The organism is Acidovorax delafieldii (assembly GCF_007993815.1).
Lineage (GTDB): Bacteria > Pseudomonadota > Gammaproteobacteria > Burkholderiales > Burkholderiaceae_C > Acidovorax > Acidovorax delafieldii.
Genome location: NZ_VJWE01000016.1, coordinates 335383 through 379980 on the forward strand (window position 1 = coordinate 335383; position 44598 = coordinate 379980).

Annotated in this window: 36 protein-coding genes (1 of these 36 only partly in view); 27 read left to right on the plus strand and 9 right to left on the minus strand. The window is 65.3% G+C overall.

The genetic code is table 11. The features are described 5' to 3' along the window. On the minus strand, positions 1 to 1012 hold the 5' portion of the coding sequence (locus tag ATF69_RS19275) for a protein adenylyltransferase SelO (protein ID WP_146871965.1). Its footprint begins 470 nt before the window's first position; 1012 of the gene's 1482 nt are visible here — the first part of the coding sequence; it begins with the start codon at positions 1010 to 1012; its stop codon lies beyond the left edge, outside the window. Between the two features lie 79 nt (positions 1013 to 1091). Further along, entirely contained in the window at positions 1092 to 2159 is a 1068-nt protein-coding gene (locus tag ATF69_RS19280; protein ID WP_146871966.1) for an AraC family transcriptional regulator, read from the minus strand. Positions 2160 to 2344: 185 nt separating this feature from the next. Here ATF69_RS19280 and ATF69_RS19285 point away from each other — a divergent pair, with 185 nt between their 5' ends. Then, a complete protein-coding gene (locus ATF69_RS19285) occupies positions 2345 to 4078 on the plus strand; it encodes a carboxylesterase/lipase family protein (RefSeq protein ID WP_146871967.1) in 1734 nt (577 codons plus the stop codon). 46 nt (positions 4079 to 4124) lie between these two features. Here the strand turns inward: ATF69_RS19285 and ATF69_RS19290 are convergent, their stop codons facing one another. Next, complete coding sequence (locus ATF69_RS19290; protein WP_056063530.1) at positions 4125 to 4811, minus strand: Crp/Fnr family transcriptional regulator; 687 nt, start codon at positions 4809 to 4811, stop codon at positions 4125 to 4127. Positions 4812 to 5099: 288 nt separating this feature from the next. On the opposite strand from ATF69_RS19290, the gene ATF69_RS19295 reads away from it, so the two are divergent. The 19 genes from ATF69_RS19295 (at position 5100) to ATF69_RS19385 (ending at position 25756) form a co-directional block, all read left to right on the plus strand. After that, entirely contained in the window at positions 5100 to 6743 is a 1644-nt protein-coding gene (locus ATF69_RS19295; protein WP_146871968.1) for a 3-(methylthio)propionyl-CoA ligase, read from the plus strand. Between the two features lie 187 nt (positions 6744 to 6930). After that, complete coding sequence (locus ATF69_RS19300; RefSeq protein ID WP_056063523.1) at positions 6931 to 8163, plus strand: branched-chain amino acid ABC transporter substrate-binding protein; 1233 nt, start codon at positions 6931 to 6933, stop codon at positions 8161 to 8163. Positions 8164 to 8246: 83 nt separating this feature from the next. Then, on the plus strand, positions 8247 to 9200 hold the full coding sequence (locus tag ATF69_RS19305) for a branched-chain amino acid ABC transporter permease (RefSeq protein ID WP_056063520.1): 954 nt from the start codon (positions 8247 to 8249) through the stop codon (positions 9198 to 9200). Between the two features lie 4 nt (positions 9201 to 9204). Then, positions 9205 to 10527 (plus strand): branched-chain amino acid ABC transporter permease, encoded by a 1323-nt coding sequence (locus tag ATF69_RS19310; RefSeq protein ID WP_146871969.1) that lies wholly within the window; start codon positions 9205 to 9207, stop codon positions 10525 to 10527. A gap of 2 nt (positions 10528 to 10529) precedes the next feature. Beyond that, on the plus strand, positions 10530 to 11315 hold the full coding sequence (locus ATF69_RS19315; protein ID WP_146871970.1) for an ABC transporter ATP-binding protein: 786 nt from the start codon (positions 10530 to 10532) through the stop codon (positions 11313 to 11315). A gap of 1 nt (position 11316) precedes the next feature. Further along, a complete protein-coding gene (locus tag ATF69_RS19320) occupies positions 11317 to 12012 on the plus strand; it encodes an ABC transporter ATP-binding protein (RefSeq protein WP_056063513.1) in 696 nt (231 codons plus the stop codon). Between the two features lie 190 nt (positions 12013 to 12202). Continuing rightward, the gene (locus ATF69_RS19325) at positions 12203 to 14302 is read left to right on the plus strand and encodes a 3-hydroxyacyl-CoA dehydrogenase NAD-binding domain-containing protein (protein ID WP_055394024.1); all 2100 of its coding nucleotides are present in this window, start codon (positions 12203 to 12205) and stop codon (positions 14300 to 14302) included. Between the two features lie 40 nt (positions 14303 to 14342). Continuing rightward, on the plus strand, positions 14343 to 15518 hold the full coding sequence (locus tag ATF69_RS19330) for an acetyl-CoA C-acyltransferase (RefSeq protein WP_146871971.1): 1176 nt from the start codon (positions 14343 to 14345) through the stop codon (positions 15516 to 15518). A gap of 3 nt (positions 15519 to 15521) precedes the next feature. Further along, a complete protein-coding gene (locus ATF69_RS19335) occupies positions 15522 to 16022 on the plus strand; it encodes a PaaI family thioesterase (protein ID WP_225581328.1) in 501 nt (166 codons plus the stop codon). 115 nt (positions 16023 to 16137) lie between these two features. Beyond that, positions 16138 to 18006 carry an acyl-CoA dehydrogenase gene (locus ATF69_RS19340; protein WP_146871972.1) on the plus strand — a complete coding sequence of 623 codons (1869 nt, stop codon included), beginning with the start codon at positions 16138 to 16140 and terminating at the stop codon, positions 18004 to 18006. Then, the gene (locus ATF69_RS19345; protein ID WP_146871973.1) at positions 18006 to 18215 is read left to right on the plus strand and encodes a hypothetical protein; all 210 of its coding nucleotides are present in this window, start codon (positions 18006 to 18008) and stop codon (positions 18213 to 18215) included. The genes ATF69_RS19340 and ATF69_RS19345 overlap by 1 nt, the downstream gene beginning before the upstream one ends. A gap of 183 nt (positions 18216 to 18398) precedes the next feature. Beyond that, entirely contained in the window at positions 18399 to 19190 is a 792-nt protein-coding gene (locus tag ATF69_RS19350) for an SDR family oxidoreductase (RefSeq protein WP_056063500.1), read from the plus strand. A 154-nt stretch (positions 19191 to 19344) separates the two neighbouring features. Continuing rightward, positions 19345 to 19776 carry a PaaI family thioesterase gene (locus tag ATF69_RS19355; RefSeq protein WP_146871974.1) on the plus strand — a complete coding sequence of 144 codons (432 nt, stop codon included), beginning with the start codon at positions 19345 to 19347 and terminating at the stop codon, positions 19774 to 19776. A 114-nt stretch (positions 19777 to 19890) separates the two neighbouring features. Continuing rightward, positions 19891 to 20907 (plus strand): NADP-dependent oxidoreductase, encoded by a 1017-nt coding sequence (locus ATF69_RS19360; protein WP_146871975.1) that lies wholly within the window; start codon positions 19891 to 19893, stop codon positions 20905 to 20907. Then, positions 20907 to 21359, plus strand: a complete 453-nt coding sequence (locus ATF69_RS19365; protein ID WP_146871976.1) for a GNAT family N-acetyltransferase — start codon at positions 20907 to 20909, stop codon at positions 21357 to 21359. Before ATF69_RS19360 ends, ATF69_RS19365 begins: the two co-directional genes overlap by 1 nt. Before the next feature lie 53 nt (positions 21360 to 21412). Further along, a complete protein-coding gene (locus ATF69_RS19370; RefSeq protein ID WP_208758748.1) occupies positions 21413 to 23089 on the plus strand; it encodes an isovaleryl-CoA dehydrogenase in 1677 nt (558 codons plus the stop codon). Positions 23090 to 23119: 30 nt separating this feature from the next. Beyond that, a complete protein-coding gene (locus ATF69_RS19375; protein ID WP_146871977.1) occupies positions 23120 to 24061 on the plus strand; it encodes a glutathione S-transferase family protein in 942 nt (313 codons plus the stop codon). Positions 24062 to 24209: 148 nt separating this feature from the next. Next, positions 24210 to 25115, plus strand: a complete 906-nt coding sequence (locus tag ATF69_RS19380) for an SDR family oxidoreductase (protein ID WP_116750020.1) — start codon at positions 24210 to 24212, stop codon at positions 25113 to 25115. A gap of 50 nt (positions 25116 to 25165) precedes the next feature. Further along, on the plus strand, positions 25166 to 25756 hold the full coding sequence (locus tag ATF69_RS19385) for a methylated-DNA--[protein]-cysteine S-methyltransferase (RefSeq protein WP_099730437.1): 591 nt from the start codon (positions 25166 to 25168) through the stop codon (positions 25754 to 25756). 6 nt (positions 25757 to 25762) lie between these two features. On the opposite strand, the gene ATF69_RS19390 is transcribed toward ATF69_RS19385, so the two are convergent. After that, positions 25763 to 26545: an IclR family transcriptional regulator gene (locus ATF69_RS19390; RefSeq protein WP_099730436.1), complete on the minus strand. Its 783-nt coding sequence runs from the start codon at positions 26543 to 26545 to the stop codon at positions 25763 to 25765. A 243-nt stretch (positions 26546 to 26788) separates the two neighbouring features. On the opposite strand from ATF69_RS19390, the gene ATF69_RS19395 reads away from it, so the two are divergent. From ATF69_RS19395 to ATF69_RS19420, 6 genes are all read left to right on the plus strand, one after another. Continuing rightward, on the plus strand, positions 26789 to 27742 hold the full coding sequence (locus ATF69_RS19395) for a TRAP transporter substrate-binding protein (RefSeq protein ID WP_099732131.1): 954 nt from the start codon (positions 26789 to 26791) through the stop codon (positions 27740 to 27742). A gap of 129 nt (positions 27743 to 27871) precedes the next feature. Beyond that, positions 27872 to 28321, plus strand: coding sequence for a type II 3-dehydroquinate dehydratase (locus ATF69_RS19400; RefSeq protein WP_010465590.1), 450 nt, complete (start codon positions 27872 to 27874; stop codon positions 28319 to 28321). 384 nt (positions 28322 to 28705) lie between these two features. Further along, positions 28706 to 28948: a hypothetical protein gene (locus tag ATF69_RS19405; protein WP_056746242.1), complete on the plus strand. Its 243-nt coding sequence runs from the start codon at positions 28706 to 28708 to the stop codon at positions 28946 to 28948. Positions 28949 to 29007: 59 nt separating this feature from the next. Next, a complete protein-coding gene (locus ATF69_RS19410) occupies positions 29008 to 37623 on the plus strand; it encodes a glycoside hydrolase family 94 protein (protein ID WP_146871998.1) in 8616 nt (2871 codons plus the stop codon). A gap of 226 nt (positions 37624 to 37849) precedes the next feature. Beyond that, a complete protein-coding gene (locus ATF69_RS19415; RefSeq protein WP_056746691.1) occupies positions 37850 to 38524 on the plus strand; it encodes a Crp/Fnr family transcriptional regulator in 675 nt (224 codons plus the stop codon). A gap of 212 nt (positions 38525 to 38736) precedes the next feature. Continuing rightward, positions 38737 to 39441 (plus strand): Crp/Fnr family transcriptional regulator, encoded by a 705-nt coding sequence (locus tag ATF69_RS19420; protein WP_056746240.1) that lies wholly within the window; start codon positions 38737 to 38739, stop codon positions 39439 to 39441. 49 nt (positions 39442 to 39490) lie between these two features. On the opposite strand, the gene ATF69_RS19425 is transcribed toward ATF69_RS19420, so the two are convergent. Continuing rightward, positions 39491 to 40162 (minus strand): BON domain-containing protein, encoded by a 672-nt coding sequence (locus ATF69_RS19425; protein ID WP_056746237.1) that lies wholly within the window; start codon positions 40160 to 40162, stop codon positions 39491 to 39493. Between the two features lie 169 nt (positions 40163 to 40331). Continuing rightward, the gene (locus tag ATF69_RS19430; RefSeq protein WP_146871999.1) at positions 40332 to 41225 is read right to left on the minus strand and encodes a GGDEF domain-containing protein; all 894 of its coding nucleotides are present in this window, start codon (positions 41223 to 41225) and stop codon (positions 40332 to 40334) included. Positions 41226 to 41551: 326 nt separating this feature from the next. Here ATF69_RS19430 and ATF69_RS19435 point away from each other — a divergent pair, with 326 nt between their 5' ends. Continuing rightward, complete coding sequence (locus tag ATF69_RS19435) at positions 41552 to 42577, plus strand: diguanylate cyclase (protein WP_146871978.1); 1026 nt, start codon at positions 41552 to 41554, stop codon at positions 42575 to 42577. An 18-nt stretch (positions 42578 to 42595) separates the two neighbouring features. On the opposite strand, the gene ATF69_RS19440 is transcribed toward ATF69_RS19435, so the two are convergent. The 3 genes from ATF69_RS19440 to ATF69_RS19450 all read right to left on the minus strand — a co-directional run. Next, complete coding sequence (locus ATF69_RS19440; protein ID WP_146871979.1) at positions 42596 to 43681, minus strand: DUF72 domain-containing protein; 1086 nt, start codon at positions 43679 to 43681, stop codon at positions 42596 to 42598. A 46-nt stretch (positions 43682 to 43727) separates the two neighbouring features. Continuing rightward, complete coding sequence (locus ATF69_RS19445) at positions 43728 to 44132, minus strand: hypothetical protein (RefSeq protein ID WP_056063453.1); 405 nt, start codon at positions 44130 to 44132, stop codon at positions 43728 to 43730. 241 nt (positions 44133 to 44373) lie between these two features. Beyond that, positions 44374 to 44598 (minus strand): DUF4148 domain-containing protein (locus tag ATF69_RS19450; protein ID WP_146871980.1); only part of this gene is annotated, 225 nt, incomplete at its 5' end.

The window sequence follows — 44598 nt, forward strand, 5'->3', positions numbered from 1 at the left end:
CGGGGAAAACCGTCTTGTAAGACTCCAGGGCCTGCTTGGCCAGTTCCTGGTCGCCGATCAGGGGCAGCAGCGCCTGTGCCAGGCAAAACAGGTTCCAGTACGCCACATTGGGCTGGCGGTTGTAGGCGTAACGGCCTTGCGAGTCGCTGTGGTTGCACACGTGGCCGGGCACAAACGCGTCGAGAAACTGAAACGGCCCGTAGTCAATCGTCAGGCCCAGGATGCTCATGTTGTCGGTGTTCATCACGCCATGGCAAAAGCCGACCGCCTGCCACTGCGCCATGAGGCGTGCGGTGCGCTCGCTCACGGCCTGCAGCAGGGCGGCGTACGGGTTGCCTGCCAGGTCGGTACTGCCCCGGCATTCGGGGTAGTAGCGGTCGATGACGTAGTCGGCCAGCGTTTGCAGCGCGGCCTCCTGGCCGTTGGCAGCAAAGTGCTCGAAATGACCAAAACGCACAAAGCTGCGTGCCACGCGGGTGACGACGGCAGCGGTCTCGATTTCTTCGCGGCGGACATGCGCGGGAGAGCCGGTGATGCACAGTGCGCGCGATGTCGGCACACCCAGTCCGTGCATGGCTTCGCTGCACAAAAACTCGCGGATGCTGGAGCGCAACACCGCACGGCCATCGCCCATGCGAGAGTAGGGCGTGCGGCCTGCACCCTTGAGCTGGACCTCCCACCCCGTAGCCGTCTCTCCGAGCAAGATGGCGCGCCCATCGCCCAGCTGACCAGCCCAGACGCCAAACTGGTGTCCGCTGTACACGCTGGCCAGGGGGCGCGAGCCTGCCAGCAGGCGGTTGCCGGTAAAGGCCTGCAGGGCCTCATCGCTGCGCAATGCGGCTTCATCCAGCCCTAGCAGTTGCGCTACGGCGGGGCTGGTGCCTACCCAATGGGGCGTGGGCAGAGGGGTGGGGCGCAGTTCGGTGAAAAAGTCGGTGCCCAGCGCGGCAAAGCGGTGGTCCCAGGCGAGGCCGAGGTCGGTGTGGGCGTCGCTGTCGGCAGTCAGGGTCATGGGCTGGATTGTCTCGCAGGCCGGATGCCCCGGCGCCCACAGGGCCATGGCAGGGGGGGGAGAGCCTGCACCGCGACCGCTACAACGACACTGCCGCCGTAAGGAAAGCCGGGCCTGGTGCAGGCTGCTGCAGCTGCTGGCGATATTGGCCTGGTGGCATGCCAAACCAGCGCTTGCAGGCACGAAACAGGTTGCTCTGGTCGCTGAAACCCAGCTGGTCCGCCACCTCGGCCAGGCTGCGGCGCGGGTCGGCCAGGTATTGGCGGGCCAGCTCGCTGCGGGTGTCGTCCAGCAGTTGCTGAAAACTCACCGACTCTGCCTGCAGCCGGCGCTGCAAGGTGCGATCGGTGAGGTGCAGGCGCGCAGCCACGTCCTCGCGCCGGGGTTCACCGAGGTGCAGCATGCGCGATATCTCGGTGCGCACCTTGGCGCTGACCAGCGATTGGCCCAACGGGCCCAGTTGTCCCAGCTCGGCCTCCACCAGTTGTTCGTGCAGCGCCCACAGGCTCGGGTTGTGGGTGGGAATGGGTTGCAGCAGGTCGGCTTCGGCCATCAGAAAGCGGTTTACCGGCTGGCCAAAGCGGGGTGGCACGCCGAATGCCGCGCGATGCCGCGTGTCGTCGGCCGGCGCTGGGGTGACCAGCTCCACGGCCAGGGGCGTGAGGTCGCGCCGGGTGAGCCAATCGCACAGCGTCAGCAGGGTCAGCACCGCAAACTCCACCCGCTGTCGTGGTATGGGGCGCGAGGCCCCAATGTGGTTGAGCACCATCCAGTAACCGCGTGGGTCTCGCTCCATCGAGAACGTGGTGGCGTCCGAGATCAGCGCCATGTGCCGGTCCAGGTGTCTGAAGCCTTCGAGAAGGTTGGGGCCCGAGGCCAGTGCGTGGCCGACCAGGTCCAGCTTGCCGTAGCGCGCGGCCAGCTGGCGGTCCAGGCCCAGCCCCGGGCGTTCGTAGTGCTGGGCTGCGGCCTCCCACAAGCGGCTGACGCGGTCCACATCCACGCGGGTGTGGGGGTGCTGCAGGCTCTCCAGGTCGATGTCGGCCTGCGCGCACAGGGCTGGTACCGGCAGTCCTTCGGCTGCAAACAGCTCCGCAATGCCGCGCACCCAGGCGGCAGAGCTGGTGCGCTGCGGCAATGGGTTCATGGGCAAGCCCCAGTCTCAGGGTTTACGCGCGGGTGGTGTTCTGAAGTCACTGTTTTGGTGCGGTTGCGATAGTGGGTTGTGGGCCGGGCGTTTCCACAATCGGCGCCGAGGTCGGTCCCAGGCGCGAGTGTGATGCGTTCTGCAAGCCCGCCCCATTCCTGAAAACCCCGAAGGAGACAAACAACATGGCCTATTTTGCAAAGAGCCTGCGCTGGGGCGCAGCATGCCTCGCCGCTGTGATGACCACGGCGTGTGGTGGTTCTGGCGGTACGCCGCCCGAACTGCGCGAAACCCGCTATGGCATGGTGCGCGGCACGGATGACAGCGCCACCAGCGGCACTTATGCCTGGAAGGGTGTTCCCTACGCACAACCCCCTGTCGGGGCCCTGCGCTGGCAGCCGCCCGCGGCGCCCGCCGCCTGGACGGGCGAGCGCAGCGCCACCCGGTTTGGTAGTGCGTGCCTGCAGATGGGCCGTATTTACGGCCCGGGCGCCAACAATCGTTTTGACGACACGATTGGCCAGACGCTCAACACCCCGCTGGGCAGCGAAGACTGCCTGACCCTCAACATCTGGCGTCCGGCCACCGCGCAGGACAACCTGCCAGTGCTGGTCTTCATCCACGGTGGCAGTGCCATCTCGGGCTACACCGCCGACCCGGTGTACGACGGCGCCGCGCTGGCCAAGTCGGCCAATGCCATCGTGGTCACAGCCAACTACCGGCTGGATGTGCTGGGGTATCTGCAGTTGCCCGCCCTGCATGCCGGCAACAACGGCAATGGAAGCAGCGCAGGCGGCAGCACTTATACCGGCAACTACGCGCTGCTGGACGTCGTGCAGGCGCTGCGGTTCGTCCAGGGCAACATCGCCCGGTTTGGCGGCAATGCGGGCAACGTCACGTTGATGGGGCAGTCGGCGGGGGCCATCAATGCCTTGGCGCTGCTGACCGCACCGCAGGCTACCGGGCTGTTCCACAAATTGGTACCGATCAGTGGCGGGATCTCCTTGGCGTCGAACCTGCCCGCCGGGTCCATCCCCACGCTCAACCCGGTCTCCCGCTACGCCACACAGGCCAGCCAGTTGCTGGCGCATCTGGCCGTGGCCGATGGCCTGGCACCTGGCCTGCCCGAAGCCCAGACCCTGGTGGCCAGCTGGCCCCCCGCGCAGGTGGCCAGTTACCTGCGTGGCAAGGATGCGCGGGTCGTCTTGCAGACGGTGCTGGCAAAGGGGCTGACAGGTTCTGGCCCGATCCCGGACGGTGTGGTGGTTCCGGCCGATCCGATCACGGAGATTTCTGCGGGCCGCTATCAGAAAGTGCCTGTGTTGTCCGGCTACACGGCCGAGGAGGGCAAGCTGTTTGCCCCGTTCCTGGTGCTGCTGGGCGGCAAGCCCGGCATGAAGATCGGCGATGCAGAGCGCTTTGCGATGATGCAGCGCTTCGACCCTGATGTCCCCACCACCCTCACTGCGGCGGACATTCTGGATGCGTCCTACCTGCCGGTGACAGCCCCGGGCACGGGCTACAACGCACGCACCCAGCTGCTGGGCAATGTGTTCATTGGCGCCAGCCGCGACAACCTGCTGAACGCCCTGCGCAGCCAGCAGAGCAATGTGTGGAACTACCAGTTCAACTGGGCCCAGCAGCCCGCACCGTGGCACGATGTGTACGGCGCGGCCCATGCGTTCGACCTGCCCTTTGTGTTTGGCAACTTCGGTCCCTCGGTGTTTGCGAAGGCGACCAACAGCACCGCCAACCAGCCGGGGCGCCTGGCCCTGTCGCGGGCCATGATGGACAGCCTGCGCGCCTTTGTGCACACCGGCGATCCCAACAACGCCACGCTGGGCCAGACCTGGCAGCCGTGGCCCCGCAAGTTCATCTTTGATGCAGACCAGAAGGCGGTGCGCCTGAGCGTGCAATGACTCTCACGCTGCAGATGTCGAACAGACCCCGGCCGAATGCGGGTGTTCAGTGCGCGGCAGTGGCGGCGAGGTATGCGTTCAGCGCCTCGTCGTCCACGATGGCCACGCGCCCGAAGTCCAGCGACACAATGCCCATGCCCTCCAGCGACTGCAGCACCTTGTTCACGGTCTGCCGCGACAGGCCCACCAACTGGCCCAGCTCTTCCTGCGTGAGGTTGAGCCGCCGGGTGCTGCGCCAGAACAGGCGGCTGAGGTACAGCGCCACGCGGTGCTCGGTGGACTGGGTGCGCCCGGCTTCGATGATGGTCATGGCCTGGCCCAGCCGCATGTTCAGATGCAGCACCAGGAACTGGTTGAACGCCAGGCTGGTCTCGCGCAGCGTGGCAAACAGCGGCAGGGGCAGGCACAGAAGGGTGGTGGGGCGCAGTGCCACCACGTGGTACCGGCGGGGCTCGGGCTTCATGGCCGAGCCCTCGCCAAACCATTCACCGTCAGGCACGCCGATGAAGGCGGACGACCGGCCCTTGCTGGTGGGGCTCTGCAGCATCACCAGACCCGACAGCACGGCATGCCAGCCCCGCACGGCGCTGCCGGCGGGCATCATCACCGCGCCCTTGTCGGCCTGCTCGGCAAACACCTCTTCGCGCAGCCGCTCCTGCATGGCAGCAGGCAGGCCCGCGAACCAGGGCTGGGCGGCAATGAATCGTTGGGCGGAAGGGGCAGCGCAAAGCATGGGCCCGATTGTCGCTGCAGCGGTGCCGGCGGTTCAGGGTATTCCCTTGCCCTTTGTCAGTGGGACGACAAGTGTTGGCAGCCATGCCCGCCGGGCGCACACTCCGCTGCGGTTCACGGAGGCCAGCGACCGCGCAACCATGCCGCCGCCGATGCCATGCCGGTGTGGTGGTGCGGCGTGTGTGGGTTCATCCCAGCGGCGTGCGGGGGCACGACGCCGGCGACACCCGGACGCCGATACGCGCGCTACGATGACCGTTCCATTCACTACAACATCCAAGGAGTATTCATGCTGGGCTTGATGCAGAGTCAACCGTTGCTGATTTCGTCGCTGATCGAATTCGCAGAGCGCCACCACGGCGACGCCGAAATCGTGTCCCGACGGGTGGAGGGGGACATCCATCGCTACACGTACCGCGACCTCGCCGCACGTGCCCGCCGCCTGGCCAACGCGCTGGATGACCTGAAGCTCCAGTTCAGCGACCGGGTGGCCACGCTGGCCTGGAACGGCTATCGCCACATGGAGATGTATTTCGGCGTGAGCGGATCGGGCCGCGTGCTGCACACCGTCAATCCACGCCTGCACCCCGACCAGATCGCCTGGATCATCAACCACGCAGAAGACCAGGTGATGTGCTTTGACACCACCTTCCTGCCCCTGGTGCAGGCGGTGCACACCAAATGCCCCACCGTCAAGAAATGGGTCGCCCTGTGCGATGCCGATAAGCTGCCGGCCGACACCGGCATCCCCGGCCTGACCAGCTACGAAGCCTGGATTGGTGCGCAGTCTTCGGACTACGCATGGCCTGAGTTCGATGAGAACTCTGCATCGAGCATGTGCTACACCAGCGGCACCACAGGCAACCCCAAGGCCGCGCTGTACAGCCACCGCTCCACCACGCTGCACGCCTATGCTGCGGCGCTGCCTGATGTCATGTGCCTCTCGGCCCGCGACTCGGTGCTGCCCGTGGTGCCCATGTTCCACGTCAATGCCTGGGGCATTCCGTACTCGGCCGCGCTCACTGGCTGCAAGCTGGTGTTCCCCGGACCGGCGATGGATGGCAAGTCGATCTACGAATTGATCGAAGCGGAGAAGGTCAGCTACGCGGCGGGCGTGCCCACCGTGTGGCAGATGATGCTGGGCCACATGAAGCCTGCGGGCCTCAAGTTCTCCACACTGCGCCGCACGGTGATCGGCGGATCGGCTTGCCCGCCCGCCATGATCCACGCCTTCAAGGAAGACTACGGTGTGGAGGTGCTGCACGCCTGGGGCATGACCGAGATGAGCCCGCTGGGAACGCTGTGCACGCTGAAGAACAAGCACCTCGTCATGTCCAAGGACGAGCAGATGAAGATCCTGCAAAAGCAGGGCCGTGCGATCTATGGCGTGGACATGAAGATCGTGGGTGGCGACGGCAACGAGCTGCCCTGGGACGGCAAGACCTATGGCGACCTGCTGGTCAAGGGCCCCTGGATCGTGGGCAGCTACTTCAAGGGCGAGGGCGGTGACCCGCTGGTGCGCGACGCGCAGGGCAGGGGCTGGTTCCCCACCGGTGACGTGGCCACCATCGACGCCGACGGCTTCATGCAGATCACCGACCGCAGCAAGGACGTGATCAAGTCCGGTGGCGAATGGATCAGCTCCATCGACATCGAGAACATTGCGATGGCCCATCCCGCCATTGCCATGGCGGCGTGTGTGGGTATGCCTCATCCCAAGTGGGACGAGCGCCCCATCGTGGCCGTGGTCAAGCGGCCTGGCGCAGAGGTGACGCGCGAAGCGCTGCTGGCCTTCTACGAAGGCAAGACGGCCAAGTGGCAGATCCCTGACGACGTGGTGTTTGTCGATGCCATTCCGCTCGGTGCCACCGGCAAGATGCTCAAGACCAAGCTGCGTGAGCAGCTCAAGGATTACAAGCTTCCCGGCCTGTGATCAGGGTGGGGCAATGCATGTGCGCGCATCGCTTGCGAGCGCCATTTGTTGCACTGCCCCAGGCTGGTGCGCGCTCGGGGGAGCGCAGCGCCAGTCACGTGTGCGACGCTGGTAGGGGCAATCCCTGAGCATCGCTTTGTTGCAACGCGGTACGCTGCGTTGTGTCGATTTACAAGGAGACAAAAGCATGAAGTTCGCTATTAAGGCTGTAGCAGCCTCGGTAATCTTGGCAAGCGCTGGCGGGGCCTTCGCTCAAAAGGGCGAGACGGTCAAAATCGCCTGGCTCGACCCCCTGTCTGGCCTGATGGCGGCCGTGGGAACGAACCAGCTCAAGAGCTTCCAGTTCATCGCTGAAGAGTTCAACAAGAAGAACCCTGCCGGCGTCAAATTTGAAATCATCGGCATCGACAACAAACTCAGCCCGCAGGAAACCACCAGCGCCCTGCGCTCGGCCATGGACCAGGGTGCGCGCTACGTGGTGCAGGGCAACGGCTCTGGTCCCGCACTGGCCATCATGGACGCGCTCGAAAAGCACAACGCACGCAATCCCGGCAAGGAAGTCCTGTTCCTGAACTACGCTGCCGTGGACCCAGACCTCACCAACAGCAAATGCAGCTACTGGCACTTCCGTCTGGATGCAGACACCTCCATGAAGATGGAAGCGCTGACGACCTACATGAAGGACCTGCCAGAGGTCAAGAAGGTCTACCTGATCAACCAGAACTACTCGCACGGCCACCAGGTCTCCAAGTTCGCCAAGGAAATGATGCAGCGCAAGCGCCCTGATGTGCAGTTTGTCGGCGACGACCTGCACCCCTTGGCCCAGGTGCGTGACTTCTCGCCCTACATCGCCAAGATCAAGGCATCGGGCGCTGACAGCGTGATCACCGGCAACTGGGGTTCTGACCTGGCACTGCTGATCAAGGCCGCCAACGACGCGGGCCTGAACAACGTCAACTTCTACACCTACTACGGCTCCGTCACCGGCAGCCCCACTGCCATGGGCTCTGCCGCTGCAGGCCGCGTTTACATGGTGGCTTACGCCCACATGAACCTGCCGGGCGAGCTCAACAAGATCGTGGTGGACTACAAGAAGAAGTTCAACGACGACATGTACACCGGCGCCGTGTACCACGCCTTCACCATGCTGTCCGAAGGTTTCGTGAAAGCCAAGTCCACCGACCCCGTCAAGGTGGCCGCAGCGTTTGAAGGCATGAAGTTCAAGAGCTTCAACGGGGAAGTCGAGATGCGCAAGACCGACCACCAGTTGCAGCAGGGCCTGTTCATTTCCAAGTGGGAAAAGGCCGGCGGCAAGTACCCCATCGACTCGGAAAACACCGGCTATACCTTCGTGCCGCTGAAGTACTACGAGCCCTACGTGGCCAGCACGCCCACGTCGTGCCAGATGAAGCGCCCCTAAATCCGGCGCTGGCGTTTCGGCGCCAGAACTTCGAGGCCCGACGTACTCGGGCCTTTTTTTTCCCTCCGTGATGAAAAATTCCAATGAATCCTGAGTTTTTCGTGATCTCTTTGCTGAACGGCGTGAGCTATGGGCTCCTGCTGTTCATGCTGAGTTCCGGCCTCACGCTGATCTTCAGCATGATGGGCGTGCTCAACTTCGCACACACCAGCTTCTACATGCTGGGTGCCTATTTCGCGTTCACCATCTCCGGGGTGGTGGGCTTCTGGCCTGCGCTGGTGCTGGCACCGCTTGTGGTGTTTGTGCTGGGGGCTGCGTTCGAGCGCTACGCCCTGCGCCGGGTGCACAAGTTTGGCCATGTGCCCGAGCTGCTGGTCACGTTCGGGCTGTCGTACCTGATTCTGGAGGTCGTGCAGCTGGTCTGGGGGCGCTCCACGGTGCCTTACGGCCTGCCAGAGCAATTGCAGGGCCCGCTGTTCTCGCTGTACGGCACGCAGTTTCCCAAGTCGCGTTCGTTTGTGATGCTGGTGGCGCTGCTGATGCTGCTGTCGGTGTGGCTGCTGCTCACACGCACCCGCATCGGGCTGGTGATCCAGGCGGCTCTCAAGTACCCCGAAATGGTGGAGGCACTGGGTCACAACGTGCCGCGCGTGTTCATGCTGGTGTTTGGTGGCGGAGCCGCGCTGGCGGGTCTGGCGGGCGTGATCGGCGGCAACACCTATGTGACCGAGCCTGCGATGGCGGCGTCCGTGGGCTCCATCATCTTCGTGGTGGTGGTGGTGGGTGGCATGGGCTCGTTGGCCGGTGCTTTCATCGCTTCGCTGCTGATTGGCGTGGTGCAGACCTTTGCCGTGGCGCTGGACTACTCGCTGATCCACGTCTTCAAGGCCGTGGGTGTGGCGGTGACCGACCAGACCTTTGGCTATCCCTTGCTCAAGCTCACGATTTCCCAGGTGGCGCCCATCCTGCCGTACCTGTTCCTCGTGCTGATCCTGATCTTCCGCCCCAAGGGCCTTCTGGGCACGCGGGAGGACTGATGCCATGAATTCAACCACTCATCCTGTCTCCAGTGCCACGTCGCACTACCGGTTCAAGCCCTGGAACGTCGGGCGCTTTGTGATCTGGACGCTGTTTGCCGCAGCACTGATCGTGGCGCCCATGCTGTTTCGCAGCAGCCTGGCGCTGACCATGCTCTCGCAGATCGGCTACCTCATCATCATCTGCCTGTCCTACAACATGTTGTTGGGGCAGGGCGGCATGCTGAGCTTCGGCCATGCCGTGTACACCGGTCTGGGTTCGTTCATAGCCATCCACGCCATGAACATGGCAAGCAAAGGCAGCTTCAGCATTCCGCTGGTGCTGATTCCTATCGTGGGCGGGCTGGCGGGGGCCTTCTTTGCCATCTTGCTGGGCTTTGTCACGACCAAGAAGTCGGGCACCACGTTCGCCATGATCACGCTGGGCATTGGCGAGCTGGTGGCTTCGATGGCGCTGATGTTCCCCGAGTTCTTCGGGGGCGAAGGCGGCATCACCACCGACCGCGTGTATGGCCAGTCGTTCTTCGGCATCACCTTCGGTCCTGCCATTCAGGTGTACTACCTGATCGCCGTGTACTGCTTCGTGTGCACTGCGGCGATGTTTGCCTTCACCGGCACACCGCTGGGCCGCATCCTGAACGCAGTGCGCGACAACCCCGAGCGTGTGGAGTTCATTGGCTACAACACGCAGCGCGTGCGCTACTTCGCCTTCATCATTGCGGGCTTCTTTGCCGGCATTGGTGGTGGTCTGGCCACTATCAACTTCGAGATCGTGACGGGTGCTGACAGCCTGAACGTGGTGCGTTCGGGTGGCTACCTGCTGTTCACCTTCCTGGGCGGCGCCACCTTCTTCTTCGGCCCCATCATTGGTGCCGTGCTGCTGGTGCTGGCTTCTGTGCTGCTGTCCGAGCTGTCCAAGGCCTGGCTGCTGTATCTGGGCCTGGTGTTCCTGTTCATGGTGATGTATGCGCCCGGTGGCGTGGCCAGCCTGATCATGATGAATCTGCGCCTGGCCAAGTTCGGCAAGCTGCGCCAGCTGTGGACCTCTTACCTTGCGCTGGGCGGTACTGCCCTGGTGGGTGTGATGGGCGCGGCCTGCATGATCGAGATGACCTACCACTTGCAGCTCAATGCCGCGCTGGGGCCAGAGTTGACCTTCCTGGGCGCCACGCTCAACGCCAAGGGCTTTACCAGCTGGTTTGGTGGGGTGTTTGTGATGGTGACGGGCTTTGCCCTGTTCGAACTCTGCCGCCGCCAATTTGTGCGCCAGTGGAGCAGGATCCAGGAAGAAATAGAACATGAAATCAAGCGCGGGGAGGCTTTGTAACCATGGCGGCTGACAACCCAACCTATGCGCTCGAACTGCGCGACTTGCGCAAGAGCTTTGGCAAGACCGAGATCATCCGCGGCGCCAACCTGGCCGTCGCGCCCGGTGAGCGCGTGGCCATCATCGGCCCCAACGGTGCGGGCAAGTCCACGCTGTTCAATCTGATCAGCGGGCGCTTTGCGCCCACCAGCGGCGATGTGATCCTGAATGGCCATCGCATCAACGGCATGGCACCGTACGAGATCAACCGGCGCGGGCTCTCGCGCAGCTTCCAGATCACCAACATCTTCCCCAAGCTGTCGGTGTTCGAAAACCTGCGGTGCGGCGTGCTGTGGAGCATGGGCTACAAGTACACGTTCCTGCGCTTCCTGTCGAACCTGCACGATGCCAACGAGCGCGCCAAGCAGCTCATGGAAATGATCAAGCTCGACAAGAAGCGCGACACGCTGGCGATGAACCTGACCTACGCTGAGCAGCGTGCGCTGGAGATTGGCATCACCATCGCGGGCGGTGCCAACGTCATCCTGCTGGACGAACCTACGGCCGGCATGAGCAAGACCGAGACCTCACGCTTCATCCACCTCATCAAGGAAGTGACCGAAGGCCGCACGCTGCTGACGGTGGAGCACGACATGGGCGTGGTGTTCGGCCTGGCCGACAAGATCGCTGTGGTGGTGTATGGCGAGGTGATTGCCTTTGACACGCCCGACAAGGTGCGCGCCAACCAGCGCGTGCAAGAGGCCTATCTGGGCTCGGTCGTTGCGGACGAGCAAGGGGCGGGACACTGACATGCTGAAAATCGAAAATCTCCACGCCTATTACGGCAAGAGCCATGTGCTGCATGGCGTGACCTTCGACGTACAACCCGGTGAAATCGTGGCCCTGCTGGGGCGCAACGGTTCGGGCCGCTCCACCACCGCGAAGGCCATCATGGGTCTGGTGGACTGGGAGGGCACACTCAACTGGAAGGGGCAGGACCTCAATGGCAGGAAGGCCTACGAGATCGCCCACCTGGGGGTGGGTTATGTGCCCGAAAGCCGCGATGTGTTCCCCAACCTCACCGTGCACCAGAACCTGATGCTCGGCCAAAAGGGCAGTGGCAAGAACAGCCGCTGGTCGTTTGACGACATGTACGAGATGTTCCCCCGACTCAAGGAGCGCCAGCACACCGAGGCGGGCGTGATGTCGGGCGGCGAGCAGCAGATGCTGACCCTGTGCCGCACGCTCATGGGTGACCCGGACCTCATCATCATCGACGAGCCCACCGAGGGTCTGGCACCCAAGATCGTCGAGCTGGTGGGGCAGTACCTGCAGACCATCAAGTCGCGCGGCATCTCGGTGCTGTTGATCGAGCAGAAGCTGACCATTGCCATGAAGATCTCGGACCGCGCGCTGGTCATGGGGCATGGCTCGATCGTGTTCCAGGGCACACCGGACAGCCTGCGGGCCGACAACTACATCCGCAAGGAATGGCTTGAAGTCTGACGATTTCTGAAAAACCATGGCCAAAAGAGGCGCCCGATAGCTGAAGGCGCCTCTTTTTTTGCTCTACCAAATGTTGCACTGCAAGCCCCCTTGTCCCGCCCGGGACAAATTGACACGCCAAATGGGTTTGAAGTCTCTACAATAAAAACGCACGATCGTTCTTTTTCACTTTCCAAGGAACAACAGCACCATGACCGCTGAATACAAAGTCCACGGCTCCGTTGCCGTGATCACCATGGCCAACCCTCCCGTCAACGGACTCGGTCTGGCGACCCGCCAGGGCATCGTGGACGGCCTTGGCCGTGCAAATGCCGATGCAGCGGTCACGTCCATCGTGATCACCGGTGCCGGTGGTGCGTTCTCTGGCGGCGCCGACATCAAGGAGTTCGGCACCGACAAGTCGCTGCAAGAACCCAACCTGCTGTCGGTGATTGCCGCCATTGAAAACTCGGCCAAGCCCGTTGTGGCTGCCATGCACAGCGTCGCCATGGGCGGCGGGCTGGAGCTGGCCCTGGGTTGCCACTATCGCATTGCAGCGCCTGGCTGCTCGATTGCACTGCCTGAAGTCAAGCTGGGCCTGATCCCCGGTGCAGGTGGCACGCAGCGCCTGCCACGCGTGATTGGTGTTGAAGCGGCGCTCAACCTCATCGTGAGCGGCGAGCCCGTCAAGAGTGAAATGATTGGCGCCGTGCCCGGCCAGAAGCTGTTTGACAAGATGGCCGCGTCGGCCGAGTCGCTGGCGGCAGAAGCCCTGGCATTCGCGCAAAGCGTGGCCGATGCCCGCCCGCTGCCCCTGGTGCGCAACTTCCCCTGTAAGCACCCCGAAGGCGACGCGTACTTCCAGTTCGCGCGCAACATGGTCAAGGGCATGGCCAAGAACTTCCCCGCACCCGCCAAGTGCGTGGACGCTGTTGAAGCCGCCACCAAGAAGAAGTTCGCCGAAGGCATGCTGGTCGAGCGCGAGATCTTCATCAACCTGATGTGGACGCCCGAGTCGCGCGCACTGCGCCACCTGTTCATGGCCGAGCGTGCGGCGAGCAAGATCCCTGATGTGGCCTCTGACACCCCCAAGCGCGACATCAAGCTGGTGGGCGTGATTGGCGCGGGCACCATGGGCGGCGGCATTTCCATGAACTTCCTGAACGCAGGCATCCCCGTCAAGATCCTGGAGATGAAGCAGGAAGCCCTGGACCGTGGCGTGGCCACGATCAAGAAGAACTACGAAGCCCAGGTCAAGAAGGGCAAGCTCAAGCAGGACAAGTACGAGCAGCGCATGGCCCTGCTGAGCACCACGCTGAGCTACGACGATCTCAAGGACTGCGACCTCATCATCGAAGCCGTGTTTGAAGAGATGGGCGTCAAGGAAGCCGTGTTCAAGCAACTCGACGCTGTGGCCAAGCCCGGCGCCATCCTGGCCTCCAACACCTCCACGCTTGACGTGGACAAGATCGCAGCGTTTACCAAGCGTCCGCAGGACGTGGTGGGCATGCACTTCTTCAGCCCTGCCAACGTGATGAAGCTGCTGGAAGTGGTGCGTGGCAAGGAGACCGCCAAGGATGTGCTGGCCACCGTGATGGCCATCGGCAAGAAGATCAAGAAGACTTCCGTGGTCTCGGGCGTGTGCGATGGTTTCATCGGCAACCGCATGATCGAGCAGTACAGCCGCCAGGCTGGCTTCCTGCTGGACGAAGGCTGCACTCCCCAGCAGGTGGACAAGGCCATCGAAAAGTTTGGCTTTGCCATGGGCCCGTTCCGCATGGGCGACCTGGCGGGCAACGACATTGGCTGGGCCATCCGCAAGCGCCGCTCCGTCGAGCGCGCCGACATGAAGTACAGCCGCACGGCCGACAAGCTGTGTGAACTGGGCCGCTTCGGCCAGAAGACCGGCGCAGGCTGGTACGACTACCAGGCCGGCAAGCGCGACGCGATCCCGAGCGACCTGGTCAACAAGATGATCGAAGACCACCGCAAGGAGCTGGGCATCACGCCGCGCAAGATTTCGGACGAAGAAATCGTGCAGCGCCTTGTGTTCGCACTGGTCAACGAAGGCGCGCACATCCTGGAAGACGGCATTGCCAGCAAGTCCGGCGACATCGACATGGTGTACCTGACCGGCTACGGCTTCCCCATCCACCGTGGCGGCCCCATGCACTACGCCAGCGAAGTGGGTCTGTTCAACGTGGTGCAGGCCATGGACCGTTTTGCCAAGAACCCGCTGGATGACGCAGCGTTCTGGAAGCCCGCTCCGCTGCTGGCCAAGCTGGCCGCCGAAGGCAAGGCCTTCCAGTAAATAGCCGCGTGCACCCATCTACAGAATCAAAGGAATTCACATGACCTCCGCAGTGATTGTTTCCACCGCCCGCACGCCGCTCGCCAAGAGCTGGAAGGGTTCGTTCAACATGACGCATGGCGCCACCCTGGGCGGCCATGCCGTGCAGCACGCCGTGTTGCGCGCCGGCATTGATGGCGCTGACGTGGACGACGTCATCATGGGTTGCGCCACGCCTGAAGGCGCCACCGGCAGCAACATCGCGCGCCAGATCGCCTTGAAGGCCGGTCTGCCCATCACCGCTTCCGGCGTCACGGTCAACCGCTTTTGCTCTTCGGGCCTGCAGACCATTGCCATGGCCGCCCAGCGCATCATCGCAGGCGAAGCCGATGTGTTCGTGGCCGGTGGTGTTGAAAGCATCTCCTGCGTGCAGCAGGAGATGAACCTGCACATGATCCAGGACCTGGCTCTGGCCAAGCAAAAGCCCGAGATTTACTGGAGCATGCTGCAGACCGCCGAGCAGGTGGCCAAGCGCTACAACATCGGCCGCGAAGCCATGGACGAGTACGGTGCAGGCAGCCAGCAAAAGGCCTGTGCCGCTCAGGCCAACGGCTTGTTCGATGCAGAAATCGCCCCCATCACCGTGACTGCCGGTGTGGCTGACAAGACGCTGGGCCTGATCACCAAGCAAGTGACGGTGAGCCGCGACGAAGGCACACGCGAAGGCACGACGGTGGAGGCCATCAGTGGCCTGCGGTCGGCACTGCCCGGTGGCCTGATCTCGGCCGGCAATGCCAGCCAGTTCTCTGATGGCGCCGGTGCCTGCGTGATCACCAGCGAAGAGTACGCCAGCAAGAAGGGCCTCAAGCCCCTGGGCCGTTTCCTCGGCTTTGCAGTGGCCGGTTGCGAGCCTGACGAAATGGGCATCGGCCCCGTGTTTGCCGTGCCCAAGGTGCTGAAGAAGCTGGGCCTCACGGTGCAGGACATCGACCTGTGGGAGCTGAACGAAGCCTTTGCCGTGCAGGTGCTGTACTGCCGCGACAAGCTGGGCATCCCGGCGGACCGTCTGAACGTGAACGGCGGCGCCATCGCTCTGGGCCACCCCTACGGTGTGTCGGGCCAGCGCCTCACGGGCCACGCCCTCATCGAAGGCAAGCGCCGTGGCGCCAAGAAGGTGTGCGTGACGATGTGCATTGGCGGCGGCATGGGCGCTGCGGGCATTTTCGAGGTGCTGTAAGCCATGTCCGGGCAGGCCTCGTCGCCACCGCGCACCGACATCCCCGATGTCGTGGTGTCGCCCGAGGTCTTCCTGGCCATGGGGCGTGAGGTACTGGCATCGCAGCCGTTCAGCATCCTGGTGGGGGCGCGGCTGCATGCCTTGTCCCCTGGGCACTGCGAGCTGCACCTGCCCATCACGCCCCAGTTGCTGCAACAGCATGGTTTTGTGCACGGGGGCGTGCTGAGCTATGTGGCCGACAACGCCCTGACCTACGCGGGAGGCACCGCGATGCGGGTGCCCGTGGTCACCTCCGAGTTCAAGATCAACTACCTGCGCCCTGCGGTGGGCGAACTGCTCATCGCCCGTGCGCAGGCGGTGCACCATGGCCGCGCGCAGGCGGTGTGCCGCTGCGATGTGTTGGTGGTGCAGGCAGGCACCGAAAAGCTGTGCGCCGTGGCGCAAGGCACCATTGCCGCACTGCCACCGCGCGAAGACGCGGCACCGTCGCCCGCTGGCGCCTGATGGTGGCAAGGGATGGGAGCATGTTCCTCCTCACTCCTGCGCCGTTTACTCCTTATTTGATAGCTGCTGGCGCATGATTTATCTGCGCCTGGGGCTGTTTTAACCCTGAAATGCCATGAGCCTACGTCCCACCGTCGATTTCCTGCTCTACCAGTGGCTGAACGCCGAGAAGCTGCAAGCCCGCGAGCGCTTTGCAGACCACTCCCGCGAAACCTTCGATGCCGTGCTCGACACCTCCGAGCGCATCGCCCGCGAGAAGTACGCCCCCTTCAACCGCGTGGTGGACACCGAAGAACCCCGCACCGAGACCGAGCCCGACGGCACGCTGCGCGTGGTGCTGCCGCAAGCCACCTACGAAGCACGGCGCGCCTACGCCGAGTCGGGTCTGCTGAGCGCCGCGCAGGACTACGACATTGGCGGCATGCAACTGCCCTACACGGTGGAGGCTGCGGCCAACAGCTTTTTCGCGGCCGCCTCGATCAGCATTGGGTCCAACCTGCTGACCTCGGGCAACGCCAACCTGCTCATGGTGCATGGCACCGATCTGCAAAAGCAGGTGTTTGCGCTCAATGAATTCAACGGCCGCTGGTCGGGCACCATGTGCCTGTCGGAGCCACAGGCGGGCTCGTCCCTGTCCGACGTGGCCACACGCGCCGTGCCGGATGGCGAGGGCTTTGAGAGCGACCCGCTCGGCCCCCGCTACCGCCTCAAGGGCAACAAGATGTGGATCAGCTCGGGCGACCATGAGCTGACCGAAAACATCGTGCACCTGGTGCTGGCCAAGATTCCGGGGCCAGACGGCAAGCTGGTGCCCGGCACCAAGGGCATCTCGCTGTTCATCGTGCCCAAGAAGCTGGTGGACACCAACGGCCAGCTGACCGGCGTGCGCAACGACGTGGCGCTGGCGGGCCTGAACCACAAGCTGGGCTGGCGCGGCACCACCAACACGCTGCTGAACTTTGGCGAGGGCAAGTACCCCGTGGATGGCCAGGCAGGCGCGGTGGGTTACCTGGTCGGCCAGCCCAGCAAGGGCCTGCACTGCATGTTCCACATGATGAACGAGGCGCGCATTGGCATCGGCATGGCCGCCACCATGCTGGGCCTGGCGGGCTATTACGCCAGCCTGGACTACGCCAAGAACCGCCCCCAGGGCCGCCCCGTGCAGGGCCCCAAGGACGGCGCGGCGGCCGTGGTGAAAGACGCCGCCCAGCCCCAGGTGCGCATCGTGGAGCACGCAGACGTCAAGCGCATGCTGCTGGCGCAAAAGTCGTATGGCGAGGGCGCGCTCGCGCTCAACCTGTTCTGCGCGCGGCTGGTGGACGAGCAACACACGGGCGATGCCGCTGCGGCCGACGAAGCCCGCCTGCTGCTGGAGGTGCTGACCCCCATCGCCAAGAGCTGGCCCAGCGAATGGTGCCTGGAGGCCAACAGTCTGGCCATCCAGATCCACGGTGGCTACGGTTACACGCGCGACTTCCCGGTGGAGCAGTACTGGCGCGACAACCGCCTGAACATGATCCACGAAGGCACCCACGGCATCCAGGCCATGGACCTGCTGGGCCGCAAGGTGCTGATGGAAGGCGGCCGGGGCCTGCAACTGCTGGCCGGGCGCATCAACGCCACCATCGAGCGCGCCATCCAGGTGCCCGCGCTGGCTGCCCACGCCAACGCGCTGGGCAAGGCGCTGCAGGACGTGGGCGCGGCCACCAAGGCCGCCTGGGCCACGGGCCAACCCGCTGATGCGCTGTCCAACGCAGTGCCCTACATGCAGGCCTTTGGCCACACGGTGCTGGCCTGGGTGTGGCTGGACGTGGCGCTGGCCACCCTGGCGGCCGATGCAGCCCTGGCGCAGCCCGCCAGCGTGGGCCGCATGGGCGCAATGCGCTTTTTCTTCCATTACGAGCTGCCCAAGATCGGCGCCTGGCTTCAAGTGGTCAGCACGCGCGACGCGACCTGCGCCAGCTTTCCGGAAGAGGCGTTCTGATGGCCGCTGCGCACACCCTGCAGCGCTTGCACAAAATCATCTGGGCGCTGATCTACGGCGGCCTGCTCACGCTGGTGCTGGGCATTGCCACCGCCCGCACCGACACGGCCACGGGCTGGGTGCTGATGGTGGGCGGGGGCGTGGTCGCTGCCGTGGGCGTGGTGCTGATCGCCGTGCGTGCGCGGCTCAAGGCCGACCCTCAGGGCTGACGCTGCGGCACCGCTGTAGCCACCTGGCCGGCCCACTGCGGAGCGGACGCGGCGGCGACACAATGCAGCCTTCTGGCGCCGCACAATGGCTGCCTGTATTCCACCCCCTGGCTGGCGCATCCCAGCGCCGGGCTGTGGCCCGAGAACATCCATCGACTGGCAAAAATCCAAGGAGACATTCACATGACACGCACCATCCAACAACTGTTTGACCTGACGGGCAAGACCGCCCTGGTGACCGGCGGCTCGCGCGGCCTGGGCCTGCAACTGGCCCACGCGCTGGGCGAGGCGGGCGCCAAGATCGTGCTCAGCTCGCGCAAGGCGTCTGACCTGGAGGAAGCCACGGCCGACCTGCAAGCCGCAGGCATCGACGCGCGCTGGATTGCCGCCGACTGCGCCAAGGAAGAGGACATCCGCCGCCTGGCCGACGAGACCTTGCAGCGCCTGGGCCATGTGGACATCCTGGTCAACAACGCAGGCGCGGCCTGGGGCTCTCCGGCTGAAGACCACCCCGTGGAGGCCTGGGACAAGGTGATGAACCTCAACGTGCGTGGGTACTTCATCCTGAGCCAGCACATCGCCAAGCACAGCATGATCGGCCGCCGCAGCGGCAGCATCATCAATGTGGCGTCCATCGCCGGCCTGGGCGGCAACCCCAAGGGCATGAACACCATTGCTTACAACACCTCCAAGGGCGCGGTGATCAACTTCACACGGGCGCTGGCGGCCGAATGGGGGGCCTACAACATCCGTGTCAACGCGATCTGCCCGGGCTTCTTCCCGAGCAAGATGACGGTGGGCACACTCAAGGCCATGGGCGAAGAAGCGCTGGCTGCCCACGCCCCCCTGGGCCGCCTGGGCGATGATGAAGACCTGAAGGGCCTGTGCGCGCTGTATGCGTCGGATGCGGGCAAGCACATCACCGGCCAATGGCTGGCGGTGGACGGCGGCGTGAGCATTGTGACCGGAGGGTGAACATCCCCCTGAGCGGCTGCGCCGCTTCCCCCTTCTCTCGAATCGCTGAGCGATTCGGGAAGGGGGACGACGCAATCGCTGCGGGGCGGCCCTTGCTCTGCGTCCCTCGCCTGTGCCGCGCCAGTTGCGACCTACATTTCCAAAGGAACAAACCTTGATCAGTTTTGGTGTCGAAATTCCCTTTGTCAGCCACCTGGGCTTCACGCTGCACCGCATGGAGGACGGCGAGTCCGAGCTGCGTTACGAAGCCAAGCCTGAGCACCTGAACTCGTTTGCCGTGACCCACGGCGGGGCGTCGATGACGCTGCTGGACGTGACCATGGCGACGGCCGCGCGCAGCGTGACGCCGGACATGGGTGTGGTCACCATCGAGATGAAGACCAGCTTCATGCAGCCCGCGCGCGGGCCGCTGGTGGCCAAGGGGCGATTGATTCACCGCACGGCCACCATGGCGTTCACCGAGGGCACGGTGTACGACGCCCAAGGCAGGGTGTGCTGCCACGCCACCGGCACGTTCAAGTACGTCAAGCGCCTGCCGGTGGACGGGCGCAATGTGAATGACCTCAAGGTCATCTCCACCGACTGAGCCAGTGGTTGAGGTCGCCAGCAGGTTTTAAAGCCTTTTTGCCTGCAAGCGCAATGGATATATGCGCTGGCAGCTATCAAAAACATAGTATTGAATTTTCTGAAGGAGCTTTCCATGCCACGCAACCAACAAATCGTTCTCGACAACCGTCCCCAGGGCGAAGCGGTGGCCAGCAACTTCAAGCTGGTCGCGACCGACGCGCCCCCGCTGCAGGACGGCCAGGTGCTGGTGCGCCACCACTACCTGAGCCTGGACCCCTACATGCGCGGCCGCATGAACGAGAGCAAGAGCTACGCCGCGTCGCAGGCGCTGGGCGAAGTCATGATCGGTGGCACCGTGGGTGAAGTGGCCGAGAGCAAGCATCCCAAGTACGCCGTGGGCGACAAGGTGGTGGGCATGGGCGGCTGGCAGGAATACAGCGTGGTCAATGCCGACCAGCCCGGCGCGCTGCGCAAGGTTGATACGACCCATGTGCCGCTGTCGCACTACCTGGGCGCCGTGGGCATGCCGGGTGTCACGGCCTGGTACGGCCTGGTCAAGATCATTGCGCCCAAGGAAGGCGACACCGTGGTGGTGAGCGCCGCCACCGGCGCCGTAGGCAGCGCCTTTGCCGCATTGGCCAAGGCCCGTGGCTGCCGCGCGGTGGGCATTGCGGGCGGTGCCGACAAGTGCAAGTACGCAGTGGAAGAACTGGGCTTTGACGCCTGCATCGACTACAAGCAACACAGCGACGTGAAGGCCATGTCCAAGGCCCTGAAGGAAGCGTGCCCCAACGGCATCGATGGCTACTTCGAGAACGTGGGCGGCTGGATCATGGATGCCGTCATGCTGCGCATGAACGCCTTCAGCCGCATCGCCCTGTGCGGCATGATCGCCGGCTACGATGGCGCACCGCTGCCCATGGCCAACCCCGCGCTCATGCTCATCAACCGCATGAAGGTCGAAGGTTTCATCGTCAGCGAGCACATGGAAGTCTGGCCTGATGCCCTCAAGGAGCTGGGCACGCTGGTCGGCACCGGCAAGCTGCGCCCGCGCGAAACCATTGCCCAAGGCATTGCCGCCGCGCCCGAGGCCTTCCTGGGCCTGCTCAAAGGCAAGAACTTTGGCAAGCAACTGGTCAAGCTGATCTGATGATGCTGAAGTGGACCTGGGCCCGCTTCGATGACCTGGGCGTGCATGCGCTGCATGACGCCCTGGCCCTGCGCTGCAAGGTGTTCATCCTGGAGCAGGGCCCCTACCAGGACCCGGACGAAGCGGACAAAAAGTCCTACCACCTGCTGGGCTACGACGAGGCGGGTGCGCTGCAAGCGTGCCTGCGCGTGGTGGACCCGGGCGTGAACTACCCCGAGCCCTCGATTGGCCGCGTGGTCACCGCCAAGGACGCGCGCGGCAACGGCACAGGCCGGGCGCTGATGCAGGAGGGCATCGCCCGCTGCAGCCAGGCGTGGCCGGACCGGGGCATCCGCATCAGTGCGCAAGCGCACCTGCGGGGCTTCTACGGCAGCCTGGGTTTTGAGGCGGTCTCCGACGAGTACCTGGAAGACGATATCCCGCACATTGAAATGCTGCGAAAGGCAGGCTGACACAGCCGCAGCCCCTTCGACCATTCACACAGCCCACCCGTGAAGGAGCCGACATGACCTTGCCCACCGCCACCCTGGCGCGTACCCATGACGTCTTCAACCAGAGCACGCCGTGGGCGGATGTGAACCTGTTCACCACCAATCAGCCGCTGCAGGACGCGCTGAGCTTGCATGCACCTGGCCTGGGTGTGGAGGGCCTCACCGCGCTGGGCGCCGAGATGGGCTCGGCCGAGATGCTGACCCACGCGCGCCTGGCCAACACCCACAAGCCCCAGCTGCGCACGCACGACCGCTTTGGCCACCGCACGGATGTGGTGGAGTTCCACCCCAGCTACCACGCGCTGATGGGCGCCGCGCTGCGCCACGGTCTGCATGCCACGCCCTGGTCGCGCCAGGACACGGGCCACGCGCATGTGGAGCGCGCGGCGGGCTTCATGCTGTTCACCGAGGCCGAGCCCTCGGTGCTGTGCCCCGTGTCGATGAGCTACGCCGTGACCCCGGCACTGCGAGGCAATTCAGCGGTATGGGCGGACTGGAGCAAGGGTTTGGCAAACACGCAGTACGACCCGCGCCTGGCGCTGTTCTCGCAGAAATCCGCGCTCACCATGGGCATGGGCATGACCGAGAAGCAGGGCGGATCGGACGTGCGTGCCAACACCACACAGGCTGTCCACGACGGCGACGATGCCTGGGGCGCGCGCTATCGCATCACCGGCCACAAATGGTTTTTCTCGGCGCCCATGTGCGATGCCTTCCTGATCCTGGCGCAGGCGCCCGGCGGGCTCACCTGCTTCTTCCTGCCGCGTGTGTTGCCTGATGGTGGTGAAGGTGCGGTCAACACCATTCGCATCCAGCGCCTGAAGGACAAGCTGGGCAACCACGCCAACGCCAGCTCCGAGGTCGAGTTCATCGACGCGATGGCCTGGCGCGTGGGCGAGGAGGGCCGGGGCGTGGCGCAGATCCTGGAGATGGGCACCATGACGCGCCTGGACTGCGCCCTGGGCACCAGCGGCCTGATGCGGCAGGCGCTCAGCATTGCGCTGCACCACACGCGCCAGCGCTCGGCCTTTGGCAAAAAGCTCATCGAGCAGCCGCTGATGCGCAACGTGCTGGCCGATTTGGCGCTGGAGAGCGAAGCCGCCACCGCGTTGTCAATCCGCCTGGCCAGCGCCTTCGACAAGAAGGCCACTAGCGAGCACGAAGCCGTGATGGCCCGCCTGCTCACGCCCGTCGCCAAGTTCTGGGTGTGCAAGCGCGGCAGCGTGTTTGCGCAGGAGGCCATGGAATGCCTGGGCGGCAACGGCTATGTGGAGGAGGGCGGCGAGGGCGTGATGGCTCGCATCTACCGCGAGATGCCGCTCAACTCCATCTGGGAAGGCGCGGGCAACATCATGGCGCTGGATTTGATGCGCGCCGTGCGCCGCGCCGACACCGCTGCAGCGCTGGACGCCGAACTGGCACCCGCACGCGGCGCTCACCCGGCGCTGGACCGTCTGGCCGGCGCACTGCCCCTGCGTGTAGACGCCATGACCACCGAGGCCGAGGCCCGGCGACTCGCCCAGGATGTAGCGTTGGCAGTGCAGGCGGCCCTGTTGCTGCGCAGTGCGCCCGGCGCAGTGTTCCGCGCGTTTTGCGACTCGCGCCTCTCTGGTGACTGGGGCTACAGCTTTGGCACGCTGGGCGCGGGTGTCAACCTTGACGCCATCTTGGACCGCGCACTTCCGGCCTGAGCCATCCCACAGAATTTTGCGGAGAAACCCATGTCCCACCTCATCCTGCACCACTACCCCTCGTCCCCGTTTTCCGAAAAGATCCGTGCGGTGCTCGGCTTCAAGCAGCTGGCCTGGAAGTCCGTCATCATCCCCAGCGTCATGCCCAAGCCCGATGTGGTGGCGCTGACCGGCGGGTATCGCAAGACGCCGTTCTTGCAGATCGGCGCCGACATTTATTGCGACTCGGCCCTGATCTGCGATGTGCTGGAGCATGAGCATCCCGAACCCGTGCTGTATCCGCCGCACCTCAAAGGCGTGTCGCGCGTGTTTGCGCAGTGGGCCGACACCACGCTGTTCTGGGCTGCCATGGCCTACAACCTGCAGCCCAAGGGCGCCGCCGTGTTGTTTGCCAACCTGCCGCCGGCGGCCGCGCAAGTGTTTGGCGAAGACCGACGCGAGATGAGCGCGGGCATGCAGCGCCTGCGCCCGGCCGATGCCACGGCCGCCTACCGCTCGTACCTGCGGCGTATTGCGCACATGGCAGAGGAACACGACTTCCTGTTCGGCGCCGAGCCTTGCCTGGCCGACTTTGCGGCCTACCACCCGCTGTGGTTCACGCGCCAGTGCGTGCCCGTGATGGCCGACATCTTTGCCGCCACACCCGCCGTGCTGGAGTGGATGGACCGCATCGCTGCGCTGGGCCACGGCCGCATGGAGAAGTTCAGTGCCGCCGACGCCATCACCGTGGCCGCGGGCATGGAGCCGCTGCCGCTGACCGACGACCTGTTCCAGGACGAGCACGGCATCCCGCTGGGTACCCAGGTCACGATTGCCGCCGAGAGCTTTGGCACAGAGCCCACGGAAGGCGAGCTGATTGCCGCCACCCGCACCCGCTACACCTTGCGCCGTACCGACCCGCGTGCGGGCACGGTGCACGTTCACTTTCCCCGTATCGGCTACGTGCTGCGGCCGGTGACGTCGGCGTCCTGAAAAACACCCGCCTTTTTGATCGCATTGCGCCCGATGCGCTCTGCGCGTTCGGGCGGCGTTGGTCGAAGCTATGTGTCGGCATGAGAGCCGTCCCGTGTTTCACGACCGCACCCCATCATCCATCGATAACCCCTAGGAGACACAAAACATGATCGACAACTTTGCCGGCAAAACCGCCGTCCTCACCGGCGCAGGCTCGGGCTTTGGCCTGGAATGCGCGCGCATTGGCGCTCGCCTGGGCATGAACCTGGTGCTGGTCGATGTGCAACAGGACGCGCTCGACGCTGCCACGGCCGAGATGCAGGCCGCAGGCGCCCAGGTGCTGGCGCGCAAGGTGGACGTGTCGAACGCCGCCCAGATGGAGCAACTCGCCGCCGACGTGCAGCAGCGCTTTGGCGCACCGCACCTGGTGTTCAACAACGCAGGCGTGGGCGCGGGCGGCCTGGTGTGGGAAAACTCGGTCAAGGACTGGGAGTGGGTGCTGGGCGTGAACCTGTGGGGTGTGGTGCACGGCGTGCGTCTGTTCACCCCCATGATGCTGGCAGCGGCCAAGGCCGACCCCACTTGGCGCGGCCATATCATCAACACCGCCAGCATGGCGGGCCTGCTGGCGGCGCCCAACATGGGCATCTACAACGTGAGCAAGCACGCAGTGGTCAGCCTGTCGGAGACGCTGTACCAGGATTTATCGCTGGTCACTGACCAGATCGGCGCCAGCGTGTTGTGCCCGTTCTTTGTGCCCACCGGCATCAACCAAAGCCACCGCAACCGCCCAGGCGACCTGCCTGCCGAAAAGCCCACCAAGAGCCAGCTCATCGGTCAGGCCATGAGCGACAAGGCCGTGGGCAGTGGCAAGGTGACTGCTTCCGAGGTCGCGCAAAAGGTCTTCGACGCCGCCGCCCAGGGCCAGTTCTACATCTACAGCCACCCCAAGGCCCTGGCCTCGGTGCAGACGCGCATGGAAGACGTGATGATGGGCCGCAACCCCACCGACCCGTTTGCCGCCAAGCCCGAGCTGGGTGCACAGTTGCGGGCAGCGCTGAGGGCTGATTGAGCCGGAGGCGCTTGATTTACATGCCCTGAATGCTATTCAAAGAGTAGCAAATGGCCACAGAGCTGCACGGCAACGACACGGGGCACCGCCCCACAGGCGGCTATGCGCTGTTCCCCACGGCCATCGGCCACTGCGGCATTGCATGGCGGGGGGCGCTGCTGGTGGGGGTGCAGTTGCCGGAAGATGCGGGCGAGGTGGCAACGCGTGCCCGCATGCAGCGCCGGTTTCCGCAGCTCGCCGAAGGTGCGATGCCACCCGATGTGGCAGCCTGGGCAGCACGCGTGGTGGCCCTGCTTGAAGGTGCGCAGGACGACCTGCGTGATGTGCCCCTGGCGCTCGACGCCGTGCCTCCCTTTCACGCCCGCGTGTACGAGCTGGCCCGCCGCATTCCACCCGGCAAAACCATGACCTATGGCGAGATGGCTGCCGCATTGGGCGAGCCGGGTGCTGCGCGTGCCGTGGGTCAGGCGTTGGGCCACAACCCGTTTGCGCCTGTGGTGCCGTGCCACCGTATCCTGGCTGCGAACGGCAAGACAGGCGGCTTTTCGGCCGGTGGCGGCGCCACCACCAAGATGCGCATGCTGGAGATCGAGGGCGCGTTTGCGCACGAGACCCTGGCGCTGTTTGCGCCCAGGGGCTGAAGGGGTTCAGCCGCGCTTTTTGAGCAGGGGCGACCCCGCGCTGGCCATGGCCAGCTCGTGCGTGGTGTTCAGCAGGGCAGGGCCCAGGGCCTGCATGCGCTCGGGCGTCAGGCGCACCAGCGGGCCCGCAATGGTCACCACCCCGATCACCGTGCCGTTGCCCCGTCGGATGGGCGCGGCCATGGCCGCCATGGCCGGAGCAAACACCTCGACGATGGTGCTGAAGCCCTTCTGCCGCGCGGTGCGCAGGTAGGCCAGCAGGGCCTTCACGGTGGTGGGGGCGTTGGGGCCGTAGTCCTCGGGCTTGCCAAAGCCCTGGCGTGCTACCAGGGCCAGGGCCTCTTCGTCGCTCATCGTGGACAGCCAGGCATGGCCGGCCGAGCTGCACGACAGGTTGACCGACAGGCCCATGTCCGGGTCGTAGCGCAGGCCGCGCACGGCCCCTTGCGCCTTGGCCACAAAGGTCAGCGCATCACCGTCCACCACGGCCAGACGCACCAGCTCGCCAGATTCGGCGGCCAGCCGGTCCAGCAGGGGCTGGGCAATGTCCACCACGCCCGTGGCGCTCAGATAGCCCAGGCCCAGCGACACCAGCTTGATGGTGAGCATGTAGTTGCCCTGGCTCTGGTCCTGCCGCACGTAGCCGCAACGGATCAACTCGGCCAGCAGGCGGTGCGTGGCGCTCAGTGGCATGTCCAGTTCGGAGGCCAGGCTCGACAGGGCCTTGCCTTCCGGGTGCGGGGCAAGGTGCTCCAGGACTTTGAAACTGCGTTCAAGGATGCTGCTCATGGCGGGGGCTCTTCGTGATCGTGGACCGGTTTTTCCAGGATACCCAGGCGCTGGTTCTTCGGGCGCAATGTATCAAAAATTGTTAAAGGGTTTCTACTGTGGAAACAGTTTCCACTTTATTCATACGATGCAGTTCCCGATGCACTCCGGGCCTGGTGTGCACATTGCTGGTCTCTTTTTGTTGGAGAAGTCCCTGTGAAAAAAACTGCTTGCCTTCTGGCGGCCGCTGGCCTGTCCTTCTTGATGGCGCTGCCCGCCGCCGCGCAGCAGGAGCGCGTGATCCGCTTCGGACACCTGAACAATGCCGACCATCCCGTGAGCTTTGGCGTCAAGCGTTTTGGCGAGCTGCTGGCGGCCAAGAGCGGCGGCAAGATGAAGGTGATGGAGTTCCCCGCCTCGCAGCTGGGCAACGAGATGCAGCAGCAGTCGGCGCTGCAGGGCGGTGTGCAGCAGATGTCGGCCCCGGCCACCACCTCGCTGGCCGGTATCGTCAAGGAATTCGGCCTGGTGGACTTCCCCTTCTCGGTGGCCAACTTTGCGCAGGCCGATGCGCTGCTCGACGGCCCGCTGGGCCAGGCGCTGATCGCCCGATTGCCCGAGAAGGGCCTGGTGGCCCTGGGCTACTGGGACCTCGGTTTTCGCAACGTGACCAACAGCAGGCGCCCCATCACCAAGGCCGATGATTTTGATGGACTCAAGCTGCGCGTGATCCCCAACCCGGTGTTCCTGGAGACCTTCAAGGCCTTCAAGGCCAACCCCGTGCCCATGCCGTTTGCCGAGCTGTACGGCGCGCTGGAAGCCAAGGCCGTGGACGGCCAGGAGAACCCCTATGCCGTGATCCTGTCGAACAAGATGTTCGAGGTGCAGAAGTACGTGAGCGCCACCAACCACGTGTACGCCGCCAACATCGTGCTGGTGAGCAAGAAGTTCTGGGACCAGCTCACCCCCGCTGAGCAGAAGATGATGCACGACGCTGCCAACGAGTCGCGTGGCTACCAGCGCCAGGTGAGCCGCGCTGCAGCGCAGCGTTCGGTGGGGGACCTGCAGGCCAAAGGCATGGCCTACAACGAGATCACGCCCGCCGAGCTGGCGCGCATGCAGCAGATCGCCAAGCCCGTGATCGAGAAGTTCGCGGCCACCTATGACCCGGCGATCGTCAAGCTCTACAACGACGAACTCGCCCGCATCCGCAAGTAAGAGCGCCTGGCAAAACTCTTCTGGCGTCGTTACTGCGTCTTGTCGTGCTATTCGCACTGCCTGCGACGCAGCGCCTAGCCAGAACCGCTTCGCTGAGCTTTGTCAGCCGCTCCCAACCCTGAACACCCCATGAAAATTCTCATCCTCCACGGCCCCAACCTCAACCTGTTCGGGCGCCGCGAACCCCATATCTACGGCACCACCACGCTGGCCCAGATCAACGAGCGTTTGCTCAAGCTCGCTACAGAGCTGGGTGTGGAGCTCGACATCGTGCAGTCCAACCACGAGGGCGCGCTCATCGACTTCCTGCACGCGAACATCGATGCAGCGCAGGGCGCACTCGTGAATCCTGCGGGGCTGACACAGCACGGCGTGCCGCTGCACGACGCCATCAAGGCCATGCCTTTCCCGGTGATCGAAGTGCACATGTCTAATATCGCCGCGCGCGAGGCCTGGCGCGCGCACTCCATCATCTCGCCCGCCGTCAAGGCCACGGTGCAGGGCTTCGGTCCCCACTCCTACCTGGCCGGGCTGCGGGCGCTGGTGGACAGCCTGCGCGAGGCCGCCCAGGTTGCCTGAGCGGTGCGGGCGCACGGTGGTGGGCGTTCAACGTGTCCTCTGAAAAGTCGTAGTCCAGTGATGGACCGGCGCTGGCTTCTGCCGTGCTGGTACCGAGCAGTGTTTGATTCGTTATTTTTGGATCAAATCGACCGCTAGTGCTTTGATTTATTGCGCTGTGCGCTATACAAATAGTAGCGTTGTAGTTGACTTCAACGCTACCCACCTCGCCAGTCGCTTTGCCAGCGAGGCCAGGCATCAGGTGGTGAGGTGCATGGGCAAAAATCAGACTGGCTGGGGTCTGTTCGACAGCGCACAGACGCGCAGCATGTGCCCCTTGTACAAGAGGATCGGAGCGTACCCGCCATGTGGTTGCGCCATTCACTTGTGTACCAGGAGCCGTCCATGTCCCATCCATCCAACCTTACCTCTGCGTGGGACACGTCTTCCGTGGGGCAGCCGGCAGACATATCGCTGCTGGAACTCTCCCATCTGGGTGAACACCTGGTGCATTGCGGCGCATTGCGGGGGCCGCTGGACCGGTTGCTCGGTGGCGCTGCATGGCTGCAGGCCCAGGTGGCAGAGCATGTGGTGACGGTTGCACTGCTGGTCACCTTGCTGGTGGGGGCTGTATCGCTGGTGCGGTAGGGCGCGCGCGCATGGGCTTACGCACACCATGGCCCTGGGTTCCCTACGCGATGGACCGCATGCTCGATGCCCGGGCAGGCTCGGTGCTGGAGCCCCTGCGGGCCGAAGTGTTTGGCGTGGCCCGCTTCGAAGAGCATGGCCGGCACCTCGGTTCCTCCCACGACGCAGGCAAGGCGCCCTTTGGCCGCACCACGTTTTACCCGCGTCTGCAGAGCAACATCCGCGCACTACGGGGCGCGTACCGCTACCTGTTTGACGCACCGCATGACGAGCATGCGATCAGCCCCGCCGCTGAATGGCTGTTTGACAACTTCCATTTGATCGAAAGCCAGCTCAAGGAGATCCGGGCCGGGCTACCGCCGCGTTACTACCGCTCGCTGCCCGTGCTCAAAGACGCTCCGCTGGTGGGCCTGCCGCGTGTGTACGGTGTGGCCTGGTCGTTTGTGGCCCATACCGACAGTGCGTTCGATGAATCGCTGCTCGTGCAGTACCTGAACGCTTACCAGGAGACCCGCGAGCTGAGCCAGGGCGAGCTGTGGGCGTTGCCCACCACGCTGCGCGTGGTGCTCATCGAAAACCTGCGCCGCCTGGCCGAGCGCCTGGCCAGCCACAAGGCCGCGCAGGAGCTGGCCAGCCTGTGCGCCGCCCGCAGCCAGGACCTGAACGGGCTGACACTGGATGCTGCCTGCGCCGCCATGGAGCGGCGTGGCGTGGCCCCGGTGTTCCTTGCCCACCTGGCGCAGTCGATGATGGGGCGCGGCGTGGTGGGCGGGCATGCCGCTGCAGGCACGCCATCGCCCGTGCAGCAGTGGTTGTTGTCCGCGGTGCCCGACCTGGTGGCGTTGCAGGCCCAGCAACAGATTAACCAGGCCGCCGACCAGCTGAGCATGGGCAATGCCGTTACCGCACTGCGGCGGGTGGGCGCTGCCGACTGGTCCGACATCATCAGCCAGACCAGCCTGGTGCTGCGCGCCATGCTGCAGTCGCCCGTGTTTGCGGCCGAGGACGAGTCCACCCGCAACACCACCTTGCATGGCATTGAAAACCTGTCAGCCCGCAGCGGGCAGGGCGAGGCCGCGGTGGCGCGGACGCTGCTATTGCTGATGTCGGGCGCAGACCGTGAGCCTCAGGATGAGACTGGGGCTGAACAGGCGTTGGCAGGCTATTGGCTGCAAGGCGCCGGGCGCGGCCAGCTGGAGCATGCCCTGGGCGTGCGCCGACATACCACCGATGTGTTGTCCCTGTGGCGTTCTGCGGTGGGTCTGTCGCGTGTGCCGTTGTACCTGGGCGCCTTGCTGCTGGGCTCGCTCGGTCTGCTGGCCTGGCTGATGGCGCCCCTGTGGGGTGTGCAGGCGGGGCCCGATACCAGCGCAGCCCATCTTGCGGGCCTGGCGCTGGTCGCCGCTTTGTTGCTGCTGCCCGTCTCCGAGATCGTGGTAGCCGTGGTCAACCGGCTCATTGGCGAATCCGTCCGGCCCACCTACATGCCCCGCTACCTGCTGCCAGCGGGCATTCCGGTATCGGCACGTGTGCTGGTGGCGATCCCGGCGCTGCTCAGCAGCACCGGCACCATCGACCGGCTGGTGCACCGCCTGCACCTGCATTACCTGGCCAACCCCGAGCCCTGTGCGCAGTTTGCGCTGCTGACCGACGGTGTGGATGCCGATCTGCAAGACCTGCCCGAAGACGGCCCGCTGCTGGCCCATGCCCAGAGCCAGATGCAGGCCCTGAACCAGCAGCACCCCTTCACTCCAGGCAGTGCCCCGCGTTTTGTGCTGCTGCACCGCGCGCGCACCTACAGCCCTACGCAGCAGCAGTGGATCGGCTGGGAGCGCAAGCGCGGCAAGCTCGAACAGCTGGTGGCCGCACTCGCCACCGGGGGGCAGGGCGCCTTCCTGGACCTGGACGAACTCTCGCACCTCGCACCGCAGACCCGCTATGTGCTCACGCTGGACAGCGATACGCAGCTGCCCCCGGGCCGCCTGCGCAGCCTGGTGGGTGTGGCTGAGCACCCCGAGAACCAGCCCCGGCTGGATGCCACAGGCCAGCGCGTGGTGCAGGGCTACGGCATCCTGCAGCCCCGGGTGCTGGCGCCACTGCCCACTTTTGCCACCACCTCGTTGTGGCAGTGGCTGTTTGCGGGCCAGCAGGGGCTGGACCCGTACAGCGCCATGACCTCCGACGTGTACCAGGATTTTTTTGCCGAAGGCAGCTTCACCGGCAAGGGCCTGCTGCATGTGGCCACCGTGCACGCCGTGCTGGGCGGGCGCCTGCCAGCCGACCAGGTGCTGAGCCACGACCTGCTCGAAGGTGCGCTGGCACGCTGCGCCGTGGTGAGCGATTTGACGCTGGTGGAGGCGGAGCCCGAACACAGCGATACCGCCGCCGCCCGCCTGCACCGCTGGACGCGGGGCGACTGGCAGCTGTGGCCCTTTCTGGTCCATGCCCAGCGCTGGGGCCTTTCGCCCATCAACCGCTGGAAGCTGCTGGACAACCTGCGCCGCTCGCTCGTGGCGCCCGCATCGCTGGTACTGGTGGTGCTGGCCCTGGCGGGGCTGGGCCTGCCTTTGGCCAGCACGCTGGCGCTGGTGGTGGCTGCCTATGTGGCTGCGCCCTTGATGGGCGCGCTGGCGGGCTGGGTGCCCAGCCGCTTTGGGCTGGTCGGCATGCGTTTTGTGCACGAAGCATCGGGCGACCTGTTGCGCGCCCTGGCCAGTGGTGTGTGGCACCTGGCCCTGCTGCCGCAGCAAGCGCTGCTGCTGGGCGATGCCGTGGTGCGCACCGTGCACCGGCAGGCCGTGAGCCGCTGGCACCTGCTGGAGTGGACCACGGCCGAGGCCGCGCAGAGCAGCCTGATCACAGGCCTGGCGGCCACGCTGCGCAGACACAAGGCGGCACCCTTGCTGGCGGTGGGCTGTGGCCTGGCACTGTGGGCCGGTGGAAACTTGGCGCCTTGGACTTTGGTGGGGCCGCTGCTCGCGCTGTGGGCGCTGTCGCCGCTGCTGGTGTGGCTGGCCAACTGCGTTCCGTCTGGTCGGGGCAACGCAACCTTGTCGGCGCAAGACCAGGACCTGCTGCACGGCGTGGCGCGAGACACCTGGCGATTGTTCGAGCGCTGTGTAGATGCCTCCAACCATCACCTGCCGCCCGACAACCTGCAGACCGCTCCGTATGAAATGGTGGCGCACCGTACCTCGCCCACCAACATCGGGCTGTACCTGCTGAGCGCCAGTTGTGCGCGCCGGTTCGGCTGGATCGGCACGCTGGAGCTGCTCGACCGGCTCGAAGCCACCCTCGCGACCCTGCAAGTGATGGAACGGCACCGGGGCCACTTCCTGAACTGGTACGACACCGAAACCCTGCAGCCTTTGCACCCTCGGTATGTGTCCACGGTGGACAGCGGTAACCTCTGCGCCCACCTTGTGGCCGTGGCGCAGGCCTGCCATGCGCTGGCGGCGCAGCCGCTGTCGCCGCAGGCGGGCGAGCAGGCCATTCGCGCATCGCTGGCGCGGCTGCAGCCCCGGCTGGGCATCCACCACCCCGGCATGCGCGGGTTGCACCACCCCTCTGCGCTGAGCCGCCTGCTTGGCGTGCGCGCGCCAGACGCAGCGCATCTGCCAGAGGCCACGGCGTTTCGCGCGCTGCTGGCGCAGGCGCAGGACGAACTGCGCAGCATGGCCCAGCCACGCCACCCGGCCATCGTGCACAGCCCGCCGACGGAACAGGACGAACTGCTGTGGCTGCTGGCCGACCACCTGGCCACACTGCAGTCGGTGGACCGTGACCAGCAAGCAGCACACCACGGCGGCGCACCCGAGACCACGCGCCGCCTCATGGCCCTGGCCGAGGGGCTGGACGCCCTGGCCTGGCAGGCAGACTTCCGGTTTCTGTACCACCCCCGGCGGCACCTGCTGCACATTGGCTACCGGGTGGACGAGCAGCAGTTGGACACCTCGTTTTATGACCTGCTCGCGTCCGAGTCGCGCACCACCAGCCTCCTGGCTGTGGCCAAGGGCGACCTGCTGGTGAAACACTGGGCGGCCCTGGGGCGGCCGTTTTTCGCGAGCGGCCACCATGCGGTGCTGCGCTCGTGGTCGGGCTCGATGTTCGAGTACCTGATGCCCACGCTGGTCATGGCTGAGCCGTATCACAGCGCCCTGGGCGAGGCAGGGCGGTCGGCCCTGCGCGAGCAGGTGGCGCTGGTGCAGGGGCTGGGCAAAGATATGCCCTGGGGCATCTCTGAATGCGCCTATGCTGGGCGCGACCACACCCTGGCGTACCAGTACGCGCCGCAGGGTGTGCCACGCCTGGCCTTGCGCCGCACGCCGGTGGGCGAGATGGTGATTGCGCCCTATGCCACGGCGCTGGCCACGCAGGTGGATGCCCGAGCAGCCTGCGCCAACTTCCGCACCCTGGAAGCGCTGTCGGCGCGTGGGCGCTACGGCTTCTACGAGGCATTGGACTTCACGCCCGAACGGCAGACCCACGGCGAGCGGTTTACCCTGGTCAGCACCTACATGGCCCACCACCAGGGCATGACCATCGTGGCGCTGGCCAATGTGCTGCTCAGCGGCGTGGCCCAGCGCTGGGGCACGGCGCATGCCCGCATTGAGGCCGTGCTGCCGTTGCTGCAGGAGCGCGCCCCGCGCGAGCTCCCCACCTTGCAGGCGACACCGCCGCGTCTGCCGCTGCATGCGCGCCAGCAAAAAACGCCGGACCATGTGCGCTCTGTCACCCCGGGTGCCCACGCGCTGGAGCCGACACACCTGCTGGGCAACGGGCGCTACAGCGTCACCCTGCGCGCCAATGGGGCAGGGTGGAGCCGCTGGCACCAGACGGGCATCACCCGCTGGCGCGACGATGCGCTGCGCGATGCGCACGGCAGTTTTCTGTATGTGCGGCAGTTGGGCTCCAGCGTGCCCGTGTCCGTCACCAGCCACCCCGCTCCCGACGCGCGAGCGGTGTACGGCAGCATCTTCCACACCGACCGCGTGTGTTTTGATGCACTGTGGCCGGGGTTGCGCGTGCACACCACGGTGTGGGTGAGCCCGGAAGACGACATCGAACTGCGCAAGGTGGTGGTGAGCAACCTGGGCGACGCGGTGATCGAGCTGGAGCTGATCTCGGCCTTGGACATCACCCTGGCCACCCACGCGGCTGACGAGGCGCACCCCGCGTTCTCCAACCTTTTTATTGCCGCCGATTGGCTGCCTGCACAGCAGGCCCTGCGGTTTGTGCGCACCCCCCGCCTGCAGACCGAGACCACCCTGCAGGCTGCGCACTTTGTGGCAGATACCCAAGGTCATGTGCTGGGCCTGCGTTGCCAGACAGACCGGCAGCTCTGGCTGGGGCGCAACCACACGCCAGGCCAGCCGTTGGCGATGCTGGACTGTGTGCCGGAGGTGCCCGCCACGCTGGACACGGGCTTGGACCCGGTAGCCGCCATGGGCGTGATGCTGCGCATTGCGCCCGGCGCGCAGGCCTGTGTCACGTTTGCCACGGCGGCATCGCCAGACCCGGCCACGCTGCTGGCCATCATCGACAAGTACCGCCAGCCCAGCTATCTGGAGCGGGCATCGGCCATGTCGGCCACGCTCGCCAGCATCCAGTGGGCATCGCACCGCCCGCACCGCGACTACCTACCCGCGCTGCAGGCACTGACCACGGCGCTGGTGTTCACGCTGCCCAAGGTCCACAGCACCCACCTGGGTGTGCTGACCGAGGCCCAGGCCGCCCGCCCCGTGTGTGACCGGCGCACGCTGTGGCAACTGGGCCTGTCGGGTGACCGGCCCATTGTGCTGGTGATGGCCGGATCGCCCCAGGGCATGGGCCTGCTGCGCACGCTGGCCCAGGCGCTGCGCGAATGGGCGCATGGCGGCGTGGCCTGCGACCTGGTGGTGCTCAGCAGTGAGTCTCACTCGTACCATATGCCCTTGCAGCGCGAGCTGACGCTGCTGCGCGAACACCACGATGCCGACCTCGCCACACACACCGGCCCGGCGGTGACCAGCCTGCGGGTGCTGCGGCTCGATGAGCTGTCGGCTGCACAGCTGGGCACCTTGGCGAGCCTGGCCCGTATCACCCTCCATGCTGATGGCCATGCCCTCATGCACCAGGTGAAAGCCTGGGTGGCGGCACACGGCGTGCCCCTGGCCAGCCCCTGGCGCGGCGGCGCCACCGACGAAGTGCCCACGCACCAAGGCAGCACGCGGGTGCCCGCGCCGGAGGGCAGCTTTGCACCGGTCTCCGGCACCTTTGGGTTTGATGTGTCCGCCGCGCTGCGGCCCACCAAACCCTGGGTCAATGTGTTGGCCAATGCGCAGCTGGGGGCCATGGTGTCGGAAACTGGCGCAGGCAACACCTGGGCGCTCAACAGCCGCCTGAACCAGCTCACCGCATGGTCCAACGACCCGGTGGCCGACCCGCCCGCCGAATGGCTGCTGCTGCAGGACCGCCGCACGCGTGAGGTGTGGGGCCTGACGCCCTCGGCCTGGGGTGCGGCCGATGTGGCGTACCGCGTGGAGCACGCCCAGGGTACTACCACCATCCGCCACCGCCGAGGCGCGCTGGAGGTGGAGGTGCGCTGGTGTGTGGACCCCGTCACCGCCATCAAGCAGGTGTTTGTGCAGGTGCGAAACCTGGGCAACCGGCGCGAGCACTTGCGCCTGGTGGGCATGGTGGAGTGGATGATGGGCGAAAAACGCGGCGACCGTGCCACGCTGTCCACCGCACCGTGTTTTGCGCCACTGCCCGATGGCCGCTTGCTGGGCCTGCTGTGCACGCAGACCGAGGCGGCCGCAGGCTTGGGCGGGGGCACAGCCTTTTTCTGCGAGGCCTCGGCCGGGCCGGGCACGGACGACCGTGCCAACGACAGCCTGGACTGGACGAGCGACCGCCGCGAGTTCTTCGATGCGCAGGGCGATCTGGTGGTGCCCCTGCAGCTGGGGCAGCGCAGCGGGTTTGGGCTGGACCCCTGTGCAGCCCTGTCGCGTTTGGTGACCTTGCGGGCCGGGGCGGTGTTCGAGCGCGTGTACCTGATGGGCTACGCACCCACCGAGGCTGCGGCACGCTCGCTGGCGCAAGAGGCCATGGCCGTGGCGGCCCGTACACGCGAGCAGGCCACGCTGGACCGGTGGAACGAACTGCTGGGTGCCACGCAGGTGACCACGCCCGACCCGCTGTTCGATGTGCTGGTCAACCGCTGGCTGCTGTACCAGACGGTGTCTTCACGCCTGTTTGCCAAAGCGGGCTTTTACCAGGCGGGTGGTGCCACGGGCTACCGCGACCAGTTGCAGGATGCCATGGCGCTGGCCTGGGCGCAGCCGGGCACCTTGCGCGCGCAGATTGTTCTGTGCGCGTCGCGCCAGTTTGAAGCGGGCGATGTGCAGCATTGGTGGCACACGCCGGGTGGGGCCGGGGTGCGCACGCATTTCTCGGACGACCTGCTGTGGCTGCCCTTTGCCTGCGCGCATTACCTGCAGCGCACGGCAGACCACAGCTTGCTGGAGGAGCAGGTGGCGTTCCTTGAAGGTTCTGCGATCCCCGAAGGGGCGGAAGACATCTACGAATCCCCCAGCGCCAGCGCCACAACGGCCAGTGTGTACGAGCATGCCGCCCGCACCATAGACCGCAGCCTGCGCACCGGCGCACATGGCCTGCCGCTGATGGGCGGGGGCGACTGGAACGACGGCATGAACCGCGTGGGCGACGGTGGGCGCGGTGAATCGGTGTGGCTGGCGTGGTTCCTGTGCGCCATCGTCACCGACTGGATTCCGATCGCCCGCGATCATGGCGATTGGGAGCGCGTGCAGCGCTGGGACGCTGCCCTGACCGGCTGGCGCGTGGCACTGGAAAACCAGGCGTGGGACGGTGACTGGTACCAGCGCGCCTTTTTTGACGATGGCACGGCCCTGGGCAGCCACACGCGGGACGAGGGTCGCATTGACCTGATCGCGCAGGCCTGGGCAGTGCTCTCGGGCGCAGCAAAGCTTGCGCGGCAGCGCCAGGCCATGGACGCGATCGAGGCGCATCTGGTCAACCCCGCAGCAGGCTTGATCCAGCTGCTGGCGCCCCCGCTGCGCCATGCATCACCCAGCGCGGGCTACATCCAGGCCTACCCGCCCGGCGTGCGCGAGAACGGCGGGCAGTATGCCCATGGCGGCGTATGGGCGCTAATGGCCGCCGCAGAACTGGCGCTGCAGAAGCCTGAGCACCCCGGTGCGTTCGATGTGCCTTGCCGTTACTTCACCTACCTGAGTCCGGCGCACCGCGCCCGCCACCCCGTCTGGGGGCCGGTGTATGCCGTCGAGCCCTATGTGATGGCGGCCGACATCTACAGCCAGCCGCCCTATGTGGGGCGCGGCGGCTGGAGTTGGTACACCGGAGCAGCAGGCTGGCTGCACCGAGCAGCGGTGGAGTCCATCGTGGGGCTGCAGATGCGGGCGCAAGAGCTGTTCTTCACGCCTTGTCTGCCGCCACACTGGCCGGGTTCAGAGCTGACGCTGGTGCGTTCAGGACGCACGCTGCGGTTTGTGCTGGTGCGCGTTGCCGCAGGAGCCTCAGCGGTCTTGCCGTCGAACGTCCCACCGGACGCCCGATGGTTGCAGGTGGGCGAGCGGCTACGCTGGGGTGACGGGCCCGATGGCCAGTGTTTTGTGATTCCGTTGCCTGGGTAGGGCATGCGCAGAGTGCATCTTTTGTGGGGCCTTGGTGCACCTTGACATCCGGCATTTGGTAATTGTGTGTATGTGCGATACCGTACAGACCTTGTTCGGCGCGCTGCCACAAACTTGCGGCATGCCCAGGCGGCAGGCAAGGCCGCAGGGGCACAGCACCGCGATACACCAAGGTTCCACCATCAAACGCTCCAATATCCCCCTTCAAAACCAGTTGCTGGCAGCCTTGCCCGAGCCAGACCTGCAGCGCTGGCTGCCATTGCTGGAACCTGTGGAACTGGCTTTGGGACAGGTGCTGTACGAATCGGGTGCGGCCATGCCGCACGTGTATTTCCCCACCAGTGCCATCGTGTCGCTGCTGTATGTGCTGGAGGATGGCGCGTCGGCGGAGATCGCGGTGGTGGGCTACGAGGGCTTGGTGGGCATATCGATCTTCATGGGCGGTGGAACCACGCCCAGCCGGGCAGTGGTGCAAAGTGCTGGGGCGGGATTTCGGCTGCGTGCGGACGTCATCAAATCCGAGTTTGAACATGCAGGACCGGTCATGCACCTGTTGCTGCGCTACACGCAGGCACTCATCACCCAGATGGCACAAACCGCCGTGTGCAACCGCCACCACTCGCTGGACCAGCAGCTGTGTCGCTGGCTGCTGCTGAGTCTGGACCGCTTGCCCAGCACCCAGTTGATCATGACGCAAGAGTTGATCGCCAACATGCTGGGCGTGCGGCGCGAAGGGGTGACCGAGGCCGCACTCAAGCTGCAGCGGTCGGGCCTCATCAGCTATGCGCGCGGGCACATCAACGTGCTGGACCGCCCGGGGCTGGAGCGCCGCACCTGCGAGTGCTATGAGGTGGTCAAAAAGGAATACGACCGACTGCTGCCATTGGTCGTAGCGAGCTAGGGGCGCCGACCTGGCAGACAGTGTGAATCGGTCCCCCTCTGATCCTGCGGGATGAAGACGTCGCACAGGGCCTGCACCCTGTGTGCGCTGGCAGACAGTCGCACCGCGCAAAGCCACCCACACTGGGCTCCACCTTGCGCAAGGCAAGGCATTGCGCAGGGGTCCTGGCGCTGCACTCCCGTGCAGTGCGGACAACAGCCCAAGGCCCCGCAATGCAAAGCAAAGACAACACCCTTCTTCAGCAACTGCCGACTGCGGCGCGCGAGCGTTTGCTGCAGCACTGCGAGCCCTTCGAGCTGGTACTTTCAGCCGAACTGAGCACCCGCGGCCGACCACTGGCGCATGCCCATTTCCCGACCGAAGGTTTTTTGTCGCTGGTCATTGATGTGGACAGCCACCCCCCGCTGGAAGTGGGGATGGTGGGGTCAGAGGCCATGCTGGGCTCGGAGCTGATCCTGGGGCTCGCAGCCACGCCGTGGCGGGCCCTGGTGCAGGGCGCCGGGTCTAGCTGGCGCATTGGCGCCAAACAGTTGCGTGCGCAGATCGACGCGATTCCCGAATTGGAGGCCTTGATTCAGGCCTGCCTGCTGGCGCGACTGCACCAGCAGACGCTGGCTGCAGCGTGCCAGCGCTATCACCTCATTGCCCCCCGCCTGGCGCGCTGGCTGCTGATGAGCCAGGACCGATCGTTGTCGGACTCGTTTCACCTCACGCAAGAATTCATGGCACTGATGCTGGGCGTGCGCCGCGTGGGAGTGACGGAGGCGGCGGGGCACTTTCAGGATGCGGGCCTGATCACCTACCAGCGGGGTGAACTCACCGTGCTCAACCGTAAAGCGTTGGAGGCCGAGGCCTGCAGTTGCTACGCAGCGGACAAGGCCATCTATCGTCGGTTGATGAAATACAGCAGCCCGTAGCTCGCCGGAGTTCTGGCTAAGGACTGCGGGTACCGGGTTGACTTCTCATTCACGGTTTGATCTGCAGATCGTCTTGAATGCTGCGAATGCCCAGCACGCTGTGGGCAATCGTCACCCAGCGGTTGGCGCGGGGCATGCCCTGTGGTTGCATGACATTGGGAGATTCAGGCGCCGGAATGGGTGGGGGCAGGGGGGAATCGGCATGCACTGCACTGGCGGGGGCGGAGTGCTCGTCGGCACCCGTTGGGGCGTGGCGTTCCTGGTAGAGCTGGCTGGGTACGGGAGCCAGCAACCGCTTGGCGCGCAGCGCCTGCAGGTCCGGCGTGTGGCCTTGGCGTACTGCCAGAGCCGGCGCGGTGCCATTGGAGAACATGAAACTGTCCACCGATTTCACACCGGACACGGTTTGCGCCACAAACACAGCCAGGTCGATCTGCGTGGGGTCTGCGGCCATGCCGCTGAGCAGCACCACGCCCTGGTGCGATTCCACACGGATGTTGTAGCTATTGACTACGGGTGACAGGATGAGTGCGGCCCGCACCCGCGAAGTGATCACGCCGTCTTCCAGGTAGGCCACCGGCGACGGGCTGGCGGGTGGCCACTCGGTCACCATATCGCTGCGCTTGCAGCCCTGCAGCGGCAGCAGTGCAAGCACCATCATCAGCGCAGAAAGGGCGGTAGGCAGCGGCTGTTGGTGACGCTGAAGTGTCGGGTGGCGCATGGTGAAAGATTCCCTGGAAAAGCCCGGTCGCCCAAGCGGGGTTGGCCGTGTCTTCACTGTGTGCCCCCGTGGTGCGTTTGTCTGTTCGTAACCGTACCCACCCAGGTGTGAGCAGCCGTTGCGGGCTGCGAAGCCAGGCTGATGGCTGCCGCAAGCCAGGGCCTCCAGCTCAAGGGTGCTGGTCCGGGCGGTCTGTGATGTCGGTACCTTCCGTTTTTCCAAACGCATACCCGCATCGTTCGCGCTTGGCGGCATACATGGCTGCGTCGGCACAGGCCAGCAGGGCGTCTGCCTGCGTGCCATGCTGGGGGCAGATGGCCACCCCGATGCTGGGGCGCACCAGCAGTTGCAGGTGGCCAATCTTCATGGGGCAACACACCGCCTGCAGCAGTTTGGCGCACAACTGGTGTAGCGGCGCTTCGTCCGCCACACCTCGGAGCAGGCAGGCAAACTCATCGCCGCCCAGGCGCACCACCAGGTCGCCATGGCGCACAGCGGCGTTCAGTCGCGCGGCTGTGATGCGCAATACCTCGTCGCCCACGCCGTGACCGTGGGTGTCGTTCACGGTCTTGAAGTTGTCGAGGTCGATGAACAACACCGTCGGTCCGGGTTGCAGGGAGTGCCTTTGGTCCAGCAAGTCTTCCAGGCGCAGTAGCAGATGGCGCCGGTTGGGCAGGTTGGTCAACTCGTCGTGCAGCGCCTGGTGTCGCGCCAGGCGCTCACCGTTGCGCACGCGGTCCAAATCGGCCAGCGCCTGGGTCAGTGCCGCCTGAGTGCCTTCCATGGTGCGCTCCAGGGCGTGGCGTTCTGCGGCTTCACGCGCCATTACCTGCAGCATCTGCTGCATGGCTGCCACACAGGTGCTCACACTGGGCTCGCCCAGGTTTTGATTGGCATGCGATGGGGGCGCCATCCACAGCCGGCCGTGCTGGGTGCTGGAGCCCTGTGCCCACTTCACTTGCAGCGAACGCAGCCACAGCTTCCAGCGCTGGACTTGTTCTGCTGTGGGCCAAGTGGCCGCCAGGGCCTTGCCCCACTCCCATGGTCTTTGGTTGCTGTCCATACGATTCATCAGGTGTTTCCGCCTCGCGGCACGAAGACGGTATGAGCCACAACACCGACGCCGCTCCGGTGTGCCTGCCTCACCAGGTCAAGCGGTTGGCGGGCCAGCCAAGGCATCTGAACAGTGATTTGCCAGTGCCAGAGTCTGCTTGCTGCAAGGGGCGTGTACCGTCTGGCAGCGCACATAAACGTGGTAGGCAGCGCTGGCAAGGTCAATGTTGCAGGTGTTACATTTGTTCGAAGCGTTAGCTGCCGCGGGCGCAGCGCCTTTGCAAAGCGCTTCAGGCCGTTGCCCAGCACCTTCCGTCCCCGCCAAGGAACCGTCCCATGTCACCAGAACGCCAACGGCTCATCCGCATGCTGTTCGACGAGTACATCGAGATGTATGCCGGACGCGATGCCCGGCTGGTGGATCGCTTCAGCGAGAACTTCAGCGGCTTTGCGGGCAGCAGCGACAAGCTCATCAAAACCCGCAGCGAATGGGTGGACATCACGCAGACCGACTTTGCGCAGGTGCCCGGGCGCATCGGCATCGAGGTGCTGGACCTGTTCCCGCAGGAACTGGGCGCCGATGTGCTGGCCGTGACCGCGTTTTTCCACATCCACCTGCCCAACCCCGACCCGCTGTTTGCCAGCGAGACCGCCCGCTTGGTGCTCGTCTTCCGGCAGGAGGGCGATGACTGGAAGATTGCGCACAGCAGCATCTCCATCCCGTATGGACTGGCCCGAGACGGCGAGGTGTACCCCGTCAGCCGCCTACAGCAGCGCAACCAGGAGCTGCAGACGTTGGTGGATGAGCGCACCCAGGCGCTGGCCCAGGCCAACAACCAGCTGCAGCTGCTCAGCAACACCGACGGCCTGACCGGTATCGCCAACCGCCGCCATTTTGACCAGACCTTGGCCCATGAATGGGCTCGCGCACAACGGGCCCACGGACCGCTGTCGCTGATCATGCTGGACGTGGATGTGTTCAAGCACTTCAACGACCACTACGGCCATCTGGCGGGCGATGCCTGCCTCAAATCCCTGGCCTTGACGCTGGCACAGACCGGGGGACGGCGCGATGGCGACCTGGTGGCGCGCTTTGGCGGCGAGGAGTTTGTGGTGCTGCTGCCCGGCGCCGATGCCCAGGTCGCCCTGGAGATGGCCCAGCACATCCAGCAAGCCATCCGGGCACTGGCCCTGCCGCACGAGGGTGCGCCGTGGGGCATCGTGACGGTGAGCTTCGGCGTGGCCACCATGGCGCCGCAGCGCGAGCAGCTGGCCGAAGAGCTGGTACGCCGCGCGGACCGCGCGATGTACCGTGCCAAGCAAGGCGGCCGCAACCGCATCGAGCAGGCGCCGGAGCAATAAAACCGGGTGGGTCGAGTTTTACCTGGCCGCCAGCCGAGCGAATTCTTCCGCCACGCCCCGCACCGTGAGTGGCGCACAGCCTTCGGCATGGTTGCTGATGGTCACGAAGGCGTTCTGTCCACGGCCTGTGATGCCTGCGATCACTGCGGCCAGTGCCGCCCGGGTGTCCAGGTCCGGGTGGTGCAGGCGGTCGTAGGGTTCGTACATCCGCTCGGCCTCTTCATAGCCGTAGGGGCCGTGCACAGGGTTCAGGTTCCAGCGGCACACCAGCGGGCTAGGCCACAGAGCACGCAGCAGGGGCAGTTGGTCGGGGAGCGGCGGCATCTTGGCATGCAGCCCCAGGCAATAGGTGGCGCCCGCTTCACGCAGCACGGCCGCAAAGTCGGGCGTCAGCCACTCGGGGTCGCGCACCTCCACGGCAATCACCCCATCGGGCGCCAGTGGTGCCAGCGGGGGCAGGGCCAGCAGCATGGCACGCAGGCGATCCAGCAAGGCGGGCATGCGATCCAGCTGCGCCAGCGGCAGGGGGCTGAGCTGGAATACCAGCGCGCCCAGCTTGTGGCCCAGGCCCTGGAGCGCCGGCTCCACACATTCGCTGCGGGCCAGCTCGGGGCTCAAGAACGCCGGGTTGGGCTGGCGACCGCGTCCGTCTTCGCTGCGCACCAGTGCATCCGTCACCACGCTGGGCGCCTTGACCACAAACCGGAAGTCGTCGGGCACCTGCGACGCATAGCGCTCGTACTGGCTCACCGTGAGCGGTCGGTAGAAGCTGCGGTCGATGCTCACCGTGCGCATCAGCGGGTGCTGGGCGTACACGGCCAGCCCCTGTTTCGACAGCTGCGTGTCGGAATGCTCGCCCTCCCACACCAGGCCTTTCCAGCCAGGGTAGGTCCATGACGAAGTGCCCAGGCGCAACTGGCGGGGCAGGGCAGCAGCCAAGGCTTCCAGAGCGTCGTCCAGAACAACTGAGGCTACCGTGCCAGACCGAGTACGCCGTGCAGTGGACTCAGCGCCTTGCGTGGGGGATGGAGCCGATGGCCCGTTGGCCGGCATGTCTGCCGGCGGGGGCTTGGGAAGCGTGTCGCCAAAAAGATCGTCTTGCATGCGCTGCGGTGGTGCGGCTTGGTGCGGTACGGCGGGGCAGGTTGCGCTACGAGCTGCCAAACAGCCCGCTCTCGTCCAGCAGGTCAAACGTGATCTGGGGGTGGGTGTCCATGCTTTTCTTGATGGCAGCCGGTATGGCCTGCCGTGTCTTGCGGCACAGGCCCGGCTGTTCGTGCACCAGGATCGCAATTCCCCGCAGGCTGCGCACCTCGTTCGGGCTTTGGGTGATAGACAGGCGGATGCCCAGTTGCTGCTCCATGCGCTCCTGCATCCTGCGCAGGTCGGCAAGACTGCCCAGGTTCTCCAGGCGCTCCAGCATCTTCTTTTCTTCGCTGCGCGTGAGCATCAGGATGCGCAGATCTCCCCCCGGTGCTTGCAGCAACGCCTCCCGGTCGCACACGCAGGTGCCAGGGGGGCATTCGGTACGGATGGGGAAAGGTGGGAGGGACATGAAGCGGCGTGCGAACAGTCCTTCATTCTATGAAGGGCTGACCGTGCCGAGCGTGTGGCCACCCGCAAGTCCATGCGGCCCAACAACAAAAAGGGCTCCCAAAGGGAGCCCTTTTTGCCTGCCCGCCCCTGCGGTTCAGTTAACACTCCCCATGGCAGCGACACCCGCACCGCGCGAAGTGCCACCGCCATGGGAAGTCCCGCAACTGCTTCAAACCAATCTCAGCAGTTGGTCTGCCAAATTACATGGCGCTGAATTCGCCCGAAGGGATCTGGCCGGTGCGCACGGCTTCGGCAGCTTGGGCACGCACGGCAGCGCGGTCGGCGGTGGACTTATAGGTCACCACACGCGAGCCTGCGGGTTCCATGTTGTGGGTGCGGGCTTCGACAACAGCTTCGGCAGCCACTTCAGCGCGGGTGCGGTTGGTGTCGAACTTCAGGGCAAATTGCGAGCCATCGGCTTCATC

What these genes read in the sequence shown, in the direction of transcription:
- ATF69_RS19440 (WP_146871979.1), bottom strand. Translation starts at nt 43,681, where the DNA reads ATGCAAGACGATCTTTTTGGCGACACGCTTCCCAAGCCCCCGCCGGCA.
- ATF69_RS19405 (WP_056746242.1), top strand. Translation starts at nt 28,706, where the DNA reads ATGTCCCATCCATCCAACCTTACCTCTGCGTGGGACACGTCTTCCGTG.
- ATF69_RS19400 (WP_010465590.1), top strand. Translation starts at nt 27,872, where the DNA reads ATGAAAATTCTCATCCTCCACGGCCCCAACCTCAACCTGTTCGGGCGC.
- ATF69_RS19360 (WP_146871975.1), top strand. Translation starts at nt 19,891, where the DNA reads ATGCCACGCAACCAACAAATCGTTCTCGACAACCGTCCCCAGGGCGAA.
- ATF69_RS19310 (WP_146871969.1), top strand. Translation starts at nt 9,205, where the DNA reads ATGAATTCAACCACTCATCCTGTCTCCAGTGCCACGTCGCACTACCGG.
- ATF69_RS19380 (WP_116750020.1), top strand. Translation starts at nt 24,210, where the DNA reads ATGATCGACAACTTTGCCGGCAAAACCGCCGTCCTCACCGGCGCAGGC.
- ATF69_RS19410 (WP_146871998.1), top strand. Translation starts at nt 29,008, where the DNA reads ATGCTCGATGCCCGGGCAGGCTCGGTGCTGGAGCCCCTGCGGGCCGAA.
- ATF69_RS19365 (WP_146871976.1), top strand. Translation starts at nt 20,907, where the DNA reads ATGATGCTGAAGTGGACCTGGGCCCGCTTCGATGACCTGGGCGTGCAT.
- ATF69_RS19430 (WP_146871999.1), bottom strand. Translation starts at nt 41,225, where the DNA reads ATGGACAGCAACCAAAGACCATGGGAGTGGGGCAAGGCCCTGGCGGCC.
- ATF69_RS19370 (WP_208758748.1), top strand. Translation starts at nt 21,413, where the DNA reads ATGACCTTGCCCACCGCCACCCTGGCGCGTACCCATGACGTCTTCAAC.
- ATF69_RS19420 (WP_056746240.1), top strand. Translation starts at nt 38,737, where the DNA reads ATGCAAAGCAAAGACAACACCCTTCTTCAGCAACTGCCGACTGCGGCG.
- ATF69_RS19445 (WP_056063453.1), bottom strand. Translation starts at nt 44,132, where the DNA reads ATGTCCCTCCCACCTTTCCCCATCCGTACCGAATGCCCCCCTGGCACC.
- ATF69_RS19285 (WP_146871967.1), top strand. Translation starts at nt 2,345, where the DNA reads ATGGCCTATTTTGCAAAGAGCCTGCGCTGGGGCGCAGCATGCCTCGCC.
- ATF69_RS19390 (WP_099730436.1), bottom strand. Translation starts at nt 26,545, where the DNA reads ATGAGCAGCATCCTTGAACGCAGTTTCAAAGTCCTGGAGCACCTTGCC.
- ATF69_RS19340 (WP_146871972.1), top strand. Translation starts at nt 16,138, where the DNA reads ATGAGCCTACGTCCCACCGTCGATTTCCTGCTCTACCAGTGGCTGAAC.
- ATF69_RS19305 (WP_056063520.1), top strand. Translation starts at nt 8,247, where the DNA reads ATGAATCCTGAGTTTTTCGTGATCTCTTTGCTGAACGGCGTGAGCTAT.
- ATF69_RS19290 (WP_056063530.1), bottom strand. Translation starts at nt 4,811, where the DNA reads ATGCTTTGCGCTGCCCCTTCCGCCCAACGATTCATTGCCGCCCAGCCC.
- ATF69_RS19350 (WP_056063500.1), top strand. Translation starts at nt 18,399, where the DNA reads ATGACACGCACCATCCAACAACTGTTTGACCTGACGGGCAAGACCGCC.
- ATF69_RS19335 (WP_225581328.1), top strand. Translation starts at nt 15,522, where the DNA reads ATGTCCGGGCAGGCCTCGTCGCCACCGCGCACCGACATCCCCGATGTC.
- ATF69_RS19435 (WP_146871978.1), top strand. Translation starts at nt 41,552, where the DNA reads ATGTCACCAGAACGCCAACGGCTCATCCGCATGCTGTTCGACGAGTAC.
- ATF69_RS19315 (WP_146871970.1), top strand. Translation starts at nt 10,530, where the DNA reads ATGGCGGCTGACAACCCAACCTATGCGCTCGAACTGCGCGACTTGCGC.
- ATF69_RS19280 (WP_146871966.1), bottom strand. Translation starts at nt 2,159, where the DNA reads ATGAACCCATTGCCGCAGCGCACCAGCTCTGCCGCCTGGGTGCGCGGC.
- ATF69_RS19300 (WP_056063523.1), top strand. Translation starts at nt 6,931, where the DNA reads ATGAAGTTCGCTATTAAGGCTGTAGCAGCCTCGGTAATCTTGGCAAGC.
- ATF69_RS19345 (WP_146871973.1), top strand. Translation starts at nt 18,006, where the DNA reads ATGGCCGCTGCGCACACCCTGCAGCGCTTGCACAAAATCATCTGGGCG.
- ATF69_RS19325 (WP_055394024.1), top strand. Translation starts at nt 12,203, where the DNA reads ATGACCGCTGAATACAAAGTCCACGGCTCCGTTGCCGTGATCACCATG.
- ATF69_RS19425 (WP_056746237.1), bottom strand. Translation starts at nt 40,162, where the DNA reads ATGCGCCACCCGACACTTCAGCGTCACCAACAGCCGCTGCCTACCGCC.
- ATF69_RS19385 (WP_099730437.1), top strand. Translation starts at nt 25,166, where the DNA reads ATGGCCACAGAGCTGCACGGCAACGACACGGGGCACCGCCCCACAGGC.
- ATF69_RS19295 (WP_146871968.1), top strand. Translation starts at nt 5,100, where the DNA reads ATGCTGGGCTTGATGCAGAGTCAACCGTTGCTGATTTCGTCGCTGATC.
- ATF69_RS19320 (WP_056063513.1), top strand. Translation starts at nt 11,317, where the DNA reads ATGCTGAAAATCGAAAATCTCCACGCCTATTACGGCAAGAGCCATGTG.
- ATF69_RS19375 (WP_146871977.1), top strand. Translation starts at nt 23,120, where the DNA reads ATGTCCCACCTCATCCTGCACCACTACCCCTCGTCCCCGTTTTCCGAA.
- ATF69_RS19330 (WP_146871971.1), top strand. Translation starts at nt 14,343, where the DNA reads ATGACCTCCGCAGTGATTGTTTCCACCGCCCGCACGCCGCTCGCCAAG.
- ATF69_RS19395 (WP_099732131.1), top strand. Translation starts at nt 26,789, where the DNA reads ATGGCGCTGCCCGCCGCCGCGCAGCAGGAGCGCGTGATCCGCTTCGGA.